This is a genomic window from Rhodococcus sp. IEGM 1302 (assembly GCF_030056935.1).
Taxonomy (GTDB): domain Bacteria; phylum Actinomycetota; class Actinomycetes; order Mycobacteriales; family Mycobacteriaceae; genus Rhodococcus_F; species Rhodococcus_F qingshengii.
In genome coordinates this window covers 139,904-197,574 of sequence record NZ_JASHKY010000001.1, presented here as the reverse complement: position 1 = coordinate 197,574, position 57,671 = coordinate 139,904, and the positions used below count along the sequence as shown (strand labels likewise).

50 protein-coding genes and 1 pseudogene (2 of these 51 running past the window's edge) are annotated in these 57,671 nt (G+C 63.0%); 26 read left to right on the top strand and 25 right to left on the bottom strand.

All coding sequences use genetic code 11. From position 1 onward, the window contains the following. Both QM609_RS00885 and QM609_RS00880 read right to left on the bottom strand, forming a co-directional pair. Positions 1 to 2,762 carry the 5' portion of a WD40 repeat domain-containing protein gene (locus tag QM609_RS00885; protein ID WP_349307375.1) on the bottom strand. Its footprint begins 10 nt before the window's first position, so 2,762 of the gene's 2,772 nt are visible here — the first part of the coding sequence; it begins with the start codon at positions 2,760 to 2,762; its stop codon lies off the left edge, out of view. A gap of 118 nt (positions 2,763 to 2,880) precedes the next feature. Then, a pseudogene (locus tag QM609_RS00880) lies at positions 2,881 to 3,834 on the bottom strand (nSTAND1 domain-containing NTPase); the annotation flags it as partial. Between the two features lie 186 nt (positions 3,835 to 4,020). On the opposite strand from QM609_RS00880, the gene QM609_RS00875 reads away from it, so the two are divergent. After that, on the top strand, positions 4,021 to 4,320 hold the full coding sequence (locus QM609_RS00875) for a helix-turn-helix transcriptional regulator (protein ID WP_003941253.1): 300 nt from the start codon (positions 4,021 to 4,023) through the stop codon (positions 4,318 to 4,320). Positions 4,321 to 4,322: 2 nt separating this feature from the next. On the opposite strand, the gene QM609_RS00870 is transcribed toward QM609_RS00875, so the two are convergent. From QM609_RS00870 to QM609_RS00860, 3 genes are all read right to left on the bottom strand, one after another. Further along, complete coding sequence (locus QM609_RS00870; protein WP_050657048.1) at positions 4,323 to 5,900, bottom strand: glycosyltransferase family 87 protein; 1,578 nt, start codon at positions 5,898 to 5,900, stop codon at positions 4,323 to 4,325. A gap of 39 nt (positions 5,901 to 5,939) precedes the next feature. Beyond that, positions 5,940 to 8,087: a transglycosylase domain-containing protein gene (locus QM609_RS00865; protein ID WP_007735524.1), complete on the bottom strand. Its 2,148-nt coding sequence runs from the start codon at positions 8,085 to 8,087 to the stop codon at positions 5,940 to 5,942. Positions 8,088 to 8,649: 562 nt separating this feature from the next. After that, positions 8,650 to 9,069: a DUF5318 family protein gene (locus QM609_RS00860; RefSeq protein WP_042448217.1), complete on the bottom strand. Its 420-nt coding sequence runs from the start codon at positions 9,067 to 9,069 to the stop codon at positions 8,650 to 8,652. Positions 9,070 to 9,197: 128 nt separating this feature from the next. Between QM609_RS00860 and QM609_RS00855 the strand changes: the two genes are divergently transcribed. The 6 genes from QM609_RS00855 (at position 9,198) to QM609_RS00830 (ending at position 14,626) form a co-directional block, all read left to right on the top strand. Continuing rightward, positions 9,198 to 10,037, top strand: a complete 840-nt coding sequence (locus tag QM609_RS00855) for a DUF1707 SHOCT-like domain-containing protein (protein ID WP_007735521.1) — start codon at positions 9,198 to 9,200, stop codon at positions 10,035 to 10,037. Between the two features lie 9 nt (positions 10,038 to 10,046). Further along, on the top strand, positions 10,047 to 10,868 hold the full coding sequence (locus QM609_RS00850) for a DUF1707 SHOCT-like domain-containing protein (RefSeq protein ID WP_050656990.1): 822 nt from the start codon (positions 10,047 to 10,049) through the stop codon (positions 10,866 to 10,868). Between the two features lie 9 nt (positions 10,869 to 10,877). Continuing rightward, positions 10,878 to 11,648: a DUF1707 SHOCT-like domain-containing protein gene (locus tag QM609_RS00845; protein WP_050656989.1), complete on the top strand. Its 771-nt coding sequence runs from the start codon at positions 10,878 to 10,880 to the stop codon at positions 11,646 to 11,648. A gap of 116 nt (positions 11,649 to 11,764) precedes the next feature. Beyond that, on the top strand, positions 11,765 to 12,328 hold the full coding sequence (locus tag QM609_RS00840; RefSeq protein ID WP_003946014.1) for a PadR family transcriptional regulator: 564 nt from the start codon (positions 11,765 to 11,767) through the stop codon (positions 12,326 to 12,328). Further along, positions 12,321 to 13,424, top strand: coding sequence for an inositol-3-phosphate synthase (locus QM609_RS00835; protein WP_003945979.1), 1,104 nt, complete (start codon positions 12,321 to 12,323; stop codon positions 13,422 to 13,424). The genes QM609_RS00840 and QM609_RS00835 overlap by 8 nt, the downstream gene beginning before the upstream one ends. A 143-nt stretch (positions 13,425 to 13,567) precedes the next feature. Then, entirely contained in the window at positions 13,568 to 14,626 is a 1,059-nt protein-coding gene (locus QM609_RS00830) for an isopenicillin N synthase family dioxygenase (protein WP_019746062.1), read from the top strand. A gap of 7 nt (positions 14,627 to 14,633) precedes the next feature. On the opposite strand, the gene QM609_RS00825 is transcribed toward QM609_RS00830, so the two are convergent. Next, positions 14,634 to 16,751 carry an oxidoreductase gene (locus QM609_RS00825; protein WP_030537119.1) on the bottom strand — a complete coding sequence of 706 codons (2,118 nt, stop codon included), beginning with the start codon at positions 16,749 to 16,751 and terminating at the stop codon, positions 14,634 to 14,636. Between the two features lie 59 nt (positions 16,752 to 16,810). Next, a complete protein-coding gene (pdxR, locus tag QM609_RS00820) occupies positions 16,811 to 18,196 on the bottom strand; it encodes a MocR-like pyridoxine biosynthesis transcription factor PdxR (RefSeq protein ID WP_283336873.1) in 1,386 nt (461 codons plus the stop codon). Positions 18,197 to 18,293: 97 nt separating this feature from the next. Here pdxR and QM609_RS00815 point away from each other — a divergent pair, with 97 nt between their 5' ends. Then, positions 18,294 to 19,001: a pyridoxamine 5'-phosphate oxidase family protein gene (locus QM609_RS00815; protein ID WP_019746065.1), complete on the top strand. Its 708-nt coding sequence runs from the start codon at positions 18,294 to 18,296 to the stop codon at positions 18,999 to 19,001. A gap of 65 nt (positions 19,002 to 19,066) precedes the next feature. Here the strand turns inward: QM609_RS00815 and QM609_RS00810 are convergent, their stop codons facing one another. The 4 genes from QM609_RS00810 to QM609_RS00795 all read right to left on the bottom strand — a co-directional run bounded on the left by QM609_RS00810 (position 19,067) and on the right by QM609_RS00795 (position 22,514). After that, the gene (locus QM609_RS00810; RefSeq protein ID WP_283336871.1) at positions 19,067 to 20,305 is read right to left on the bottom strand and encodes an HNH endonuclease signature motif containing protein; all 1,239 of its coding nucleotides are present in this window, start codon (positions 20,303 to 20,305) and stop codon (positions 19,067 to 19,069) included. 58 nt (positions 20,306 to 20,363) lie between these two features. Beyond that, on the bottom strand, positions 20,364 to 21,179 hold the full coding sequence (locus tag QM609_RS00805) for a slipin family protein (RefSeq protein ID WP_050656912.1): 816 nt from the start codon (positions 21,177 to 21,179) through the stop codon (positions 20,364 to 20,366). Next, positions 21,176 to 21,646 (bottom strand): NfeD family protein, encoded by a 471-nt coding sequence (locus QM609_RS00800; protein ID WP_007735511.1) that lies wholly within the window; start codon positions 21,644 to 21,646, stop codon positions 21,176 to 21,178. Before QM609_RS00800 ends, QM609_RS00805 begins: the two co-directional genes overlap by 4 nt. A 118-nt stretch (positions 21,647 to 21,764) precedes the next feature. Then, positions 21,765 to 22,514: an IclR family transcriptional regulator gene (locus QM609_RS00795; RefSeq protein ID WP_030537941.1), complete on the bottom strand. Its 750-nt coding sequence runs from the start codon at positions 22,512 to 22,514 to the stop codon at positions 21,765 to 21,767. 247 nt (positions 22,515 to 22,761) lie between these two features. Here QM609_RS00795 and QM609_RS00790 point away from each other — a divergent pair, with 247 nt between their 5' ends. The 9 genes from QM609_RS00790 to QM609_RS00750 all read left to right on the top strand — a co-directional run bounded on the left by QM609_RS00790 (position 22,762) and on the right by QM609_RS00750 (position 31,974). Beyond that, positions 22,762 to 23,814 carry an NrtA/SsuA/CpmA family ABC transporter substrate-binding protein gene (locus tag QM609_RS00790; protein ID WP_050656908.1) on the top strand — a complete coding sequence of 351 codons (1,053 nt, stop codon included), beginning with the start codon at positions 22,762 to 22,764 and terminating at the stop codon, positions 23,812 to 23,814. 4 nt (positions 23,815 to 23,818) lie between these two features. Continuing rightward, the gene (locus tag QM609_RS00785; protein WP_003946011.1) at positions 23,819 to 24,676 is read left to right on the top strand and encodes an ABC transporter permease; all 858 of its coding nucleotides are present in this window, start codon (positions 23,819 to 23,821) and stop codon (positions 24,674 to 24,676) included. Then, positions 24,673 to 25,515, top strand: a complete 843-nt coding sequence (locus QM609_RS00780; protein WP_007735504.1) for an ABC transporter ATP-binding protein — start codon at positions 24,673 to 24,675, stop codon at positions 25,513 to 25,515. Before QM609_RS00785 ends, QM609_RS00780 begins: the two co-directional genes overlap by 4 nt. Beyond that, positions 25,499 to 26,539 carry an ABC transporter substrate-binding protein gene (locus QM609_RS00775; RefSeq protein WP_007735503.1) on the top strand — a complete coding sequence of 347 codons (1,041 nt, stop codon included), beginning with the start codon at positions 25,499 to 25,501 and terminating at the stop codon, positions 26,537 to 26,539. Before QM609_RS00780 ends, QM609_RS00775 begins: the two co-directional genes overlap by 17 nt. After that, complete coding sequence (locus QM609_RS00770; RefSeq protein WP_050656907.1) at positions 26,536 to 27,645, top strand: LLM class flavin-dependent oxidoreductase; 1,110 nt, start codon at positions 26,536 to 26,538, stop codon at positions 27,643 to 27,645. The genes QM609_RS00775 and QM609_RS00770 overlap by 4 nt, the downstream gene beginning before the upstream one ends. Beyond that, the gene (locus QM609_RS00765; protein ID WP_050656906.1) at positions 27,642 to 28,796 is read left to right on the top strand and encodes an LLM class flavin-dependent oxidoreductase; all 1,155 of its coding nucleotides are present in this window, start codon (positions 27,642 to 27,644) and stop codon (positions 28,794 to 28,796) included. The genes QM609_RS00770 and QM609_RS00765 overlap by 4 nt, the downstream gene beginning before the upstream one ends. Further along, positions 28,793 to 29,500 (top strand): class II aldolase/adducin family protein, encoded by a 708-nt coding sequence (locus QM609_RS00760; protein ID WP_050656905.1) that lies wholly within the window; start codon positions 28,793 to 28,795, stop codon positions 29,498 to 29,500. Before QM609_RS00765 ends, QM609_RS00760 begins: the two co-directional genes overlap by 4 nt. A gap of 41 nt (positions 29,501 to 29,541) precedes the next feature. Continuing rightward, positions 29,542 to 30,483: an ABC transporter substrate-binding protein gene (locus tag QM609_RS00755; protein WP_003946000.1), complete on the top strand. Its 942-nt coding sequence runs from the start codon at positions 29,542 to 29,544 to the stop codon at positions 30,481 to 30,483. A 240-nt stretch (positions 30,484 to 30,723) separates the two neighbouring features. Continuing rightward, the gene (locus QM609_RS00750; protein WP_082239233.1) at positions 30,724 to 31,974 is read left to right on the top strand and encodes a reverse transcriptase family protein; all 1,251 of its coding nucleotides are present in this window, start codon (positions 30,724 to 30,726) and stop codon (positions 31,972 to 31,974) included. Between the two features lie 13 nt (positions 31,975 to 31,987). Here QM609_RS00750 and QM609_RS00745 read toward each other — a convergent pair whose 3' ends face one another. From QM609_RS00745 to QM609_RS00735, 3 genes are read right to left on the bottom strand one after another with little or no spacing between them, the layout of a single operon-like run. Then, complete coding sequence (locus QM609_RS00745; RefSeq protein WP_050656904.1) at positions 31,988 to 32,374, bottom strand: RidA family protein; 387 nt, start codon at positions 32,372 to 32,374, stop codon at positions 31,988 to 31,990. Between the two features lie 42 nt (positions 32,375 to 32,416). Further along, positions 32,417 to 33,229, bottom strand: a complete 813-nt coding sequence (locus QM609_RS00740; RefSeq protein WP_050656903.1) for an alpha/beta fold hydrolase — start codon at positions 33,227 to 33,229, stop codon at positions 32,417 to 32,419. Next, positions 33,226 to 34,008, bottom strand: a complete 783-nt coding sequence (locus QM609_RS00735) for an IclR family transcriptional regulator (RefSeq protein WP_003946023.1) — start codon at positions 34,006 to 34,008, stop codon at positions 33,226 to 33,228. The genes QM609_RS00740 and QM609_RS00735 overlap by 4 nt, the downstream gene beginning before the upstream one ends. A gap of 195 nt (positions 34,009 to 34,203) precedes the next feature. Between QM609_RS00735 and QM609_RS00730 the strand changes: the two genes are divergently transcribed. Genes QM609_RS00730 through QM609_RS00710 form a run of 5 tightly spaced genes read left to right on the top strand, consistent with a single transcriptional unit; the run spans position 34,204 to position 38,628 of the window. Continuing rightward, positions 34,204 to 35,208: an ABC transporter substrate-binding protein gene (locus QM609_RS00730; protein WP_050656902.1), complete on the top strand. Its 1,005-nt coding sequence runs from the start codon at positions 34,204 to 34,206 to the stop codon at positions 35,206 to 35,208. A gap of 10 nt (positions 35,209 to 35,218) precedes the next feature. Further along, positions 35,219 to 36,001, top strand: a complete 783-nt coding sequence (locus QM609_RS00725; RefSeq protein WP_007735497.1) for an ABC transporter permease — start codon at positions 35,219 to 35,221, stop codon at positions 35,999 to 36,001. Between the two features lie 2 nt (positions 36,002 to 36,003). Next, positions 36,004 to 36,786, top strand: coding sequence for an ABC transporter permease (locus tag QM609_RS00720; protein ID WP_202426591.1), 783 nt, complete (start codon positions 36,004 to 36,006; stop codon positions 36,784 to 36,786). Further along, entirely contained in the window at positions 36,786 to 37,595 is an 810-nt protein-coding gene (locus tag QM609_RS00715) for an ABC transporter ATP-binding protein (RefSeq protein ID WP_030537951.1), read from the top strand. Before QM609_RS00720 ends, QM609_RS00715 begins: the two co-directional genes overlap by 1 nt. Before the next feature lie 22 nt (positions 37,596 to 37,617). Further along, the gene (locus tag QM609_RS00710; RefSeq protein ID WP_050656900.1) at positions 37,618 to 38,628 is read left to right on the top strand and encodes a YdcF family protein; all 1,011 of its coding nucleotides are present in this window, start codon (positions 37,618 to 37,620) and stop codon (positions 38,626 to 38,628) included. Between the two features lie 6 nt (positions 38,629 to 38,634). Here the strand turns inward: QM609_RS00710 and QM609_RS00705 are convergent, their stop codons facing one another. The 10 genes from QM609_RS00705 to QM609_RS00660 all read right to left on the bottom strand — a co-directional run bounded on the left by QM609_RS00705 (position 38,635) and on the right by QM609_RS00660 (position 53,107). Further along, entirely contained in the window at positions 38,635 to 39,468 is an 834-nt protein-coding gene (locus QM609_RS00705) for an NmrA family NAD(P)-binding protein (RefSeq protein ID WP_003945973.1), read from the bottom strand. A 14-nt stretch (positions 39,469 to 39,482) separates the two neighbouring features. Continuing rightward, positions 39,483 to 41,426, bottom strand: a complete 1,944-nt coding sequence (locus QM609_RS00700; RefSeq protein ID WP_050656899.1) for a hydantoinase B/oxoprolinase family protein — start codon at positions 41,424 to 41,426, stop codon at positions 39,483 to 39,485. Continuing rightward, complete coding sequence (locus QM609_RS00695; protein WP_050656898.1) at positions 41,426 to 43,525, bottom strand: hydantoinase/oxoprolinase family protein; 2,100 nt, start codon at positions 43,523 to 43,525, stop codon at positions 41,426 to 41,428. The genes QM609_RS00700 and QM609_RS00695 overlap by 1 nt, the downstream gene beginning before the upstream one ends. Positions 43,526 to 43,806: 281 nt before the next feature. Further along, a complete protein-coding gene (locus tag QM609_RS00690; protein WP_050656897.1) occupies positions 43,807 to 44,478 on the bottom strand; it encodes an SRPBCC family protein in 672 nt (223 codons plus the stop codon). After that, the gene (gene cutA / locus QM609_RS00685; RefSeq protein WP_030537954.1) at positions 44,475 to 46,997 is read right to left on the bottom strand and encodes an aerobic carbon-monoxide dehydrogenase large subunit; all 2,523 of its coding nucleotides are present in this window, start codon (positions 46,995 to 46,997) and stop codon (positions 44,475 to 44,477) included. Before cutA ends, QM609_RS00690 begins: the two co-directional genes overlap by 4 nt. Then, positions 46,994 to 47,638, bottom strand: coding sequence for a (2Fe-2S)-binding protein (locus QM609_RS00680; RefSeq protein WP_003946048.1), 645 nt, complete (start codon positions 47,636 to 47,638; stop codon positions 46,994 to 46,996). The genes cutA and QM609_RS00680 overlap by 4 nt, the downstream gene beginning before the upstream one ends. Positions 47,639 to 47,640: 2 nt before the next feature. Then, a complete protein-coding gene (locus QM609_RS00675; RefSeq protein WP_007735487.1) occupies positions 47,641 to 48,543 on the bottom strand; it encodes an FAD binding domain-containing protein in 903 nt (300 codons plus the stop codon). A gap of 89 nt (positions 48,544 to 48,632) precedes the next feature. Next, positions 48,633 to 50,072, bottom strand: a complete 1,440-nt coding sequence (locus tag QM609_RS00670; RefSeq protein WP_050656896.1) for a uracil-xanthine permease family protein — start codon at positions 50,070 to 50,072, stop codon at positions 48,633 to 48,635. Positions 50,073 to 50,364: 292 nt separating this feature from the next. Further along, positions 50,365 to 51,588 carry an aminotransferase family protein gene (locus QM609_RS00665; RefSeq protein WP_054187236.1) on the bottom strand — a complete coding sequence of 408 codons (1,224 nt, stop codon included), beginning with the start codon at positions 51,586 to 51,588 and terminating at the stop codon, positions 50,365 to 50,367. A 40-nt stretch (positions 51,589 to 51,628) separates the two neighbouring features. Then, positions 51,629 to 53,107, bottom strand: coding sequence for an amidase (locus QM609_RS00660; RefSeq protein ID WP_042926166.1), 1,479 nt, complete (start codon positions 53,105 to 53,107; stop codon positions 51,629 to 51,631). Between QM609_RS00660 and QM609_RS00655 the strand changes: the two genes are divergently transcribed. Continuing rightward, positions 53,099 to 53,239 (top strand): hypothetical protein, encoded by a 141-nt coding sequence (locus QM609_RS00655; RefSeq protein ID WP_155277953.1) that lies wholly within the window; start codon positions 53,099 to 53,101, stop codon positions 53,237 to 53,239. The genes QM609_RS00660 and QM609_RS00655 overlap by 9 nt on opposite strands. Here the strand turns inward: QM609_RS00655 and bar are convergent. Continuing rightward, positions 53,233 to 54,342, bottom strand: coding sequence for a barbiturase (gene bar / locus QM609_RS00650; RefSeq protein WP_050655951.1), 1,110 nt, complete (start codon positions 54,340 to 54,342; stop codon positions 53,233 to 53,235). The two genes, QM609_RS00655 and bar, sit on opposite strands and share 7 nt — an antisense overlap. Before the next feature lie 223 nt (positions 54,343 to 54,565). Between bar and upp the strand changes: the two genes are divergently transcribed. From upp to QM609_RS00635, 3 genes are all read left to right on the top strand, one after another. Next, positions 54,566 to 55,189, top strand: coding sequence for a uracil phosphoribosyltransferase (upp, locus tag QM609_RS00645; protein ID WP_007735207.1), 624 nt, complete (start codon positions 54,566 to 54,568; stop codon positions 55,187 to 55,189). Positions 55,190 to 55,281: 92 nt separating this feature from the next. Next, positions 55,282 to 56,979 carry a PucR family transcriptional regulator gene (locus QM609_RS00640; RefSeq protein WP_039973473.1) on the top strand — a complete coding sequence of 566 codons (1,698 nt, stop codon included), beginning with the start codon at positions 55,282 to 55,284 and terminating at the stop codon, positions 56,977 to 56,979. A 289-nt stretch (positions 56,980 to 57,268) separates the two neighbouring features. After that, positions 57,269 to 57,671: the beginning of a CaiB/BaiF CoA transferase family protein gene (locus QM609_RS00635; protein ID WP_007735210.1), read on the top strand. 824 nt of this gene lie beyond the right edge of the window; only the first 403 of its 1,227 coding nucleotides appear in the window; it begins with the start codon at positions 57,269 to 57,271; the stop codon falls past the right edge of the window.

The following is a 57,671-nucleotide window of genomic DNA, read 5'->3' as shown; positions in this document are numbered from 1 at the left end:
CACGGATCCTGGTAGGGAACACCGGGCAGGTACCGCTCCCATTCGGCTTCCGTGATGGGAGATCCTGCGGTGCGGCACAATCGATCAACGACGCCGTCGGGGTCGATTCCCCACAAGCGAACGGTCTTGTCCGACCCACTGCCCGCGATCATGTCACTCTCGCCCGCGAACTGAGCGTCGTTGACGCGACCCGGGTAGGCGGACAGCGTCGCAAATCGTGTTGACCGCGAGGGAGTCTCGATGTCCCAGAGCCAGACGGTTCCGTCGCCGACACCGGCAGCGAGCCGATCACCGGCGCGGTTGAACGAGATCGAATAGATTGCGCCCTCGGGGCCGACGAGACGAGCGAGTTCCTCGGGTGCCGACGGTGTGCGTACGTCCCACACGGCGACACCGTGATCCGCACTTCCAGCGGCCAACAGCGTTCCGTCGGCGCTGAAAGACACTGCTAATGCGTAGCTTTCGAATCCACCCACCGTCGCCGCCACCCGGGGCGACGCTGCGTTCGACACGTCCCACAGATCCACTTCGTTCTTGGCGTTCGCGATCGCCAAGATGTCGGTACCTGGCTGAAAGGCCATCATCTGCGGGTAGGAGCCGACATCGGTCAACGACAACAGTTTCGGAGCCGACGGGTCGGAAACGTCGACCAACGCAATACTGTTGTCGTCCTGCGAGGACACCGCCAGCAGATCTCCGGCGGGATTCAGTGCGACAACCGCCACGATGCCCTTCACATATACCGCAGGCTCGCCGTAGATACGTGGCGACGCCGGATCACTCAGGTCCCAAAGATATGCACCGCCGCCGCCGGTGCCGCTCACAGCCAGGTTCCCGTCTGCCGACACCGCCGACGCACCGCTGAAAGTGTCGGCCCCTTGCGGTTTCAACTCCGGCATCACCGCGGGGCGATCGAGATCCTCGGTGTTCCAAGCCAACATCGCGCCACCCCTGGCACCGACGCCGGCCACCAGACGCGAGCCGTCCGCGGCAAAGGGACTGGTGAAGATCGTGTCCCGAGCTCCCGCCCAGACCGGACCCGGAAGAGCCCACACGCGAGTCACACCGTTGAGTCCCCCGGTGACCAGATTGCGGCCGTCATCGCTGTAGTCGACTGTGGTCACCGCCCCACTGTCCGGAAGTGTTTCGATCAATGCCCCGGTTCGGGGGTCCCACACGCGCACGGAGTTGTCGGAACTCCCTGCAGCAAGGCGTGTTCCATCTTTACCGTAGTTGAGTTCGTTGACGTAACTGGAAAATCCCGTCAGCGCCGGGAGGGGAGCAGGGCGCGCCGGATCGCTCATGTCCCACCGAACCACCTCCCTGCCAGTCGTTCCCGCCGCAAGCTCACGTCCGTCCGGGCTGAAGGCAACGCCGAGGTAGTGGACGGTGGTGCCGTTGGGCTCGGTCGCGAAGATCGGCGCCGATTCCTCACCCCACTTCGCGACGTCCCACACGCGCAGAGTCGCTTGACGCCCGCCCGCCACGAGGAAACGTCCGTCGGGGCTGAACGTCGCGGTGACAATGCCGTCAGCTGGATGCGGAAGAGCAGGCAAAGCAACGGCATTCGTGGAGGTGTCGATGTTCCATCGCAGGACGTCGGGCGTCGAGGTACCGGCGACCAGCTTGGTTCCGTCTGGGCTGAACTCCATGTCCTGCACTACGCGTTCACCGTCGACGGGAAGTGTTCCACGGACCGGATTTTCGGGATCCGACACGTCCCACAGCGCAGCGCCGCCGGCGCCACCGATCGCAAGCAGCCGTCCGTCCGGGCTGTAGGCGACGGCAAAGAGGGCCGTGCCCTCCGAGACTCCGAGGAACTCTGCCTGCGGAACGGCTGAGGCAACACCGTCCACCATCGGATAAAGCCTGACCTTCCCGTCCGAACCACCCACCGCCACAACAGTTCCAGCTGGGTTGATCCGGGCCTTCATCGCGCCGGGCGGTCCGATGATGCGAGTAGCCGAATGAACGCCCGACGCATCCAGCAATGCCGAGCGGGCTTCGGTTGTTTCGTTGACCGCAAAGGCCGCCAGAGCAAGCTGCGACGCCAGCGACGGATCCCGCTCGCGCATCCTGATCGACTCGGTGGCCACCTGACGCGACATCGCCTCGTCTCGCGCGGTATCTGCTTGGACACGTTGACGATTGGCTCCGATACCGGCGACGGTCGCAACCACCGCCAACACCAGAGCGATCACCGACGCGGCTGCCAACGCAGTCACGAGCCGTCGTAGCACGCGTGTACGTCGGCGATCGGCAAATTCCTGCTGATCACGATGCTCGATGCTCGCGGCGAGGTACTCCCGCTCGGTGGCATTGAGGTCGGCGGCGCGGGTCCGACTCGGTTCCAGTGGGAGCCCGAGTTCGCCCGAACGCAGCCATTCTTCCGTCAGATGAAGACGTGCGGGTCCGAGCAGCGCGCCGGGGTCGCGTCCACTGTCTTCCCACACCTGCGCCGCGTAGGTGAACCTGCGATGCACCGCCAGGCCGGCGCGGTCCGAGTCGATCCAATCGCGAAGCCGACTCCACGCGGACAGCAAGACCTCGTGCGAAACCTCGACGGTCTCCTCGTCGACGGTGAGAAGGCGGCGTAAGGCGAACCGGTCGATGACGGTATTCACGTCGTCGACGTCGTCACCGAGGAAGAGTTCGGTGCGCGGTGCCCGCCGACGCGTCTGCGTCACTTCGTCGACGTTGACCAACCGGAGGAAGATCCTGCGCGCCAACTGCTGCTGCCGCTCTGTGAGCTCGCCGTACACTTCCTCCGCGCTTTGCTGGACGGCTCCGGCAATCCCGTCGGTGGCGTAGTAATCCGAGGACGGTCAGAGTCTTACGCGTCGACCGTTGCCAGGTCCCCAACAGTGCGTGTGACAGCAAGGGCAAAGCTCCGGGGTCGCTCGCCGTGCGCGAGCCGCGTGGTGTCAGCTCGGAGACCAGAACCTGAACCAATTCGCTCTGCACGGTCATCCCGGCCTTGACCGCCGGCTCGACGATCACCTCGCGCAATTGTTCGTCGGTCAGCGGCCCGACCACCATCGGCGAATCGTCGAGCAGCGGTACCAAAAGCGGTTCCTCCGCCGCGAGCCCGTAGAAGTCGGCGCGCATTCCGATGACTGCGATGGTGTTCTCACCGAGTTCCGCGAGGGTCCGCAGTATTTCCTCGCGCCGATCACCGTCGCACTGCGTCCACAGTTCCTCGAACTGGTCGAGGATCAAGACGGTTGGTTCGTCGGAGATCGACGACGGAATTCCTCCCGTACCCGGCTGCAGGGTTTCCACCCGCCAACCGTCGAACCGTGGATCGTCCCCGGCGATCTTGGGGGCGAGCCCGGCCCGCAGCAACGACGACTTACCCGATCCGGAGGCACCGATCACCATGAACTGACGGCGACCGACACCTCGTATCGCCGACGCCACCCGCTCGACCAAGTTGGCAGTGAGTTCGTCTCGACCGAAGAACCACTCGGCATCCTCTTGCCGGAACGACTCGAGACCTCGATACGGAACGGTGGCGTCGCCGCGTCGTCTGGCCGTCAGCTGTCTCACTCGTTGCACCGCACTGATCCAGCGCTGCCGCTCATCCTCGGAATCGACGCCGCAGGCCTCGAGGAGCGCGAAAAACATCGGGGTACTCGCCGGCGTCGGCAGGTGTTGGCCGGCAAACCATTCGCTGACGGTTCCGTGCAAACCACCCGAACGCTCGACGGCTTCGCGGACCGTCAGTCCGGCTGCGTTCCGCAGTGCAGTGAGCGTCTCAGCAAACTGCCCACGCGACTCGATCCGGGCGGGATCGACCTGATTGTGCGTACCGGCTTCCGCCTTCGAGTTCATAGCGACGCACTCTATCGGAGCAGGTAGGGGATTTGTCCGTTGTATGGACTCTGTATCGAGAGAGTTGCGCCCGTTCCACTGAGACACCTCGATCGAAATACTCGTCTCAGTCGCACCCTGAGCCAGCAGCCCTTCTGCAAATACGGCAGTCGACGCCCATCCCCTCCGTCGAAAGGCGCTACTCGCATGTCTTCAATCGGCATTTCTCCGAAGATCGAGGCAAACGTGTCCCGAGTCGGCAACCCCAAGCACGGCAAGCACAAGCCGAAGCTGAGCGTCCGCGAGATCGAAGTACTTCTTGCCTGGCTACGTTCGGATTCCAAGTCCGAGGTCGCCGAGACACTCGGCCTACGCGTCTGCACCGTCAACACACACATCACTCGGATCCGCACGAAGTACAGCGACGTCGGGCGGCCGGCTCCCACGAAGGCAGCATTGTTTGCCCGCGCGGTCCAGGACGGGTACACCACCCTCGACGAGTGGTGACCTCAGACCGTGACGGGTTCCGGTTCCTTCGCCTTGGACGGCTTCAGCCAACCGGGTAGCCAGGCAGGTTGTTTGTCCGGTGCTTGATCGAGAACACCGCCCGCCGGATCGTCGATGAACCCGTACCGCACGAGATCCTCCGACGGCCGGTAGATCTGCCGGAGCACCAGCGCGCATAGAACGAGTACCGCGATGTCCCGGATCACGACGGTTCCGGTGAACCACTGCTCGGGCAGCCCCTTGTTGGACACACCGAGGTAATACATCATTCGTGGAACCCAGACCAGGGCGTCGATGGTCATCCACGCGAGCAGGAGTCTGCGGTGCGGCAAGGCCAACACGGCCAGCGGCACCAGCCACAGAGAATACTGCGGGCTCCACACCTTGTTCGTGAGCAGGAAGCCCGCCACCAACAGGAAGCACAGCTGCGCAACTCGCGGACGACGCTGCGCCGTCAGGGCGACGTATCCGACACCGATGCAGACGGCCACGAACAAAAGCAGAGAGACGGCGTTGAGATTCGACGGTGACTCACCCTGTGCGAGAGGACCGTCGAGGCCCTTCCACGACGTGAACGACGCGATCACGTTGTAGAGCGAATCCGGATCGGCCCCGCGTTCGGAGTTGAGCCGGAAGAATTCGTACCAACCATGGGGGTACAGCGCGGCAATGGGCAGGTTCACCGCAAGCCATGCCGCGACCGCGCTGAGAGCGGTCACCAGCCAGTCCCTCGTCTTGCCCGCGCGCAGACACAGGACCAAGAGCGGTCCCAGTAGGAGCAGCGGGTAGAGCTTTGCGGCGCCGCCCAGGCCGAGCAGGATTCCCGCGAGCACGGGCCGCTTACGTGCCCATGCCAACAACCCACCCGCCGCGAACGCCGTCGCCAGAGGATCGAAGTTCGTGAACACGTGCACGATCACCAAAGGGGAGCACGCGATCAGAGCGCCGTCCCACACTCGTCGTCCGGCCAACAGAGTGCTCGCCCACACGGTGACCAGCCACGCCAACGCCAACCCGAACGCCACGACGTTGAAATAGAGCGCCACCTGAATCGCGCCCGGCAGCCAGGTGATCGAATCCCACGTCTTGGCGACTTTCATTGCGCCGTACTGATAGAGCCCCGAGATGACCGGATACTCCATGTACCGCATCTGGATCGAACCGTCGCCGCGTACTTCTTCCCACGACGTCTTGTACGGGAATGCTCCCTGATCGAGGCGTTCGGCTCCGTACAGCGGAACGGTGTCGGAGTAACACATCGCCACGTACTGACGGCTGCCACTCCAGTCGAGGCCGACCTGCCCGCTCTCGCCGACCGGCGCCTGCTGAATACAGCCCGCCTTCGCGAACCAGCCGAAAGCCAAGAACACCACGGCGAGCAGAAGGATCACTCTCATCGGTGTGAAGAAGCGAGTGCGTCCGATCAGTGCGTGACGACCTACCGGACCGCCGACGGTTCCCGACAGCGCAGACACCATCGCGTCGTTGCGACTGGGAACGTCCCGCCAATCCGCCGAACGAAGATCTTCGGCCAGCGGAGCGGGGGAGGTCGGTTCGGCATCATCAGCATTCGCGGCCACTCCGCGAGGTTACCGTCTTTCGAACCGACCACCCTCCAACTACTGGCCGGGGCTCACACCTGCCGGTTCTTCCTCGGTGGTCTCGCCTGCCCCCGGTACCTGTGGCGTGGTTGTCGTCGGCCGGGAGATGCCCGGAATCGGGATCGTGATGCCCGGCAGAACCTCGACCTGCGTCGTTGTCACCACGGGCGGCGGAGTGGTTTCCGTCGTCGTCGGTGCGGTGGTCGGCGGCGCCGACGTCTTGGGCGGTGCGGGAGCCGTGTACTCCGGAACACCACCGGCTTGACCGTTGATCTTGCCCGGCGTCGGGAACTTCTCGTTGTCGGTGCCCTCGAGGGCGCCGTCCATCGTGTCCTTCCAGATGTCCGAAGGCAAACCCGAGCCGTAGATCATCGCGCCACCGGAATTGGTGATCGCTTCACCGTCGGGAGTTCCGACCCAGACCGCGGTCGAAAGCGACGGCGTGTAGCCGACCATCCACGCGTCCTTGTTGGCTCCGGTGTCACCGAGCTGCGCAGTACCTGTCTTCGACGCCGACAGACGTCCGCCGGCCAGGTTGTGACCGCGCGAGTACGCCGCGATCGGCTGCATCGCAGCCGTCACGTTGTCCGCCACGGCAGCGTCGATGCGGTCTTCACCGGCGGGCGCGCCGCGGTCCAGCAGCACGGTGCCGTCGGCCGCGACGACCTTCTGCACGAAGTGCGGTGCGTGATACGTACCGGACGCGGCGAGTGTCGCGTACGACGACGCCATGTCGAGCACGCGGGCCTGGTACTGGCCGAGCACGATGCCGTTGTTGGGGCCGGAACCGTCGGCCTCGGTGAGCGACGGGCCGACGCCCGGGATGTCCTTCGGGATGCCTGCTTTGTGAGCGATGTCCGCGATTTCCTGCGGGCCGTTGCCGTCGAGGCTGAGCATCTGACGGTAGAAGCTGGTGTTCAGCGAACGCTTGAGCGCCTCTGCGATGGTGCAGGTGCCGCAGCTTTCACCTTCGACGTTGCCGATGGAGATGCCGTTGACGGTCAGCGGTGAGCTGTCGTACATCTGCGAGAGCGGGATTCCCTGATCCAGGGCGGCTGCGAGGCCGAACACCTTGAACGAGGAACCAGTCTGAAGTCCGGCATTCGCGAAGTCGTATCCCGCGCCGTCCTCACCGCCGTAGTACGCCTTGACGGCTCCGGTCTTCGGATCGACCGAGACAACTGCGGTACGCAGATTCTCCGGCTCACCCTCCATATTGGAACGGGCTGCCTCGACCGCTGCGGCCTGAGCCTGCGGGTCGATGGTCGTGGTGATCTGCAAGCCCTCGGTGTTGAGCAACTGCTCGCTGATTCCAGCGTCGCCGATCTCCTTGAGCACCTGACGCTTGATCAGGCCTTCGGGTCCGGTCGAGCCCTGGCTGCTGTTGTCGACCTGGGCGAGCGGGATGTAGGCGGGGTACTGCATCGGCGTGCGCGCGGCCTGATCCAGCGTGCCGGCGGACACCATGCCGTCGAGCACGTAATCCCAACGGGACTTCGCGCCTGTCGGGTTGGTCTCGGGATCGAGGAGCGACGGAAGCTGGATCGACGACGCCAGGACGGCGCCTTCTTCGATGGACAGCTGGTCGACGGGCTTACCGAAGTAAGCCTTGGATGCTGCGCCGATGCCGTATGCGCCGCGACCGAAGTAAATGGTGTTCAGATACGCGGCGAGGATGTCGTCCTTGGACCACTCGTTGGCCATCTTCGAGGAGATGACGAGTTCCTTCATCTTTCGCGTCAGCGAACGCTCCGAGCCGACAAGCGCCTTCTTGACGTACTGCTGCGTGATGGTCGAGCCACCACCGGCGCTGTCGCGACCGAGGACGTTGTCTCGGGCCGCGCGTGCGAAACCGGAGATCGAGAAGCCCGGGTTCGAGTAGAAATCGCGGTCCTCTGCGGCCAGAACAGCGTTGCGAACGTGCGGCGGTACCTGATCGAGCGAGACCTCGACGCGGTTGCCATCTGGCGGGACGACAGTGCTGATCACCGTGGTGCCGTCGGCGGCAAAGACCGTCGCCACCTGATTGGTCTTGAGGTCACCGGGCTTGGGGACGTCCTGCACGATGTACGCCGCCATGAAGGCAAGGACGGGCAGAACAAGACCGAGCGCCACCAAGACGTAGGCCGAGCGGCGAACTGTGCGCCACTTGGACTTCTTCTTCACGGTGCTCTTTCTTCCCTTCGGGGGTTGTCCGTCGTTGCCACCGCCACCGGAGCCACCTGTCGGTGGCTTCGTCGGTGGAGGTCCGACCGGCGGGCGGGTGCCCGCGTTGCTACGGGTGGTCGCTGCTGCTGCCGCGACGCGCTGGGTCGGTTCGTTCGCCTGAGCGCCTACGGCGCGATCTCGAGGCGGCGGGCCGGCAGGTCGGCCTTGCGGCGGACGACCCTGAGGAGGGGGACCGGCGGGGCGGCCCTGAGGAGGCGGGCCGGCAGGTCGGGCTTGCGGCGGACGCCCCTGGGGCGGGGGTCCCATCGGACGACCTTGCGGCGGACGACCCTGAGGGGGCGGACCCATCGGAGGGCGTCCCTGCGGTGGTGGGCCCATGGGACGTCCCTGCGGCGGACGACCCTGAGGAGGTCCGGCGGGACGGTTGGGACCGACGGGACGGCCACCCGGGTTGTTGCCGCCCGGGTTGTTGTTGCTGGGGGAACTCACGAATCAAATCTCCAGTGGTCACGGACCGATCACGTGCAGACTTCGATCGGGCCCTTCTTCGGGTGTGGCGTTACTCGCTGGCGGTGCGCCGGCTTGGTGGGCGTGCTCGCCGCGGTCGCGGCGGCGCAGGTACTGCGCCGAGCACATAGGACTGCACCAAGTGGTTCCAACTGCAGGTACGGCACACCTCTACAACGTGCACCGTGAACTCCTCTGCTGTTTCCGCAAGCCGAGCGAGCTCGTCCGAGGTTCGGGCCGATCCCGAAACCTGACCGAGCTTGTCGCCGAACACCCAGGACACGAGCGTCAACTGTTCCTTGCGGCAAATGGGGCAGACGACGTCGCTGCCCCGGCCGTGGAACTTCGCGGCTCTGAGTAGGTACGGATCGGCGTCACACACCTGCTTGACGTCGGTCCGACCCGCAGACACTTCGGCCAGCACAGACCGACGCGCGAGCGCGTAGTCCACAACTTGCCGCTGTATCCGCACCTGACCAGCGTACGTGCGTCCGTGCCGCGACGGACGGTTCGGGAGGGTCACGATGAACACATTTCGGGGGCTGGGGGCATGGCGACCAGCCATTACGATCACTTCCTGTGAAGTCTTCTCGTTCTCCGATGACGCGCGCTCGTGATCTTGATCGCGTCGAAACGTGCAATGTGTTGGACGCCGCGTACGCCGAAGGGCAGTTGAGCGCGGAGGACTACTTCGACCGGACCGAGAAGGCGAAGTCCGCGAAGACCCTGCTCGCACTCGCACGCCTGGTCAACGATCTGCAGGTGCCGAAGATCGAGACCAAAACGGTGCCTCGGACGTCGACGGCACGAAAGGCCGTGTTCGTCGGTGCTGCTGCTCTGATCGTCGTCGGCGCGATCGCAGCAGTGGCGTGGAGTCGGTCACCGTTGACGCCCTCGGAAGACATCACAGCCAGTTATGCCAGCACTACTTCCCTCGCTCCGCCGTTGCCGACCACCACCCCGGTGCCGGAGCCGACCGTCGAACCGATCCTGATCGCACACATCGACACGTTGACGCCGGAAGGAATCGGCGCATTCATCGAGAGGTATCGAGAAGAGTTCGGTGACATGTTCGTAGACGACGCCAGCTTCCACGGCGACTACTCATCAGTGAGCCGGGCGGTCCCCGATGCTCCCGCTCTCACCGAGTCCATCAGTTTTCGCGACGGCTTCGAGAGGGAAGTGACGTCCATTCCGCGGCGAACGGGCCAGCCGACCTTCGACCTCGGTTCCATCCAGATCGACAAGCTCGCGCCGTACATGGTGAACATCGGCGACTATGTCAATGTTTCGGACGCCGCGATCACCCACTTGATCGTGGACGCGAACTACGGCGTCCCGGAGATCGCGATCTATGCAGAGAACGGACTCGGCCACCAAGGACGCATCGAGGTCACGCCGTGGGGCGAGATCTCTCGTTCCTACCCGTACGGGAGCTAGGGTGAGCCGGTGAGTGGGTCCCCGACTACTACCTCTACGCGCACCCGTGCGCGCGACGTCGACCGTTCCGATACCTGCGCCGTTCTCGATACGGCTCTGTCCGACGGCCAGATCACGGTCGACGAGCACGCGAACCGGACGGCTGCGGCCATGACCGCGACCACGCTCGGACAGCTCGATCTGCTGGTCCGCGATCTGCAGAAAGCAACGCTGCGCAACGCCGTCGCCAAAGTTCGCCGTATCGACAAGATCTGGTACCTCGCAGCCGCATCGACTATCTTCGCCGGCCTGATCGGGTACCTCACCTTGTCCGCCGACCCTTCACCCCCACCGCCTCCACCGGCGGCAGCCGAAAACGTCGAACCGCTTGCCCCCATTGTGAGTTCGACGTTGAACACGGTCACCGCAAGCGGGATCGGGGAATTCATCACCAGATACAGCGCCAAGTACGGCACGACGATAATCGATTCCGCCAACTTCTACGACGGCTATGCAAGCGTCACTCGCGCCGCCGCTGTCTCGCCGAACCTGGAGGAAGACATCGACTTTCGAGGCGGTTTCACACCACGCGACAGCACGTCGACTCGAGCAGCCAGCACCGTCACCTTCGACCTCGCTGCCGTCGACATCGACAAACTCGCCGGATATCTGGCAGGAGTGTCCGCAAATCTCAACGTCCCCGACGCCGAGATCACACACATCAGCATGAGTTCGTCGAGCGACGATCCACGCGTCTCCATCTACGCCAGCAACAACCTCGGCGCGAGCGGCTCAATGGATTTGACCCCGGATGGCCGCCCGATCCGCTTGTCTCCCTTCACTCCTCGATAGGCCCCGGACATGCCGAACGATCTGACCAGGACCACCCGCGCTCGCAATGCCGATCGCGAGGCTACCTGCGCAGTGCTGGACTCCGCCTTCGCCGACGGACAACTCACGGCGACCGAGCACGACGAATTGACCGAACTCGCCGCGGTGGCAGTCACTCTCGGCGATCTCGAAGATTTGACGTCCGATCTGCAGACCGAGGCGTCCCTACCCATTCTTCGGAAAGAACCTTCGCTCGACACGCGTTGGATCGCCGTTGTGATCATCGCGCTGTCACTGGTCTCGGCTGTCGGTTTCGGAATCAAATACGCCGCGTCCGACGTCACGATCTTCTCGAGCCCCGAGCCACAGTTACACACCGTCGACGGCCTGGGGGCGATGTTCCATGCCATCGAAACGGAGTACGGCAGCGGACTGGTCGACGAGATGACCATCTATCCCACTTATGCACGCGTAACGCGCGCCGATCCTGCCGCGCCGCGCAAGAGCCTGGACAGCTACTACCGAGGCGACCTCGAGGACACGACTTCAGGAGGATCACGCGAACCCGACGTGACACAGATCGACGTCAGACAGCTCGATCCTCGCATCGTGATCGCCCTGCTCGACGGCGCCGGAACAACGACGTCGGTGCAAAATCCGACCACTCGGTACGTCTCTGTCGATAGCACCGAAAATGTTCCGACCATCCAGATTCACGTCGGCAACGACCTCGACGAGAGCGGGTACCTGACCGCTGGCCTCGACGGGGAAATCATGTCGATCTACCCGTTCACCCCCTGATCTAGCCGTGACACCTTGGTACACGTATCGGGCCGCAGTGTGGTTTTATATATCGGCGCGATATAGTTGGTTATCGCATCAAGCGGTTAGGTTCAACGACTCGGGAGGTTTGTCAGTTGCTCGAACTCGCAATCCTCGGGCTGCTCCTCGAGTCACCGATGCACGGATACGAGCTGCGTAAGCGGCTCACTGGTCTGCTCGGCGCATTCCGCGCGTTCTCGTACGGATCGCTGTACCCGGCACTGCGGCGCATGCAAGCCGACGGATTGATCTCGGAAGACGTCGACACTGCCACCGGCACGCTCAAGCGTCGGGCGCGTCGCGTCTACCAGCTCACTCCGGAAGGTCGGCAACGGTTCACCGAACTGGTCGCCGACACCGGGCCGCAGAACTACACCGACGACGGTTTCGGCGTTCACCTCGCCTTCTTCAGCCGCACCCCCGCAGAAGCGCGGATGCGGATCCTCGAAGGCAGGCGACGCCAGGTCGAGGAGCGCCGTGAGGGGCTCCGCGAGGCCGTCGGTCGGGCCAGCGGATCGCTGGACCGCTATACCCGTCAGCTCCATCAGCTCGGACTCGAATCGAGTGAACGCGAAGTGCGTTGGCTCAACGAATTGATCGCAGCCGAGCAATCGACAACAGGAACATCCCGGAAAGAAGGAGAACCCGACCATGGGTGAGAACAGCACCGCGGTGCGCGTAGCCATTGTGGGCGTGGGTAACTGCGCCTCGTCCCTGGTTCAGGGCGTCCACTACTACAAGGATGCCGACGAGACCCAGACGGTCCCCGGCCTCATGCACGTCAAGTTCGGTAAGTACCACGTCCGCGACGTGCAGTTCGTCGCTGCGTTCGACGTCGACGCCAAGAAGGTCGGCTTCGACCTCTCCGAGGCGATCCTCGCGAGCGAGAACAACACCATCAAGATCGCCGACGTCCCGCCCCTGGACGTTCCCGTTCAGCGTGGCCCGACCCTCGACGGCATCGGCAAGTACTACGCCGAGACCATCGAGCTGTCCGACGCCGAGCCCGTCGACGTCGTCAAGGCACTCAAGGACGCTCAGGTCGACGTCCTCGTCTCCTACCTGCCCGTCGGTTCCGACGACGCTGACAAGTTCTACGCACAGTGCGCGATCGACGCAGGCGTGGCATTCGTCAACGCTCTGCCCGTCTTCATCGCTTCCGACCCGGAGTGGGCTGCCAAGTTCAAGGACGCCGGCGTCCCGATCGTCGGTGACGACATCAAGAGCCAGGTCGGCGCCACCATCACCCACCGCGTGATGGCGAAGCTGTTCGAAGACCGCGGCGTCGTGCTGGACCGCACCTACCAGCTCAACGTCGGTGGAAACATGGACTTCAAGAACATGCTCGAGCGTGATCGCCTGGAGTCCAAGAAGGTTTCCAAGACCCAGGCCGTGACGTCCAACCTGACCGGCGCACTTGCCGGCAAGGTTCACGACCGCAACGTCCACATCGGTCCCTCGGACTACGTGGAGTGGCTCGACGACCGCAAGTGGGCATACGTCCGCCTCGAAGGCCGCGCCTTCGGCGACGCTCCCCTGAACCTGGAGTACAAGCTCGAGGTCTGGGATTCGCCCAACTCTGCCGGCATCATCATCGACGCCGTCCGCGCAGCCAAGATCGCCAAGGACCGCGGCATCGGTGGACCGGTTTACCCGGCTTCCGCTTACCTGATGAAGTCCCCGCCGGTCCAGATGGCCGACGACAAGGCTCGCATCGAGCTCGAAGCGTTCATCATCGGCGCTGACGAAGCTTAATTCGACTCACACTGATTCGGGGTCTTGCGCCAATGGCGCAAGGCCCCGATTCTGTTATCCGCAGGGTGTTTCCGCATCCGCGCGGGTAATCACGCCTGCGGCTGCCGAATTGCCGTGCGGGTCCGGGTGCCGCTCAGCGTGGAATGATGGACATCAGAACCATCACACGGATCGAGGACCCCATGTCGATTACGTCGCTGCCAGTGCTCGATCTGTCGCTTGCGCAGAACCCCGACACCGCCGAGCAGTTCCGCACTCAGCTCCGCGAGGCCACCCACGAGGTCGGATTCTTCTACCTGGTCGGCCACGGAATTCCCGACGAACTGCAGCGCCGCCTCCTCGCCGTCGCCCGCGAGTTCTTCGCGCTGCCGACTGCCGAGAAGCTCGCGATCGAGAACGTCCGCAGCCCGCACTTCCGTGGGTACACCCGGCTCGGCGGCGAACTGACCGAAGGCAAGCAGGACTGGCGCGAGCAGATCGACATCGGCGCCGAACAGCCCGCGGCCGAGCGCACCGACACCTCACCGGCCTGGGAGATTCTGCAGGGCCCCAACCAGTGGCCAGACGCCCTTCCCGAACTTCGCGACGTCATCACCGAGTGGAACGACACACTCACCTCGATCGCATTGAGCCTCTTACGCGAATGGGCGGTAGCCCTGGGCCAGGATGCGAACATCTTCGACGACGCGTTCGCTCACGATCCGTCGATCCTCATCAAGGTGGTGCGTTACCCGGGCCGCCCGAAAGGTGCCGGCTCCCAGGGCGTCGGCGGACACAAGGACGCGGGTGTGCTGACTCTGCTCTATGTCGAACCGGGCAAAGGCGGTCTGCAGGTCGAGCACGACGGCGACTGGATCGACGCGCCGCCGATCGACGGGGCGCTGGTGGTCAACATCGGCGAACTGCTCGAGGTCGCTACCGGCGGCTACTTGAAAGCGACTGTGCACCGGGTAGTTTCACCCGAGGGCGACGGTGAACGTATCTCGGTGCCGTTCTTCTTCAACCCGAACTACGCAGCGCAGATCCCGGAGTTCGACCTACCTCCCGAGCTGGCGGCGCGCGCCACCGGCGTCACCGTGGACGCGAACAACCCGATCCACGATTCCTACGGGGCGAATGCCCTCAAGAGTCGACTACGTGCGCACCCCGATGTCGCGGCCCGCTGGTGGCCGGACATCGTTGCGGCACAAAGCGCTACCTGATGCTGAACTACAGATCCATCGCGACTTTCCACGCCGTGTGCATCGCGCCCTCGATGTAGTCGACGTTCACCGCGTCACCGACCACATGTACGTCGGACACGACACCGATCAGAGAATCGGCCAGTGGCGCCTGCGCCGACACTCCCGACGCGACGACAACCATGTCGGCTGGAGCGGTCCGTGTCTTGTCACCGGAACGGAATTCGACGTGCTCCTTGGTGATTCGCTGCACCGTTGAATTGCGGTGAATGTCCACACCGACATGCTTGGCGTGGCGCACCGCCGTCCAGCGGCGCGGCATCGCCATCGGAATACCCAACTGCTGGCCTTCTTCGATCAGCGTCACATTGCGACCTCGCTCGGCCAGGAACTCCGCAAGCTCGAGTCCGACAAGCGAACCACCGATCACGACAACGTCCTTACCCATGGGCAGGAACTTGCGGGTCACAGCTCGGATCGCCGCGGGGCTCTTGGTGATACCGGACAGCTTGCCCAACTTGGCCATCGTCCGCAGGAACGGCGGTACCTGTGAGACGTCTCCCGCTCCGGTCATCAACGCGCGCAACGAATCACCGGTGTGCACGTGCGGCAAGTCGCCGCCCGGAACGCTAGGCCGCTCACGGACTGCACCGGTGGCCACGACTACGGCGTCGGGGTTCAGTGCCCGGATCGAAGCAACCGAGGCTTCGGTCTTCAGTCGAACATCGACACCGAGACGCTCGATTTCCACTTTCAACCAGCTGAGCAGACGCCCGTTGTCCGGGGTAGTGAGGCTCGAGAACCACAGGGTGCCACCGAGGCGATCGGACTTGTCCAACACCGTGACTCGGTGCCCACGTTCAGCGGCCACGCGGGCCGTCTCGAGACCACCGGGGCCCGCTCCGACCACAACAACGTGTTTCGGAGTGCTGGTCCGAACGAAGGGGAGAAGCGCTTCGTTGCCGAGCGCGGGATTGACAGCGCACAGCGGGGTCTCGTCCCAGAAGTTCTCCTGCACGCAGACGTAGCAATTGATGCAAGGCCGAACCCGCTCGGGTACACCGTCTTTGAGTTTGTTCACCAACTGTGGATCGGCCAGGAGCTGGCGGCCCATTGCGGCGAAGTCCGTGCGACCTTCCGCGATCATCTTCTCGCCGACCTCGGGGAGCATACGTCCGACGGTGATCACGGGGATCGATATCGCCTGCTTGATTCGCGTTGCATTGTCGGTGTAGTAGCCGACCTTGTCGGGCAGTGGTCCGTCGGTGAAGTTGGCAAAAGCATTCAGCGCGGTACCGGTGACATGAATGGCGTCAGCTCCGGCCTCTTCGAACATCTTCGCGGCCGCAGCAGCCTCGTCGACCGTCAGCCCGTCGGTTTCGCCGTACTCTTGACCGGCCAGACGCACGATGACGGCAAGCGCACCACCGACCTCCTCCTTGACCGCCCGAATGACCTCACAAGCGAGGCGAGCACGGTTCTCCATGGAACCTCCGTACTCGTCGCTGCGCTGATTCGTGTACCGACTCAGGAACGCTCCGAGGACGTAGTTGTGGGCACAGTGAATCTCGACGGCGTCGCCGCCCGCCGCCTTCACCCGTCCGGCAGCCTCGGCGAACATGCGAACCAGCCAATCAAGATCTTCCTTGGTTGCCTCGTGGTACGTAGCCCTCTTGCCCTCGTTGATGGCAGCCATCTTGCCCAGTTCTTCTGGCGTGCAATCGGCCATCGCGCTCATGTCACCCGGCGGCTTCGGCGTGGACGGGACCAACTGCGGTCGGCCGTCGAGGGTATCGATGCGCGCCACCTTGCCGTGGTGTGTCATCTGCACACAGAGCTTGCTGCCTGCGTCGTGGACTGCGTCGGCCAACGCCTTGAGACCGGGGATGAACCGGTCTTCCGAAAGCCCCGGTTCCTTGCGGCTGGTGCAGCCCAGCGGATACGCAACAGCGCAGCAACCGGTGATGATCAGACCCGTTCCACCAGCTGCACGCGCCACGAAGTGGTCGATGTCGCCCTTTTCGATTTCCCCGTCTTCACACAGGTTCATGTCCATCGCAGGGAGAACCACGCGATTGGGCACGGTCATCGGGCCGATGGTGCCTGGTGCGAGCAGGTGCGGAAAGGTCTGGCTTCGGATCGTCACGAGCAGACGCTAGAACTGGACCACGCCCATCCGTTGCCGCACTCCCGATCAACGAGACTTCACGCGCTGTGACGTGCGAGGCACTCGGCTATCACCTCGAGCGCATATTCGAGGTCCGCGGATTCCACTCGCCCGTAGCCGATGACCAATCCGCCGGGGTCTCCGTGCGTTCGGGTGGACTCGACCAGGGTGGGCACTTCGACGCCGTGCAGGAGCGCCTCGCGAGCGACGGTCGCTGCCAGATCCGCGTCGAGCATGAGCGTCGTGTGCATGCCGGCGCCGAGACCCCGCAGTTCACCGAACGATGACAGCGCTTCCTCGACCGCCCGATCACGCTCCCGGTATCTGCGCCGGGCGGTACGCACCGCTCGATCCCATTCGCCGTCACGGAGCAGGGACAGGAGTGCTTGCTGCAGCGGAACCGACGGGAAGTCGCCGATTCGCTTGCGGTGTACTGCTATGCGGTCGACCAGGTCGAGGGGAGCTACCAACCAGCCCAATCGAATTCCGGCGCCGAGCGTCTTGGCAACCGTTCCGAGATACACCACCCGATCAGGAGCCAGCTGGGCAAGCGCAGGCAAAGGCGCTACGTCGTAACGGAATTCGGAGTCGTAATCGTCCTCGAACAGGACGACGTCGCGGGCGCGTGCGAACTCGATCAACTGGTTGCGCCGACCTACCGGAAGCAGCCCTCCTGTCGGATACTGATGGGACGGTGTCACATACACACCGCGGACGCTCTCCGACGCCGTTTCGAGTTGGTCGACACAGAGACCATGAGCGTCGACGGGCACGTCGAGCAGCGACCATCCACAGGCTGTAGCGGCCGAGGACGCATACCGGTATCCGGGATCTTCCATCGCCAGAACAGCACCACGGGTACGCAGAGCCGACAGGGCGAGGCCGAGACCATGCGTGGCACCTGAGGTGATCAGGATTCTCTCGGGTTCAACCGACATTCCACGGGCTCTTGCCAGTAATTCCGATAGTGCCGAACGCAATTCGTAGTCACCCGCAGGATCGGGATCCTCGAAAGGTGGCGATTTGGACCCGACGTCACGCCACGCCCGCCGCCACGCTGCCGATGCACGCGGTGGCGTCCACGGCACGCCCGGCCGGAGCTGCACCCTGGGTGACATCTTGTCGGCGGCCTTCTTCGGTGTAGTCGTGGGAGTGACCATGGGGGAGGGCGCCTCGGCAACGAAGGTGCCTGAGCCGTGCACAGCGACAAGCCAACCCTCGGCGATCAACTGCTCATACGCCCGTTCCACGACGCCCCGCGCCACCTCGAGCTCCGCCGCCAGCTTCCGGGAACTGGGTAACCTCAGACCCACTGCCGCCTTACCACTGCGGATATCAGCTCTGAGGTGGTCGGCAATCTGGACCGGGAGCGCCCGCCGATCTGTCCGGTCGAGGACGACGGCTACCGCCGAAGGCAGAAACATTCAGAACCCTCCCGGAAGTGGCAAATCGAAGTGGCCTATCGAAGTCTCCACTGATTGGACCATGACTTGAAGCCACTTTGCCACCAGCATTGTCTGCATGACAGATTCCGTTGTCTTTGCTGCCCCTGCTCCTGCCCCCACTGCACCTATTCCGCTGTCCCCGACAGCACGTACGACGCACAAGCGCGCCCGCCACCACGGCGTCGCAGAACGCGCGGCACTCGTCGACGTCTTGCAGTCCGCGAAGCTGTGCCACATGGGTGTGACCGTCGGCGGAGTTCCCATGGTGTTTCCCACCGCCTACGGGTTCGACCTCGACGGCCCCGACCGCGGCGGATCTATTTATGTTCACGGTTCAGTCGCTTCACGGAGTTTGGCTCCCGACAGCGAAATCTGCATCACCATCACGATCCTCGACGGGCTCGTGTTGGCTCGGTCGGGCTTCCACCACTCGATGAACTACCGCAGCGGCGTCATCATCGGATCACCTCGAGTCGTGACCGACGGCGACGAGCGCGTGAAGGCTTTGAATCTGATCGTCGACCAGGTGGTTCCCGGACGTTCCCAACACCTTCGGGATCACACGCGCAAGGAAATGGCGGCAACCATCGTTCTTGCACTGCCGTTGTACGAGGCTTCCGTCAAGGCCCGCACCGGCGGCCCCGGCGACGATGCCGCCGACATCGGTGTCGAAACCGTTTGGGCTGGAGTAGTTCCCGCAGCTACGCACTTCGGTGAACCGATCCCGTCCGAGGATCTCGACTCAGGTGTCGCGCTTCCGGACCATATCTCGACGATGCTCTGACCGCACACGCCGTACACACCGGGGCATGGCTATGCCCCGGTGTGTACGTATTCAGTTGCGCCCGTTCAGGCTGCTGTAGGTGGGCTGTTCCCGCCGATCGGCTGTTGATACGGATCGATCGACATCGGTGGGTAGAACACCGATTTGCGATCCGGGCCGATCTCCACCCGCCACTCCGTGTGGTGCAGCGTCCAGTGGTGATGACCGCACAACAAGATCAGGTTGTCGAGATCTGTTGGGCCACCATCGTTCCAGTGAACAATATGATGGGCATCGCACCACCCCGACGGAGTCCCGCACCCCGGAAACGCACACCCACCATCCCGAACCGCAAGAGCCCGCCGCTGGGGTACCGTCGCGGTCCTTGCTTCTTTGCCGCAGTCGAGCGGAACACCGTTCTCGTCCAGGAGGATCCGGGTGACGGTGCAGTCGCACGCCAGCATCCGGGCAGTATCGATACTGATCGGGCCCACCCAATCCGCCCACGCGAAACCCAGTTCCTGAGTCGACGGCAAGAGGTCCTTCAACGCCTTGAGGTCGGTCATGTCTTTCGCCGACGCGGTAACGGTGATGTGCGGTTTCACTCCGCCCTCGATCGGACCCAACCCCGCCCGCTCGTACCGCCGCAGTAGTTCGCAAAACCCGTCCGCGCGCCGTAGCGCCGGCGTGCGAGTGTCCTTGACGCCGTCCTTCTCCGGCGTCGGCGCCGACAGGCTCGACAGCAACGTGATCAGACGGGCCCCGTTGATCGCATCCAAATCACCCTTCACCGACACTCGCCCGAACAAGCCTTTCGAGGCGTAGAACTCGTTACGCTCCGAATCCTCACCAACCGGAACGCCGTCCTCGCGTTTTCCGTACTGCTTCTCGATCCGCCGGATCGCCGCCCGCACCGCATCACAATCCGCGATGTTCTTCGACGCCAGGCCAAGCAAGATCCCGCGGGCCTTGTCCACATCCGCCAGGGTCATGTTCTTGGGCGGATGCTGACAAAACGACGCCACCTGACGGGCTTTCAACGCATCCACGTCACCGCGATGAAACGCATCGCCCACAACGGGTTCGAGCATCAACAACCGCGCCAACCCGACCAGCAGACTGCACTCACCGATCTCCAGATTCGTCGAACCATGCAACCACTGCGCGATCGCCCGAAAACCCTTCCCACCGAGAACCTCACGGGAAAACATCTCCACGATCAGCAACACCATCCGCGACTGCAACTCGTGCCGGACACGCACCAGATCCAGAACCTCCCCCTTGAGGTCCTCGCCATCCAGTTGCCACGCATCCCGACTGTCCATGCTCAAAGTTTAATCGAACAAAGTTTCGAACACAAGAGATGGTAACCGAAACTAGATGCTAATCAACAACTTTCGCATTCCAGACGAAACGGGCAGGTTCTTGGGTCGCGGGAGTTGCCGCAACTCCGCCACCGATAAAGGGCCGGACAAGATCCAGCGGCAAGGGGAAGACAACGGTGGAGTTGTTCTCACTACCGATCTCGTGAAGCGTCTGTAGATAACGCAACTGCAGGGTGGTCGGATTGCGGCTGATCACCTCGGCCGCCTCGGCGAGCTTGGCCGAAGCCTGAAACTCGGCGTCGGCGTTGATGATCTTGGCTCGCCGCTCTCGTTCGGCCTCTGCTTGCCTGGCGATGGCGCGCTGCATGTTGGCCGGAATCTCGACGTCCTTGATCTCGACGGTCGTGACCTTGACTCCCCACGGCTCGGTCTGCTGATCGATTACCTTCTGCAAGTCCTCGTTGAGCCGTTCACGTTCGGAGAGCAGCGAGTCCAACTCAGCTTTACCGAGAATGGAGCGCAGTGTGGTCTGGGCGATCTGTGAGGTGGCGGCCAGAAAATCCTCGACCTCGACTATCGAACGGTCAGCGTCGACGACCCGAAAGTACGTGACGGCGGTGACCTTCACGGGGACGTTGTCGCGAGTGATCACTTCTTGGACCGGTATCTTCAGCGTGACGGTTCGCAGACTGACCCGCTCCATGCGATCGATCGCCGGCACCAGAATCACCAGACCAGGACCCTTCAAGGTGATCAGTCGACCGAGGCGGAACACCACCGCGCGCTCGTACTCGCGCAGAACTCTCACCGACATGCCCACAAGGACTGCAATCAGCACGACAAACACGGACAACACGACAAGCACGGTGGTCATAGCGGCAGCTCCCACGGTTCACGACGGCGCACTTTCAGAGTCAGGCCTCGAACCTGCTCTACGACGACGGATTCGCCCACGGCAGGCACAGAATCGTCGTACCCGAATTCCATTCGAGCACGCCATAATCCGCCGTCGAGCTCGACCTGACCCTGCGCACCGGTCCAACTGCGAACGGTCGCGTCCGAGCCGACAAGAGATTCCGTCCCCGTACGCACGGGAGCGCGGCGCGCGGTAAGCGCTTTTCGACTCGCTACCGCCACCACGCCCAGGCCGACTACCGCGACCCCCGCCGTCACCGGGATCGCGATCAATTGCCCGATACCGTCGGACGTGAAGAGCATCCACACGCCGGCACCGATCATGAGTGCTCCAAGCGCACCGAGCACCCCCGCGGTTGGGGCATGCGCCTCGACCACAATCAACAGGACGCCCAGCAACAGGGCAACGACACCGATCGTCGTCATCACTCGTCTCCACGCTCGCGAGGACGCGGTCACGTCGCGTAGCCATTGTGCGATCGCGCCCTCGACTTCAACGGTAATCACGTTCGGCCGGATCTGCCACAAGCGCTTTCACATCACGTCAGAGAAGGACCTCACCGATCTGTCGTGCAGTCACCTTGGCAAGGTCGGCGAGAAACGGAATCCGTTCGTCGATCATCAGCTCGACCGGACCACGAAGCCCGAGAGCGTAACGCACAGTGCCGGATCCATCGATGATCGGAATTCCGATCGTTCGGAAATCCGGGGTCAACTCCTCGTCGTTGAATCCGTATCCTCGCTCACGAGTCAGTTCCAGTTCCCGGCGGATACCGGCGACATCGGTGATCGCACGCTGAGTGGTCGCTTCACGTGGCAGCGCAGCCAGCTCGGAATCGTCGACATCGGACCAAGCCAGAAAGGCTTTCCCCAGTGCGCTCGCATGCAAGGGAAGGCGGACACCCTGCAGCACGTGCCCGTCGGCCTCGCGCCACCGACTGAATCCGAGCAACACCACCTCACTTCCGCTTCGCACTGCCAGGGAGGCGGATGCTCCTGTCGTCGCGGCCAATTGCTCCAAATAGGGCTCGGACAGATAGATCCGATGCTGCCGGTAGGAGACCTGTCCGTAAGCCGCCAGCGCCGCGCCGATGCGATACCGACTGGTTGCGTCGTCCTTCTCGAGAAATCCCGCGTCGACGAGCGACTGCAGCAATCGATGCGTGGTGCTGACCGCAAGCTCTTGTCGCCGCGCAACTTCCGAGACTCCCAGTTCTTCGCCACTGCGAAAACATGTGAGCATGGTCAGGGCACGGGTTACCGTCTGAACTCCCGCGCCGCGTGCGTCCGTCACGAACGATCCTTTCGCTGTGGCCTGATCGACCTGAGAATCGGACGCTAACACGGACCCAGCAGTCCGGCCATCCTTTCCATCAGATGGAAAGGAACCGAACGTGGACCTGCAAAAGCCCAGATGAACAGACTTCCGATGTTGTCAAGATTTCCAATCTCCAGAAAACAAACGGGGGTAAAACGGACAGGCACCCAATAGCGTCATCGTCGTCAGTTCTGACGATTCAACGCCTGAAGGAGCCACATACATGTCCCGCTTCCGCCGACTGCCACGAGCTGCCGCTGCGCTCGCCATGATCCCGCTGGCCGGGTTGGCGGTGGCGTGTGGGTCTTCCGATTCCGACAGCGCCGCAGGCAATTCCAGCGCAGACTTCACGCTCAAGGTCTTCGATCCCGGAAACTCCGGTGCCATCGCCGTCGGCAAGCGTGACGGAACCTACGACGAGGCTCTGGCACCGCTGGGCGCAAAGATCGAATGGGTCAAGACCACACCGGGATTCAGCTCCAACCTCAAACTCTTCAACAGCGGTGAACTCGACATCCAAACCGGCGCATACAGTCCCGTCGTCGGCGCACTGTCCAAGGACGTGGGTGTCCGCATCTTCGCCACGTCCGACCCGTACAACAAGGACCAGGCCGGCATCATCGCCACTCCGGAGTCCGGCATCAAGACCGTCGCAGATCTGGCCGGCAAGCGCATTGCCGTCAACCCTGCAGGCAAGGGCGAGTACATCACGCTCAAGGCTCTGACGCAGGCCGGAGTGCCGATCGATTCCGTCGAACGTGTTCCGCTGCAACAGGCTGACGCGGCGTCGGCATTCTCCACCGGGCAGGTCGACGCCTGGGCATCGTTCCTGATTCCGTATCAGGAGGCCAAGGCCAAGGGCGCGGTCGAGATCGCAACCGAGGCGAGCATCGACTCCGTGGACAGCACCATCATCGCCGGCCGCACCGTAGTACTCGAAGAGCATCCCGAAGTGGTCCAGAAGTTCCTCGAGGTCACCCAGGAACTCACCGCGAAGCAGCAGGCCGACCCGGCAGCATTCGAGAACGTCTTCGAACAGACCGGTCCGCGCGCACTCTCCGGACAGCGACTCGACGACGCGATCACCCTGGGCGGCCAGATCACCAACTTCCGCTACCCGACTGCAGCCGACGCTACCGACCTCGAATCGATCTCCACGTTGTTCGCCGACAACAAGGTGATCCAGCAGCCGATCAAGGGCAGTGACGTGATCTTCGACCTCCAGGGTGCTGTGGCAGGTTCGGCAGCGGCAGCACCCACCACTGAGGGGAAGTGACCCGATGGTGACGCTGACCCGGCCCGCACGAACTGCGTCGCCGTCAGTGGAGCATCCGCAACTCGAAACGCCCCGCTACCGCCGCAATCGCAGCAGGCCCAAGTGGGTCTCGATCCCACTCCGCTTCCTCGTGCCCGCGCTGCTGGTTGCCGGATGGTGGATCGGATCCGCTACCGGACTGATCCGCGAAGAGATCCTGGCCGGACCTCCGGCGGTGTGGACGGCATTCGCCGAGCTGTACCAGTCGGGTCAGTTGGTCGACTTCGGTCTCGCGTCGCTTCAACGTGCCGCACTCGGTGTTTCGGTCGGTGTGATCGTCGGATTGGTGCTCGGGGTTCTGTCCGGTCTCTCCTCGCTCGGCGAAGAACTGATCGACTCGACCATGCAGATCAACCGCGCGGTTCCGTTCCTCGCGCTCGTTCCGTTGTTCATCGCCTGGTTCGGTATCGACGAAACCTTCAAGGTAGTCCTGATCGCCGTCGCGACCGTCGCCCCCATGTACGCGTACACCTACCTGGGAGTGCGCGGAGTCGATCGCAAGATGGTGGAAGCGGCACAAGGTTTCGGCTTGACGGGTTGGCGACTGGTGTTCGGAGCGATTCTTCCGACCGCCCTCCCCGGTGTTCTGATGGGGCTTCGAATCTGCCTGTCGCTCAGCATCACCGGATTGATCGCCGCCGAGCAGGTCGGCACACGTGAGGGCATCGGATATCTGGTCACCCTGGCGCAGGAATACAACCGCACCGACTACATGGTTCTGTGCATCGTCATGTACGCGGCACTGGGACTCATCTTCGACGCAATCGTCAGACTGATCGAGCGGTACTCCATGCCGTGGCGGAGATTGTCGGTGGCGCGATGACGAATACAACCATCGGCTCGCTGCCATCCACCGAAGCACCTCTGCCGCCGTTGGCGGCCCGTGAGCGGACCGGCACCACTGCGGCCGAGCGACGTGCCGGATCACCGGTAGCGGTCTCGCTCACCGGAGTGCGTAAGTCGTTCGGTGACAAGACTGTTCTGGGCGGTATCGACCTCGAGATCACGCGCGGCGAGTTCGTCGTTCTCCTCGGCCCCAGCGGTACCGGCAAGACGACCCTGTTGCGAGTGCTCTCCGGTTTGGAAGCACCGGACAGCGGCGAGGTGCTGGTTCCGCGCGACCGCACGGTTGTCTACCAGGAACCGCGATTGATCCCGTCGAAGCGAGTTCTGGCCAATGTCACAGTCGGACAGAAACGGTCACGTCAGGTCACCGACAATGCACGCAACGCACTCGCCGAGGTCAACCTCGCGGACAAGCACCGCGCCTGGCCGGCCACCCTCTCCGGCGGCGAGGCCCAACGCGTCGCATTGGCTCGTGCTCTGGTTCGCGAACCTGAACTATTGCTGCTCGACGAACCGTTCGCAGCCCTCGACGCTTTGACCAGGCTCCAAATGCAAGACCTGGTAGGCGATCTGGTCGCCCGCCACCGTCCGGCAGTACTGCTCGTCACGCACGACGTCGACGAAGCCGTACGACTTGCCGACCGTGTGCTCATCCTCGACAAGGGCGGGTTTGCCGTGGATGTCGACATCGACCTGCCACGCCCCCGCGATCGGAACGATCCCGAATCTCTGCGCTACCGAGCGAGTTTCCTGAAGGAACTCGGCGTCGGTCGCACCTTCCCCGACGGACAGGACAGTCATGACATTGATCGCTGATTCCGCAATCGACACACTCTGGTACACCCGCTGCCCCGTTCCCACCGCCAGCGGCCTCGCCAACAGTCTCGGTTGGCTCGACCGGACGGCAAACGAATCCGGAGTGCGTTTCGGCGTACTGCAAGATGCCGGACCGGAATTGGCAGTGCGCCATTTTGATCACCACCTCTCCGGACTCATTCGCGAAGGCGGCAACGTCCCCGCACTGGCCGCGCGTGCCAGTGGTTCTCCGACGAGGCTCATCGGGCTCACCTGGATCGACGAGGCCCAGGCAATCCTGGTGCGCGGAGACTCCGACATCCGAGAAGCCGGTCTTCTGGCAGGCGCTCGGATCGGCATCCCGGCCTGGGCGGCAGATCAGGCCAGGAGCTTCCCCCGTGCCATGGCCCTGCACGGCTTCGCCTCCGCACTTCGACTCGGCGAGTTGAGTTTTGCCGACGTCACCCTCGTCGAGGTTGCGACGACGGCGGCCCCCGAGGTCCGCACCGCCTCGTCCACCCGCAACACGACGTGGGGCGTCGAATCCCTGCTACGCGGCGACGTCGACGCCATCTACGTCAAGGGTGCCCGCGCCCAGGAAGTTGCCCGCGAACATGGCCTCGCCGTTGCCGTCGATCTCGATTCCACTGCATCGCTACGTGATCGCGTCAACAACGGCACCCCACGACCGATCACAGTTCATGCCGACCTACTCGAACAACGCCCGGACATCGTCGTGGGTTTCCTCGCCGAGAGCCTGAGAGCGGCGGACTGGGCCGCAGCCAACATCGACGAGGTCCGAGCCGTTCTGCAGACCGAAACACAGTCGGGGCCCGAAGGTGTGGTGGCAGCGTACGGCGAGAACTTCCACACCGGACTGCATTTGAGCCTGTCTGACGAGCGTGTGGACCTGCTCGGCGTGCAGAAACAATTCCTGTATGCGCACGGCTTCCTTGCCGCCGACTTCGACCTGCAGTCCTGGGTGGCGCACGAACCACTGGAACAGGCACGCAACCTCGTTGCGCAGAAGGGCACAGCAGAATGACGGACGTCTACTGGGAGCTACCGTCTCGCGGTGACGGACGCCGGGCGGTGGCCGCACTGAACAGTCGCGGCGGCTTCGGGCCGCAGCGACCGACTACCGTCGCGACCGATGTTCGTCCCGGAAACTTCGGGCCCTTCGACGAATTGGCACAGATCGTTCTCGCCGCCGAACTGTCGGGCGTCGACGGCGTTGTCGCACCGTACGATCCGAATGGCGAAGAATCCTGGATCGTTGCTGCCGCCGCCCTACGTCAGACGCGTCATTCGCGAGTGGTCGTGGAGTTTCACCCCACTTTCGGCACCCCCGTATACGCCGCCAAAATGTCGGCGACACTTCAGCGCCTGTCAGCAGGTCGTCTCGAATGGCGAGTGAAGGTAGAGACGGACCCCGAAGACGCCGCTGCTCGCGGCGACGTGGTTCGAGGAGCCGACCGCTACGCGCGCGCCGCGGAGTTCCTGACCGTCGCCCGTGGCGTATGGAACGAGGAGCAAATTCTCCCTGGCGGATTCGGCGGCACGGGTTACGACTTCGACGGCGAATACTACGACGTACTCGGCGGCGGATTCCGAGGCATCTTGTCGGGACTCCGTTTTCCCCGAGTACATCTGACCGGAGACTCACCGGAAGCTCTGGAACTCTCGGCCCACCATGCCGATGTCCATCAGTTCACCCTTGCCGGCGACGAGTTGTCGACACGGATCACCACCCTCGACGACCGAGCATCCGAACTCGGCAGGACCGTCGAGAAGGTCCTGCGCATCCCGATCATCGCGAGGGAAACAGCGGACGAAGCCTGGGCTCGCGTCGAACGGCAACTGAGAGAAGCCGATTCCGCTGCACTCGAGATCGATCGGGGCGGCATCCTGTGGTCCGGATTCGACCGCATCGGCTACGAGCACAGTATCGGCCTCGTCGGAAGCTACGAGGAGGTGGCGCAGCGATTGTCGTCGTATCGCGATATCGGCGTGGACGGTTTCGTCCTGTCAGGTCGGCCACACATCGAAGAGCTGCACCGGGCGGGCGAGCATCTCCTGCACCTGGTCGATCCCGAGGGTCGGATTCGCAAGGAAGAGAAGGCCACCACCGAAGAGAAGGCCACCGCATGAGCATCGATTTCTATTGGCGGATCGGGATGGAAGGCGACCACGCGTCGCTGCGTACTCCGCGTCGCTACAACCGCGGCGATGCCGGTGGATACGGGCCGGGCAACATTGCTCCCGCGATCCGGGGCGGCGAGTTGGACGGATACAGCTACATCGACCACATGGCAGCGGTGGCAAAGGCTTCCGAGTCCGCAGGGTTCCTCGGTGGACTTCTGCCGTCTTTCCCGATGACCGAGGATCCGTGGGCGACCGCAGCAGCGTTGGCCGCCGAGACCACCACATACCGTTTCATGGTCGCGTTCCAACCGGGGTTCCTTCACCCGGTACAGGCAGCGCGGATGTCGGCCAGTCTGCAGCGAGCAACCGGCGGACGTCTGGTTTACAACATCATCAGTGGTGGAGGTGGAGCGCCTCAGCTGTGGTGGGGCGACAAAGTCGACCACGACGATCGCTACACCAGGACGTCCGAGTTCCTCGATGTCCTCAAAGGTGTGTGGGCCGGTGAACCTTTCGACTTCGACGGTCGCTTCTTCCAAACCCACGGCGCTGCACTGCCACCCGGACTTGCCGGCCAACCGTTTCCCGAGGTGTACTTCTCCGGATCTTCGGCCGCAGCCGTCGCCGCCGCCGGACTGCACTCCGATTACTACCTTTCCTGGCTGGAACCGTACGCCGATCTGAGAGCCAAGATCGACGGCGTGCGGGAGAACTCGGCCAAGCTGGGACGCACCCCGAAGTTCGCCGTACGCATCGACGTCGTTGCCCGGCACACCGAGGAAGCCGCGTGGGCCGAGATCGAGAAAGGCTGGGCCTTCGTCGACAAGGGGGCCGCCGACCGTGCAGCCCAGGGCGATTCGGTGGGCGCCGCCCGCATCAAAGGCTGGGTACCCGAACACATCACCGGCTACCGAGATCTGGAAGTGCAACCCAACGTGTGGTGCGGCTTCAGCCTCATCCGCGGCGGACCGGCGTTCGGGCTGGTCGGCAGTTACGAGCAGGTCGCCGAAAGACTCGACGAGCTGCGCGAACTGGGCGTCGACGCCTTCATCCTCGCCGGTAACCCGCATCTCGAAGAGGCATACCGCGTCGGCGAAGAAGTTCTTCCCCTCCTGCAGCGCACCCCGATCACACCTTCTGGACTGGAGACTCGATGACCACCACCGAAACTCGACTCGACACCGAAACCGCAGCATTCGTCGAAGAAGCTCGCAAAGCAGCAGCCAAGGCATTCGACGTCTTCCGCAAGACCGGAACCGTTGCAGCCAACGGGACCGTCAACTTCGTCGAACGAGTACCTGGCACCGAAATCGCGGTCGCCCTGAACGATCCGGGACCGTGGGCGAACGATCCGTCGGTGTCACCGGTTGTCGCCACCTTCGATGGAGAGGTGCTGTCCGGCAACGGATCGGCCGGATTTGTCACCGGCTACGCGTCGGTCTTCCGTCAGCATCCGGAAATCACCAGCGTTGTCCACATCCACACACCGTGGCTCGGCGGTTGGGCACAGACACATCGGACGCTACCCATCCGCTATGCGGCTTCGCAGAGGCTGACGCTCTCCCGAGAGATTCCGCCGCACATCGATCGGTCCCGTTCTGCAGGCGATTTCATTCTCGAGCGTCTCGAACACGATCCCGATCTGGTGGCGATCTTCGAAGCCAACGGCGGGGTCAACATCATCGGCCGCAGCGGGTTGCTCGACCTCGCGAAGTTCGTCGTCCTCCTCGAGGAGGGCGCGCAGTTCCAGGCGATCGCCGAATCCCTCGGCGGTTCGGTCGAATTCGATCCGTCCAACCTCGCCGTGCAGTGGGGCCGTAGCGGACTCGCCGACGAGGCGCGTCGACGCGGCCTCATCTAGCCACCCCCATCACTGATTCAGAACAGGAAACCGTAGATCTCATGACCGTTCGCGTCGGATACTTCCCACACAACAATTCGCTGTTCGTTCTGCGTCACACCGGAATCCTCGAACGTCGTCTCCCGGACGTCGAGTGGGTGGACCTGCGTGAGCTTCCCGCCAAGCCTGCAGTGAACCCGGAAAACGCCTTGCCGACCCTGCACTCGGACTGGCTGTTCGAGGAGGGCGGATACGACGTGATCGGAACCGGATTCACGCCGCCCGTCACCGGATTGGCTCAGGGCCGCGATCTCGTCTACATCGGAATCTCCGGCCCACGCGTGGAGAACGGGCGCCTGGTAGTCAAGGCAGAGTCCGAGATCAACACGGTTGAGGACCTGCGTGGCAAGCGCGTCGGCATCGCACACGGATCGTGGCAGACCACACTTTTGTTGTTCGCCTTGGATCAGGCGGGGCTGACCTGGTCCGACATCGTCCCTGTCGACACCGACGTACGCGGTGGTGGAGCGGACCTCGTCGACGGCACCATCGATGCCTGGGTTGGCGCGTACCCGGGGCTGACGGACATCGAAGCGAACCACGAACTGCGCACGCTGATCGCCACCGACGGACTCTTCAGCCACCCCTCCCTGTGGTTCACCCGGCGCGATTTCGCGGATACCAACCCGGAGGCCCTCCAGGCGATCATCGAGGCCCTGCAGGAATCCGACGCCTGGATCGAAGCCAACCCCCGCGAAGCCGCCCAGGTCTTCGTCGACGACGTCGAGAAGCGTGGCGGGTCCGCGAGCCTCGATGCCTGGGAAGCTGCACTGCGCGGACGTCCTTTCGGTGTCAACCCGGTCACCGACGAGTTCCTGGACGAGCAGCAGCGCGCGGCCGATCTCCTGCTGAGCAACGGACTACTGCCGAAAGCGGTCACCGTCCGCGAAGCAGTCGTGCCGTGGATCAGCGAGTTCGTCGGTTCGGATCGTTCGTCGATCTGAGGACCCACTCCCGACAGATCCGCTTCACACGTGACAGATACCGAACGGTCTGCCATTGTGAAGGAATGCGGCGGCGCGTGGGTGAGAGTTGGTCCACGCGACCAGTCTCAGGGGTAACCCCTGGGTCGGCCAGAAGAATTGGATACTGCGTCCACCGGCGTTCGGCACGCTCCGCGTGCTTGCCGCCGCACCGGACAAAGGATTTGGTCACCCCGCCCCGTCGCATCCCGGAGTCGAATCATGCGTGACTTCGAGCTCGATCCCGAGTTGGCGCGTCGTCTGGCCGTTGCGGCCGCTGACGCTCCGTGGACCCTCAGCGGCCTCGAGGAGGCATTCGGAACCGTCTTCGGCGTTTCCCCGACGCTCCTGGCCGTGCGCGTTCTCGACCTCATGCCCGCTCCACCGTTCGAACCGCAGACTCTGTATCGATTGCTTCGCGAACTACCTCGCCTGCGGCCTGTTCCTCTCTCACTGGACACCAATGAAACCTCGGTGTGGCGGTTCGACGTTCCCCGCTACAACACCAGTGTGGACCTGGCTCGTTCACTGGATCTGACGATCTCCGAACTCGAGTGGTTCGCCGACCGAGGGGAATGGCTCCGCACGAAACCCCGACCGCTACGCCACTACCGGCCGATGCAGATCAGCAAGAAGGCCGGCGCTCGCCTCCTCGAGGTACCGAAACCCCGATTGCGCGAAATTCAGCGGAAGATCCTGCGCCGCATCCTCGACCTGGTGCCCCCGCACGACGCGGCACACGGATTTGTCCGTGGTCGAAGCCCTCTGACTTTTGCAGCGCCGCACGCACAGTCGGAAATCGTGATCGGCGCGGACCTCGCGCAGTTCTTCCCTTCGATCAGCGGCAGCCGCGTTCATGCCGTCTTCGCCGCCCTCGGCTATCCACCCGCAGTGGCAGGCGTTCTCACCGGATTGTGCACTGTTGCAACACCTGCCGATACCCTGCGCGGCCTACCGTATGCACAGGCATCACAGCTACGCACCGCGCATCTTCCGCAAGGCGCACCCACTTCTCCTGCACTGGCGAATCTCGTCGCACGCAAACTCGACATCCGCTTGAGTGGACTCGCACAAGCGAACTGGCTCACCTACACCCGATACGCCGACGACCTCGCGTTCTCCGGAATCGAAGTAGCCGACGTCGGCACCCTCCTCTGGACGGTCGAGCAGATCGCCAGGGACGAAGGGTTTGCCATCCATCCACGAAAGACCAAGGTGATGCGCCCTCATCGACGCCAACACCTCACCGGGCTGGTGATCAACGACCAACCCTCGTATCCGCGCGACGACTACGATCGCTTGCGCGCCCTGCTGCACAATGCCGCCAGTACTTCTGCGCAGGAACAGAATCGGGACGGTATCGAGGACTTCCGCGCCCGCATCTACGGCCGGATCGCGCACATCGGCGAAACCAGCACTACACGCCGACGCACATTGCTGCGCCTGGCTGAACGTGTGGATTGGGACGGCTAGTGCCCGCGAGCAGTCAGAACCGCGGGGTGTAGGCCATGCATTCGACCTCCATGTGCGCACCCAGCGCCAGTCCGTCTGTTCCGAACGCACTGCGGGCCGGCAGTCTCGACGCCGGGAAATACTCGAGGTAGACCTTGTTGAACTCCTGCCAACGAGACATGTCGTCAAGCATGACAGTGCATTTGAAGATTGCTTCGACGCCGGAACCGTAAGCGATCAGCGAAGCCACGATGTTCTCCATGGTCTGACGAGCCTGCGCTTCGAAGCCGTCGGCCAAAGTCCCGTCCGGGAGCATGCCGATCTGACCCGACAGATACAGAACGTCTCCGACGCGCACTCCGGTGGAGAACGGCGTATCGAAAGCGGGTGGGATGAACTCGACGGTCTGAGATGAATCCATTAGATCTCCTCGGAGTTGGAATATGCGTGACGAGTTGGCGTTTCAGCGCACTGGGCGCGCACGAACATCGGCCAGGAAGTGCGCCACCAACTCGTTCCACGCGTGTGGGTCCTCGAAATAGGGGGAGTGGCCGCGGTCGGCAAGTTCGACCACTTCGGCGTGGGGCAGGAACTCGGCGGCGCTGCGAATCCGCTCGGGTGTCATCAAATCGTCCAGCTCACCTGCGATCAGGAGAACCGGCGCCGTCACCGCGGCAAGATCGCTCGGCGAGTAGTTGTGGGCCTTGAGAATTCGGAAGAACTCGGTGTCAGGTGGGCGATGACCGAAGGTGCCGAGAGCTTGGTACAGGTATGCCCTCGCCATGTCCAAGCTCGGCAACCGTCCGCCCACAGCGGGATGCTCCCCCAGGGGCCGCGCGGTGACGGGTGCTGCGGTGAGGGGAGGTGCGCTGTCCGGACCGAATCCGACGGGAATGCCGCCGGTCGTGCAGGCCAGGACTACCGACTCCACCCGGTCCGGAACAGCGATCGCGGTCCCCAATGCGGCCCAACCGCCCATCGACTGGCCGACCACGTGCGCTCGATCAACCGCCAACAGGTCCATGATTTCGATCAGATCAGAGACTGCCGCCACCGGGCCGTGGTTGCCGTTCTCGTTGGTAGAGCGGCCGAATCCTCGCTGATCCCAGCTGATCACCCGATAGTGCTGAGCGAAGTAGGGCACCTGCTGGTACCAGACGGCCGCATTTCCGCCGAGACCGTGCGTGAGAATCAGATCCGGGCCCTCGCCGGCAGTCTCGTACCAGACCCGTTCGCCGTCTGCGACGGTGATGAAGCCCTCGGTCCGTGAAATCATCCTTGTTCTCCTGTGTCGGACGGGCGCTTGCCCGAAGTGTGGTCAGTGAGGAGTTGCTGCACTTCATCGGTGGCCCGCAGCAGGTGTTCTTCGACCATTCGCGTCGTTTTCGCATCGAAGTCGGTATCGAAACCGATCACCGTCAACGCACAGAGCGGAGACCCCTTGCGGGAAGACACTGCACGCGAGACCGAACCGATGATGTCCTGAGATCGTTTGTGGACAACGGCGAATCCGGTTTTCTGCGTCTCGGCGATGTCGGCGAGAAAGCCGGTGGGTCCTTCCAGTGGATAGCCACTCTTCTCCACCATCGCCAGGTAGGGCGCCCGGGTGTTGTCCTCGAGTGCCGCCACCAACGCGAGCGGACCCGCGAACCGGTGCGGCGGAAGCAGATCCCCGAGCATACGAGTGATCATCTTGAGTCGCTCGGGACGCAGCGCCGCGATGATCCGCGTCCCGCCGCTCTCGAGAACCTGCAGATTCACCATCATGTCCGTGCTCTCGGACAGCACCCGCATGGTCGGATCGCACAAGGCCGCCAACGAATGCGCTGCCGCTTCGTGGGAAACCTGCAGTGCAGCCGGGCCGGGGAGATAGCGACCGTCGTAGCGGAAGACCCAACCACGGTTCGCGAGTTCTCCGAGCACTCGGTGCGCAGTCGGGCGGAGCATCCCGACTTCTTCTGCCAGTTCGCTGAGCTTCATCGGCGTGGTCGAGCGCGCGATGGCCTCGAGTAGATCCAGCGCTTTGTCGACGGCGGACGCAGAACCCTTCGTCATCCGATCCCCTCCCGGTGCCGTGGATGTACCCGGCGATCCGAAATCTCGTGTTCTTGGAAAACCCTTGGCATTCGCCTAGGAAATTACTATAGTCACAACAATCGTTCCGGCGTACGGAATTCTTTGAGCGTCTTCACCTTCCCACCGGATTACCGGCAAGGAAGTCATATCTTTCCCAGCGAGAGGTTTTCGGACATGACGGTTGGACTTACCCTTCGGTCGACACCACGGTTCAGAGTTGTTGCCCTGGCCGCAGTCGCGACCGCGGCATTGGCACTGACAGGCTGTTCGAGCGACGCCACGGCCTCCGACGACGGGGGCACCCAGACCACCACGATTCGAATCGCACCTCAGCCGATCGCGGACTTCGCACCGATTTGGCTCGGCATGGAGCAGGGGTACTTCACCGATGAGGGACTCGACATCCAACTCGTGGAGGGCGGCGCTAGTTCCTCGGCTCAAATTCCGTTGTTGCTCAGCGGAAATGCAAATATGGCAGCCACGACTGCCGCTGCCGCAATTCAGGCACGGAGCCAGAACATGCCCGTCACCATTGTCGGCGGGCTCACGAATTTTGCCGCAAATGACAGCGTCGACCAGTCCGGTCTCGTGGTCGCCAAGGACAGTTCCATCAGCGGCTTCCGTGACCTCGAAGGCAAGACCGTCGCGATCAGCGGTTTGAAGTCCGTCAGCGAAGCAGTCATCTCTGCCGCGGTGGAGAAATCCGGCGGAGCAGCGAACAAGGTCTCGTTCATTCAGGCGCCCATGCCCAACCTCGGCGACCTGGTTTCCACCGGCGGGGCCGACGCGGCATTCCTCATCGATCCGTTCCTGAGTAAAGCAACCGACTCGGGGCTGAAGATCCTCGGCCACCCCTTCCCCTTGGCCGCACCCGGTGTACCGGGGACCTCGCTGGTCGCTTCGGAATCGTTTGTCAATGCGAACCCTGACTCACTCGCGAAATTCCGTACCGCGCTTGCCAAATCAGTTGACTACGCCAATCAGAATCCGGGCGCGGTCAAGGCTGCACTCTCGACACAAGCCAAGATTCCGCTCGAAATGCTGGCCAACAGCAAGAATCCTCAGTTCGTCGCAGTAGTGGAACCGGGTGCTCTCGGCACGGAGATCGAACTGCTGGTCAAGTACGGGGTACTGACGGATTCGGTCGAGGCCGAATCCCTGCTGACCCCGGCCAACTGAGTTGTCCGCCTTGACAACCCTGCAGACTCGCCGCAGGCAGGTTCTGCTCGGTCGGCTGCTGACGCTCTTCGCGTTGGCAGCCGCCTGGCAGATCTTCGGAATGCTCGGCGACGAGGACGTCAAAGGTATTCCGAAGTTCAGCGACGTGGCAGTGGCCTTTGTGAACGAGCTCGGCACGTCCTCGTTGTGGACATCACTGGGACAAACGGTGACCACCACGGCGATCGGATTGGCGCTGTGCCTGGTGATCGGAATCCCGGCAGGGCTGCTGCTCGCCGCGCACCCGTTCCTGACGGTCTCCTCCCGCTTCGTCATCGACTTCTGCCGAACCGTTCCGCCGCTCGCAATCATTCCGCTCTTTCTGCTGATCATGGGCCCGACGCAACGGATGGCGGTGGCACTGATCGTGGCAGTAAGTGTGTGGCCGATTCTGCTCCAGACGATTCACGGTGTGCGCAACGTCGACCCGGAACTGCTGGCCACCGCACGATCCTTCCGACTTCCACTGTGGCGCAGGCTCGCTCTCGTCGTCGCACCGGCGTCGATGCCCTACATCTTCACCGGGATTCGCATCTCGGCAACACTGAGCTTGCTGCTGACCATCGGTGCAGAATTGATCGCCGGCGTGCCGGGACTCGGTAAGGAGATCCTGCTGAGCCAATCCGTTCCCGATCGAATGTTCGCACTGATCATCGTCGCCGGACTACTCGGAATGCTGCTCGCCTTCGCCGTGATGGCGATCGAGAATCGTTTACTTGCCTGGCATTACATCCCGAGGAGGATGACGACGTGAAGATGATGTCAGGACTTCGACTCCTCGCGTGGGAGTTGTGGCTGCCGATCTTGATCGTCGTCGTATGGTACTTCGGTTCGGAGTCGAGCAAGTCGCCTTACTTCCCGCCGCTGTCACGTATCTGGAAAGCGTTTGTGGACAACTGGTTCGGTCCGGGATTCGCCCACGACGTCGTACCGAGCTTGACCAACCTTGCCTTCGGTCTCGCCGTGGCACTGGCGGTCGGCGTCGGTGCCGGTCTCCTGCTGGCACTGTTCCCGCTGGCTGCCGACATTGCCGATCCGTTTCTCCAGTTCTTCCGCGCTATTCCGGCGCTGGCCGTATTACCCGCACTTTTCATCGTTTTCGGAACCGGTTCGACGGGTAACGTTGCCGCCATCGCCTTCGGCGCGGTCTGGCCGATACTCCTCAACACCCTCGACGGCATTCGCTCCATCGACCCGAGTATCCGATTGGTGGCGCGCAGCTACCGGATCCGTACACCCCTCCTGGTGACGCAGGTACTCCTCCCCGGAGCGATGCCGCAGATAACAGTCGGTATCCGCACCAGTCTCGCGATCGGTGTCGTCATCATGGTCGGAAGCGAAATGTACGTCTCCACTGCAGGAATCGGTCACTTCGTGATCGTCGCGCAACAGACCTTCGCGATCGCCGACATGTGGTCCGGAATTCTCCTGCTGGGAATCATCGGATACGTGCTCAACCTCGGATACGGCGTGATCGAACGATGGTTGCTCAGATGGCAGCCGCGGACCCACGACGCTCTCGCAGTGAAAGGAAACTGATGTCATCCACAGAATCTGCGGCATCGAAACCCGCAGTCGAACTGAGCGGCCTCGGGGTGACCTACGGCGGTCCCACCGGCCGCGAAGTGCTCCGCGGCATCGATCTGTCCGTTGCACCCGGAGAAATCGTCTGCATCGTCGGCCATTCCGGCATCGGCAAGAGCACGCTGATTCGTTGCATCGCCGGTCTGCAGAAGCCGACCACCGGTGAGGTCCGCATCGCCGGGATCGCGATCGATGCACCGCCGGCCACGCTGGCTCTCGTGTCACAGGACTACGGACGCACACTGATGCCGTGGCTTCGAGTGGGCGAGAACGTTCGCCTGCCGCTACGGGGCAACGGTCTGGCGCGGAAGGTTCAGAACGAGAGGGTTAGCGATGCACTTGCCGTTGTCGGTCTAGGCGGTGCTGCGCGTTCCTACCCCTGGCAGTTGTCCGGCGGAATGCAGCAGAGAGTGGCGATAGCTCGCGCTCTCGCCTATCGGCCGCAGGTACTCCTCATGGACGAACCCTTCGCGTCGGTCGATGCGCAGACCCGCGCGGAACTCGAAGACCTGCTGCTGACGCTTCAGCGTGATCTTGGCATCACCGTCCTCCTCGTCACCCACGACGTCGACGAATCGGTGTACCTGTCCGATCGAGTGGTCGTCCTCGGCGGAACTCCGGCATTGATGCAGGACATCGTCGACGTCCCGTTGACCGGAGCTCGAGATCAACTGACCACCAAGGCAGACCCACTGTTCATCGAGTGCCGTACCAGGGTCCTGTCCGCGATCCAGCAGTCGAAGGTGGTGGCGCCCGTGTCGTAAGCGCCTCGCCTAGGCTGGCTCCGTGATCCTTCTCCTCATCGGCCTCGCGCTGCTCGGATTCTGCGGCTACCGGTTCAGGCAGGATCGACGGAGGCTGAGCAACGGCGTCTACCTACTTCTCGGACTGATCTTCACCGGTCTGTGGATGTTGCAGTCGGGTGCGCCGGGAACCGAGGTCCCGTCGTTCGTCATCGCGACGATCGCTCTGCTCTCGCCGTTGCTGGTGCTCATGCTTGCAGGATTCCTGATCGTCAACGGAGTCACGATGCTGCGGCGCGAGGGATTCAGCGTCGCGAATCTGCTCTCACTCGTCGCCGGACTCGGCCTGCTCGTTCCCTACGTGTTGCTCGCATCAGCGCTGCTGACGCAGAGATATTGGCTCGCAGTCGTTCTCGGTTCGTTCAGCCTGGTCGCGTCGTACCTGGGGTTTCTGTTCACGAGCTTTCTGCTCTACTCCTACGTCTACGGACGCCAGAAGTACCAGCCCGGAATGGACGCGATAGTGGTTCACGGCGCCGGGCTTTCGGGCGCCGACGTGACACCCCTGCTTGCCAGCCGTCTGGACAAGGCGGCCGACGTCTTTCGCGCCGAGGTCCGCGAAGGACGTTCACCACTGTTGGTCGTGAGCGGCGGGAAGGGTTCGGACGAGGTGGTCAGCGAGGCGGAGGCAATGTGCGTCTACCTCGTCGATCACGGGATACCGCGCGAGAGCGTGATTCTCGAGGACCGCTCGACCACCACGCTCGAGAACCTCGAGTACACCAGGGACCTTCTCCGTGCCAACACCACGAAGCCTCGAATGGTGCTGGTCACCAGCAACTTCCACATCCTCCGAACTGCGACGTTTGCCCGAAGCCTCGATCTGGATGCGGAAGTCATCGGTTCCCACACCGCCCGGTACTACCTGCCGAGCGCCATTCTGCGCGAGTTCGCCGCCGTCACGGTGGAGCACAAGTGGCTCAACGGAACGGTCTGCCTGATCCTGGCCGCCCTGCCCCCACTGGTGGTCTGGGCGGCAGGAGGCATTTCGTAGCCGGATTCAGCGAATCAGGCTCTCGACGGCCATCGGTCGGCGACCCAGAAGCAGTTCGACGGCCGCGCTGCCGGCAAGAAAATCGTGGTGGTTGTAGAACTCGAACATCGCCGCCAGACGCGAGCTGGCGTTGACGTCAAGGCTGCTGCCGATCTGTTCGCGCCATTGATCCACGCTGATCTGATCTATCGCGACGGTCCGTGACGTCTGCTTTTCCACCATCTGTGCCACCTCCATGACGCTCAGAGCTTGCGGGCCGCCCACCTCGTACGTCGCTCCGTGATGTTCACCCGAGCCCTCGCTCAGTACGACCGCGGCAACAGCCGCCACGTCCGCCAGACTCACGAACGAGAACTTCGTTTCCGCGCTGTACGGCAGGACGATGGTGTCAGATCGGCCCGTGAGTACCGCCTCGAAATTCTGCGCGTACGCACACGGTTGCAGCACAGTCCATTTCAAGGGTGAACGATGCAGTTCGTCCTCACACCTGGCTTTGTCCAGGTGATGCGGCATGGACGGGCTGAACGGCCACGCGACGGAGTGATAGACAAAGTGCTCCACTCCCGCCGATGCCGCTGCCGTCAGCGCATTGCGAAGCAGTGCGGGCTCGTCGGGATGGACGTTCGGGGCAATGAAGTACACGCCTCGGCACCCGGCGAGCGCCTTGCGCAGTCCGCTTCCGGTTTCCAGTTCTACCTCGAAGTCCCCGTCGACACGCGCCTTTCGCACCAGTCGCCGAACTGTCACGCTCGGCGGCAGTGCGGCGACGACGGCCTCACCGGTCTTACCCGCGGCGCCGATCACCGCGATGTCGGCGCCGCGAGCAATTCCGTTCTCCATGAGAGTTTTCCGTCCTAGACGTAGTCGTAGACCGCTGAGGTGGCGCCACCCGAAAGCTGCGCGTAGCCCGGACCCCGATCGAAGAAGGGCTCGTTCTCACCGCGTTCCGAGCGCAACTGATCCCGCAACTCCGTGGTAGCAGCCTCGTCGACGGTCGGCTCGTCACCCTCGATCATGACGACAACGCCGTAGTCGTCGCGTGCACCCTCGACGGAAACCTTGCGCCACTGAATGTCTCGCAAGACCTCTTCGGTCGGGCGCTCCAGTGGATCTCCCCAACCACCACCACCGGTGGTGCGAATCCGTACGACCTCGCCGGCCTTGATCGGCTCGGCATCGGTCAGCGCGTCGAACTCACGCTCGTTCGGTCCACCCGGATCCAGGACGACGGAGAACGGCCGACCGGCCTTGCCGCCCTTGACTCCCCAGCAGGCGAGGATCGAACGGTCCGCGATGGACATGAAGTGAGCATCCTTGAGCATGCGGATGTGCTTCTCGTATCCCAGGCCGCCCCGGTAGCGTCCGGCTCCGCCGGAATCCATGGCCAGACCGAGCTTTTCGACGATGAAGGGGAAACGGCTCTCGGTGAATTCGGTCGGCAGGTTCCGTGAATCGGGAACGACGTGAATCGTGTCCTCGCCGTCGGCGTAGTAGCGTCCGCCGGAACCGCCGCCGAGCACCTCACGCATGAGGTACGAGTGACCCTCGAAGTCCTCACCGTAAACGCCGGTGTACCTGATGGTCTCCTGATCGGCGGGCATGTTGCCGTCCACAGCCTTGGCGACGACGCCGGCCAGCACTCCGAGCAGACGGAGGATGACGAACGTGCGCGCGTTGGTGGGGGCAGGGAAGATCGGGGTGATCAGTGTTCCCTTTTCGGGGAACTTCATCTCGATCAGCGGTACGACGCCCTCGTTGACATCCAGTTCGGCCATGCGCTCCGGGGTGTCCGCGAGGTTACGCAGAATCGGGGCCAACCACTTGATGAGGAAGTTTCCGTCCGCGTAGTCACCGCAGTGGTTGATCGGGCCCTTTGCCTGCGGTCCGGTTCCGTTGAAGTCCAGGATGAGTCGCTCGCCGCCCTCGTCCTCCGGCCGCGTCTTCGTGAGCGTGATGCGCTGGATGTGGAGCATCGGCTCGTCGACGCCGTCGTGCTCGGCGTAGTCCTCCCACGTGTACTCACCGACCGGGATCTTGCTGAGGATTTCGCGGCGGTACGTCTCGGTGGTCGCGTCCATCATCGCGTCGAAGCACGACTCGACGGTGTCGACGCCGTAGCGCTCGAACAATTCGGTGAGTCGACGCGCACCCATCAGGCACGCCGAGCACTCGGCGTCGAGATCGGCTGCGAGAGCGTCGGGCATGCGGGAGTTACGCGTCATGATGCGCAGCGCCGCCTCGTTGGGAACTCCCTGGTCCCACAGTTTGATCGGCGGAACCATCAGTCCCTCTTCGTACACCGTGGTCGCGCCGGACGGCATGGAGCCGGGGCAGCAACCGCCGATGTCGTCGTGGTGACCGAATGCCTGAACGAACGCAACAACCTTCGGCTCGGCATCGGGAGTGACGCGGGCGAAGACAGGCACCGTGACGCAGAGGTCGGGGAGATGGCCGATGCCACCTTCGGACAGGTAGACGTCGTTGTGGAAGTACACGTCTCCCGGCTTCATCGTCTCGAGCGGGAAGTCCCGGGCGATCGGATGAACTAGTGCGGAATACGAACGGCCCGTGAGCTTGCGGAGGTTCCGGTCGTGAATACCCGCGCGGAAGTCGTGAGCGTCACGGATCATCGGTGAACGCGAGGTGCGCGAAATGGAGGTCTCGACTTCCATTTCCACGCTGGCGAGGTAACCGGCGACGATCTCGACCAGAATCGGATCAGGTGACGTGCCGTCGGTAGCGGTGAGTCGGTACGGCTTGGCCGCGGTGGCAGCAGCAGCATCGAGAATGGCGGTCATCACTTCACTCCGTTCGAGTCGGAAGACTTCGAGATACGAATGTTCCCGAAGGTGTCGATACGTGCCGAGAATCCGGGATGGATCGGGACAGTCGAGCTGAACTCCTCGATCACGGCCGGTCCTTCGATGACGTCACCCGCACCGAGCAGTGTGCGATCGTAGGTGGCCGTTTCGACCCAGCTGTCGAAATACGATTGACGCGAACCGGTTCGAGCGGTGTCGGCGCCGGTGCCGGCCGGGATCTCCTTGAGCGTCGGACGCTTGATCGGGCCGATGCCACTCACGCGCAGGTTGACCCATTCCACGTGCTGCGACGGGTCTCCCCGGAAGTCGTAGCCGTACAGCTCGCGGTGCGCCTGGTGGAACGCCTCGGCCGCGTCGTCCATGATCTGCGTCGTGACGGTACCTTCCGCCACCGGGACGCGTACCTCGAATGCCTGACCGAGGTAGCGCAGATCCGCAGTACGGGAGTACCTGCGCTGCGTCTCGTCGAAACCCTCTTCGGCAAGCGCGATCTCGGCTTCGCCGGCCAGCGCGTCGAACTGGCTCTGCAGGTCTTCAGCCTTCAACCGGTCGTGACGACTGACATGCGTCTGGACGTAGTCGTTGCGGACATCGACCGTCAGCAGACCGAACGCGGAGACGTTACCCGGATTGAGCGGGACGAGAACGTCTTTCAGACCCAGGATGTCGACGAGACGGCAGGCGAGCAGGGAGCCGGAGCCGCCGAACGTCACGAGGGTGAAGTCGCGAACGTCGAGGCCACGCTTGACGGTGATCTGACGCAGGGCGTTGGCCTGGTTCCACGCCGAGACCTCGAGGACGCCGACCGCGCACTCCTCGAAGCCCAGACTGAGCTGTGTTGCAAGCTCTTCGAGGCCCTTGCGAGCCAATTCCGTGTCGAGAGGAATCTCGCCACCGAGCAGGTGGGGTGGGATGCGACCGAGCAGGACGTGCGCGTCGGTGATGGTCGGTTCGCTGCCGCCCTTGCCGTAGCACAACGGTCCGGGATCGGCGCCGGCCGACTGAGGGCCGACTCGGAGGGTGTGTTCCGGCGTCATCCACGCGATCGACCCACCACCGGCGCCGACGGTCACGACGTCGATCATCGGGATCTTCGACGGGTAGTTGCCCACTCGCCCTTCGGTGGTCAGCGCGGGCTCGCCGCGAACCACGACGGTGACATCCGTCGACGTTCCGCCGCCGTCACAGGTCAACACCTGCTCGACGCCGGCGGCGTCGGCGATCAGCGCAGCACCGAGGGCTCCGGCGGCCGGTCCCGACAGGACTGTCGTAATAGGCTGGTGAACAACCTCTTTGGCCGACAGGACACCGCCGTTGGACTTCATGACGTAGAACGGGATGTCGCGGGGTTCACCGTCGGTGGTCGAGAACTCACGCAGACGATTCGCGATGTTGTTCACGTAGTTGCGGATGTTCGGCTTGACCGCGGCGTCCACGAGTGTGGTGATGGACCGCTCGTATTCGCGGTACTCACGCAGCACCTGGCTCGAGATGCTCACCGTCGCATCGGGGAAAACTTCGAAGAGGATGTCGCGTACGCGCTCCTCGTGCGTCGGATCGGCGTACGAGTGCATGAGGCAGACGCCGATGGTCCGGATCCCGCGGTCCTTGAAGAACTGCGCTGCGCTGCGAACGCTCTCTTCGTCGAGCGGACGAATCTCGCTGCCGTCGAAGGAAAGGCGTCCACCGACGGTGCGTACACGATCGGCGGGGACGATGCGTTCGGGCTTGACCCAGAAGTACGAGTTGCCGTAACCGTCCGGCACCGACTGACGAGCGATCTCGAGAACGTGCTCGTAGCCCTCGGTGGTGATGAAGCCGAGGTTCTCGACCTTGCCTTCGAGCAGCTTGTTCGTCGCTACGGTCGTGCCGTGGCTGACCGCACCGATGGAGTCGCCACTCTCACCGAGCTTGGCGAGTACCTTCTCGATACCGGCGAGAAAGCCCTCGGCGGGGTCCGCCGGGGTGGACGGGGTCTTGGTGGTGACGATGGCGCCGGTTTCGTCGTCCACTGCCACGATGTCGGTGAACGTTCCGCCGGTATCGATACCGACCCGAATCTTCCTGGGTTCCACGCTTCCTCCTGAGATCTTTGGCTCGTCTCGTCTGGTACCGATCGACGGTTGCGGCCTAGCCGGTGAGTGGCTCGTACCTGACGTGTAGAGCTATTCCACAGGTTCGGAAGAGCGGATTCTTTGTCACAATTCGCCGAATCGGGGGACCAAGGTTCGGCGCACGATCACGAGCGGATCTTCGCCGGCGCCCCCGTGGGTTACGCGGACGTGAAAAACGCCCCGAACCTGGTCGGTTCGGGGCGTTTCCCTCATCGTGAATCAGCTGTTGACACCTGAGTGAACTACTCGCGACAACCAGAACGCGCCAGGAATCCGCCTATAGCAACACCTGACAAAGCAATGGCTGCGCCGACGACGGCGCTGACCATCACCGTGCGAGCATCTGTGCTGCCCGCTGTCGGTGCGGCGGCCGGAAGAACCGCCGGTGCCGCGACAGCTCCGGAAACTACCGGCGCGCCTTCGACCGCCACTGCCGGTACCGCCGCCGCCACGGCGGCAGTGACCTTCTCGGGGATGCCGTTGGCAATGACGCCGTCGATGCTCTTGAAGAACACCCCGGCCATCTTCTTGGCTACACCGGTGATCATGCGCTGCCCGACGCCGCCGACCATCCCGCCGACCACGGCGTCGGCGTCATACGAAAGCAGCGTGCCACCCTCGTTCTCCGTCAAGGTGACCGTGACGTCCGCCTTCACCGTGCCGGGAGCACCCGCCCCCGAAGCCGTCATGACAAACGAATTGGGCCGATTCTGTTGCGACAGAACAACCTCGCCGTCGTAGACGCCCTTGATCGACGCAACTCCCGCCATGATGGAGAGCTTGTAGTGATTGTCCGTGAGCTGCTCGAGCGACTGCACACCGGGAATGGTCGCGGCCAGTACACGACCGTCCTGGAGCTTGTCGTAGACCTCTTCGCGAGGTGCCGTCAGCTGCGCGGTGCCGGCGATTCTCATGCATTCTCCTCTGATGACGAACCCGCATGTGCGAGTCGAAGTTCGAACAGTTCGGACGGTGAAATGGGCATGGACGTGATCGAGATTCCTTCGGCGTCCTCGATGGCAGCCGCGATGACGGCGCTGGTGGGGATCACACCCGCCTCACCGGCACCCTTCATTCCGAGTGGGTTGAGCCCTGACGGCGTGACGGTGTGATCCATCTCGAGCGAATCCGGCATCTCGGTGACGAACGGCATCAAGAAGTCCATGTACGACGCGTTGAGCATCTGCCCGTGCTCGTCGTAGACGATCCGCTCGTAGAGTGCGCCGCCGATACCTTGCGCAACGGCGCCCATGACCTGACCTTCGACGATGCGGGGGTTGATCACGTTTCCGCAGTCGTGGATGACAACGTAACGACGCACCGTTATTTCCGCTGTCACGGGATCGGTTTCGACGATCGCCGCGTGCACTCCCGAAGCGAAGGTGGAACTGGGCGGCGAGTAGTAGCCGGTTGCTTCCAGACCGGGCTGCTCGCCCTCGGGAATCGGCGGCTTCGACATGTCCGTGTCGGTCTTGGCGAAACCGGTGGCCAGCTTCGACTCACGGTCGAACGCATATCGTAGCGGGTTCGACAGCACGGCAACAACACTCAGCGGTACGGACGTACCTTCCACGCCGGCTTCGGTGCCGATCTTGCACACGTGGCCTTCCCGGAGTTCCAGTTCGGTTTCCGGCAGATCCAGGATTCCGGACGCGATCTTCTTCGCCTTCTCCGCGACCATCTGCGCTGCGACGTGGAAGGCCGAACCTGACATGACCGCACCACGCGAGGCGAAAGTGCCGACGGCATAACCGAACCGGCGGGTATCACCCGTGACGATCTCGACGTCGGAGACCTTGACTCCGAGGTCGTCCGCAACGATCTGGGCGAACGCGGTCTGGTGGCCCTGACCCTGCGTCGTCAGGCCTGTTGCGGCCTTGACCTTTCCGGACGTCTCGACCACGACGTGCGCACCCTCGTAGGGTCCGGGTCCGGTTCCCTCGACGTACGCACCGATACCGATTCCGACCGACCGACCTTCGGCGCGAGCCTTCCTCTGGTACTCGGGAAATCCGTCCCAGTCGATGAGCTTCTTGAGCTTTTCGATGCCTGCCTGATAGTCGCCCGTGTCGTAGATCAACGGGCGTCCGTCCTGGAACATCAGGCCGAAGTCGTACGGCATGTCCTCGGGGCGAATGAAGTTCGCCTCCCGCACCGCGATCTTGTCCTTGTTCAGGTACTTGGCGATGGCGTCCATGGATCGCTCCATCGCGAACACGGCCTGCGGACGTCCGGCGCCGCGGTACGGGGTCACGATCACGGTGTTGGTGTACAGCGAATAGGCGTTGACCCGGAACGACTTCGGCTTGTACGGCCCGAGAACCTGCGTCGCGGTGTTGATCATGACGATGATCCCGTACGGCAGGTAGGCACCGTTGTCGTGCCAGAACGTGAAGTCGAACGCCAACAGACGACCCTCGTCGTCGAATCCGATGTCGACCTTCTGGATCTGCCCGCGCTCGTGTGCGCTCGAGATGAAGTGCTCACGGCGATCCTCGACCCACTTCACCTCGCAGGAGATACCGGCCTGGCCGAGGCGTCGAGCGGCCCACGTGATCATGACTTCTTCGGGCCACGGGTGAACGATCTTGACGCCGAATCCGCCGCCGACGTCAGGAGCGATGCAGTGAACCTTGTTCAGCGCCATCCCCAATCGCGCGGCGATTGCGGCGCGGGCGGACGTGGACGTCTGGGTGGAGGTCCAGAACGTGAGGGTGTTCTCGTCACCGTCCCAACGTGCGTAGACGCCCTTGCCCTCCATCGGCATGGAAGCCGAACGCTCGATTTCGAGATCCAGCGTCAGTCGGTGCGGCGCGGCGGCCAGTTCGGCATCCAGATCTCCGAACCCGTGCTGCAGGTGAGCGGCGACGTTGTCCGGAACGTCGGCGTGGACGGCGTTGGCGGCGGTGCGAGCGACGTCGATCCCCACTACAGGCTTCAGCGCCTCGTAGGTGACGTCGATCTTCGCGCAAGCGTCCTCGGCGATGTACCGGTTGTCGGCGACCACCATGGCGATGGCTTCTCCGACATGCTTCACCTCGTCCTTCGCGAGGGGATACCCGTTGCGCGGAGCGATGATTCCCGGATGAGGAATGAGCAGTGGCAGGTTCTCCGCCATTTCCGGCGTGTCCGCGAGGAGATCTTCGTAGGTGTAGATGGCATGTACGCCAGGCACTTCCAGCGCCTGATCGATGTCGATGTCGATGATTCGCGCATGGGCGTGCGGCGACCTGACGAATGCCGCGATCAGCGCATTGTGGCCCAGATCGTCGAGGTATCGCCCCTGCCCGCTGAGCAGACGCGTATCTTCCTCGCGCGGAATCGGTTTGCCGAAGAACTTGCCGTCGTCGGCAACCGAATGATCGGCCGTCGAATGATCGGAAGCGGGATGCTTCGCCCCGTTGCGCTTTGCTGGTTTGACCGGAGTACTCATGCCTTACCCGCCCGTCCTCCGACGGGATTCGTTGTTCCCCGCACTTTACGATCCAACGCCTCCCGAGTGGACGCGTCGTCGATTCCGAGCGGGAACTGCCCGGCCCGTTCACGCTTGATCTCGGCTGCGCGCAGAACCGACGCCCTGATGTTCTGGTACCCCGTACAACGGCAGAGGTTTCCCGCTATCGCGTCGGTAGCTTCCTCCCGCGTGGGGTTGGGGTTCTCCTCGAGAAATGCCGCGATGGTCGTCACGAATCCCGGAGTGCAGAATCCGCACTGCAGACCGTGACAATCCTTGAACGCCTGCTGAACCGGATGCAAAGTGCCGTCCGGCTCGACGAGGCCTTCGACGGTGGTGATCGATCGACCTTCGAGGCTGGCCGCGAGGACGAGGCAGGATCGAACAGGCTTTCCGTCGAGCAGCACGGTGCACGCACCACACACGCCGTGTTCACAACCCACGTGCGTGCCCGTCTTACGGAGGTGGTGACGAATGGCATCCGAAGCCAGAGTGCGGGAGGGAAGAACGACGGTGTTCGTCACCTCGTTGAGCGTGAACGTGACAGCTACATGGTGCTCACCGGTATCTGCTGCCAGCTCGGCAAGTTGATCATCGATGGAGCGATCGTTTTTGGACATTGTCACCACTTTCCTGCCAGTACTGCGTTCTCACTGAGAGCATCCGTTGCCGCCGCGAAGCCGACCCGCGCCGTGAGCGCGGACACCAACTGCGAGCGGTACGCCGCCGTCCCGTGAATGTCTGCCTCGGTATCTATCTGCGCGCGGGCGCATTCCCCGAGGGTGCGCCACCGCGGGTCTCGCTGATCCGTCGCGGACGCCCCCGCCAGCACGTTCGTGTAGTCCACGACCTGCCCCAGCTCTCCGGCGGACACGTACGTCATGTGCGCTTCGGTCACCAGACCGTCGACCACGCGAATCCGGGCGACGACGCCGACCAGTGCATAGTCACCGTGACGACGCGCGATCTCGTCGATGGCGGTTCCCACGCCGGGTTCGGCGGCGGGCACCGACACCGACACCGCGATCTCGTCTGATTCCAGGCTCGACTCGAGAGGGCCGGCGAAGAGATCCGTCGACGCGATCTCGCGGGTGCCACGCACCGACTGGACGGTCACGCTGCCCCCGAGCAGCGTCAGGACTGCCGGCATCTCCGCCGACGGATCGGCATGGACGATGGAGCCGACGCTCGTCCCGCGGTTACGGATCGTGGGGTGCGCTACCAACTGCAGAGCACGGTTCAGCAGAGGCTGGACTCGACGAGCACCTTCGTCGGCCGCCAGCACCGAGTGCGTGGCCAGGGCCTGGAACCGCACTCCTTCGTCTTCGGACGAGGTCACCGAAGCGAGGTTCGGGATCGATCCGATGTCGACGATGTGGGCGGGCGCGGCGAGGCGCATGGACAGCAGCGGCACAAGCGATTGCCCACCGGCGAGCACCTTCCCCTCGTGAGAGACCTCGGAGAGGATTCGGCACGCGTCCTCGACCGAGGACGGTCGGTGATAAGTCAGCGGCGACGGTTTCATTACTCAATCCTGCCTCTATGAGTCACTTCACGTTTTGTGCAGATGTGACAACGGTCACGGGTCATACCTGGCATACATTCAACTTGGCATCACGTGAGCTGCGCCACGGGCTCTTCGCGTTCGTCATCTGACGCATTCGCCCCCGGCGTTGCGCCCGGCCGCCTGCCGGACTTCGGCCTGTTCAGTTCAGGGTTCCAGGACCCTACGAGCCGGCAGAGGTGGTACATCACGATCAAGACGATGGTGCCGAGCGCGATACCTCCGAGCGAGAACGTGTCACTGAACTTCAGCGCCGTGTCGCCGATACCGATGATCAGACCGGCGGCAATCGGCATCAGATTCAGCGGGTTCCCGAAGTCGACGCCGTTCTCTTTCCAGATCTTGGCGCCGAGCAGACCGATCATGCCGAACAGAACCACAAGAATTCCGCCCAGGACGCCGCCGGGCGTCGCCGCCATGACTGCTCCGAACTTAGGCGAGAAGCCGAGCAGGATCGCGATGAAACCCGCAATCACGTACGCGGCGGTCGAGTACACCCGCGTGGCAGCCATGACACCGATGTTCTCGGCATGAGTCGTCGTAGGGGAGCCGCCTACTGCGCTGGCGATGGCGGTGGCAAAACCGTCACCGGCAATGGCGCGTCCGATGTACGGGTCGAGATCGTCGCCCGTGATTTCGGCGACCGCCTTGACGTGTCCGGCGTTTTCCGCGACCAGTGCGATGACACCGGGAAGCACCAGAACGATGAATGTGAGGCTGAACGAGGGAGCATGAATACCGACGATCCCGTTGGCTTCGTCCGAGAACGGCGGCAACCCGAACCAGGACGCCGAGTGCACCGAATCCCAGTTGACACGAAAGTGCTCGGTGGGTGCGCCGCTACCACTGGCGGACGTGATCGGACCGGAGAGCCGGTCGAGGACCCACGAGAAGATGTAGCCGAAAACCAGCGCGACGAGAATGGCGATACGTCCCAGGAAGCCGCGTAGCGCAACGCTCATCACGATCAGTGCAACCATCACGATCAGTGCCACCCACTGATCCTGCGGCCAGTACAACCCCGCGACAACGGGCGCCAGGTTGAAGCCGATCAACATCACCACAGCGCCGGTGACCACCGGCGGTAGCGCTTTACTGATGACGCCACCGCCGAGAAAGTGGATGGCGATGCCGACGAATCCCAGAACCAACCCCGACACCAGAATCGCACCGGTCACTTCGGCCGTCGTTCCACCTTGGGCACGAATGGCGGCAACGCCACCGACAAAAGCTGCGGATGTTCCGAGGTAGCTGGGGACGTGCCCCTTGACCACCAGCAGGAAGAAGAGCGTACAAAAGCCTGACATCATCACGGCAAGTTGAGGATTGAGGCCCATGATGACCGGGAAGACGAACGTCGCGCCGAACATCGACACGACATGCTGGCCGCCCAACCCGATGGTTCTCGCCCAACTGAGTCGCTCGCCGGGAGCGACCACTTCACCGGCTCCGATGTTCTTTCCGTCTCCGTGCAACGTCCAGATCGGCATGACGAGACCTTTCGCAAAGGAGGAAGGTGTTCGAAATGCTTTGTGCCCCAGCTCACAAACACCGTGTCTGGAGTGAAACGCTAATGCAGGACCGAGATTTGGACGTGATGACAATCTGCCAGAACCCACTCACCGAGATTGGCAACAATGGTGGCAGATGATGCGGGCAGGGGTCATCGTCAGTGTTGGAGGCAGTTTCGACCGAAATGAGGACCACGCCACGAAGGGCCCAAACATTTTCTTCGGCTTAATGATTCCGTAACACGATGTCTGTCAACGGAAAACGACAGTCCTAGCCGAGGGCTGCGAGGATTCCCGCTGCCATCTCCGCGACCTGATCATCGCTCATGACGAACGTCGGCGAAATCTGCATCGCACCCTGACCCGCAGCGCGACCCGAAATACCATGCTCACGAAGCGTCTTCACAAACGGCAACGCCTCCGCCGGATCAGCCAACTGCACCGCAGCAACCGCACCGAGCCCACTACGAACCTCCGCCACCCGCGGATGCTCCGCCAACGGCTGCAGATGCGTATGCAACGACGCCTCCAAACGCTTCGACTCCGCGAGCAGATTCTCACGCTCGAGAATGTCCAGGTTCGCCATCGCCGCCGCAGCAGCACCGGCATGCCCGCCGTAGGTGTACCCATGACGCCACCACGAACCGGCATAGAACGGCTCCGTCACCCGCGGCGCGATGAACACCGCACCCATCGGAACATAACCCGACGTCAAACCCTTTGCCGTGGTCATCATGTCCGGCTGCAAATCGAAACGAGTGGACGCGAACCACTCACCACCGATCCGGCCGAAACCGGTCACCACCTCGTCGACGACAAACAGAATGTCGTGCTCGCGGCAGATGTCACGCACCTCCGCCAGATACCCCTCCGGCGGAAGATACACCCCACCCGCACCGATGATCGGCTCCGCGAAGAACGCCGCGATCTTGTTCGCACCGATCTTCTCGATCAACTCGAGCAGGCTCTTCGCATCGTCCCAGCCGACGGTCGCCGCATCCGCCATCAGCTCGCCGTACCCCTCACGGTTCACCGGAATACCAGCGAGAGCCGTTCCGGCAACGTGCATTCCGTGATACGCCTTCTGGCGTCCGACGATGATCGTCTTCTCCGGCTGCCCCACCTCGTGCCAGTACCGGCGAGCCAGCTTCGCCGCAGTGTCCACCGAATCCGAACCACCCGAGGTGAAGAAGATCTTGCTCCCGGCAACCGGCGCGATGGCCGCCAACCGCTCGGCCAACACCTGCGTGGTTTCGGGAACGAAATCACCGAAGTTGGAGAAATGAGCGATCTTCGACAACTGAGCCGCCACCGCATCCGCGATCTCCGTGCGCCCGTGCCCGACATTGGTGAACCACAGGCCCGCCGTCGCATCCAGATACCGAGTGCCCTCGCGGTCCCAGATGTACGCGCCCTCACCGCGAGAGACGACAAACGCGCCGTTCTTCTCCACAGCGCCCATGTCCGCGAACCCGTGCCACAATGCCGAAGCCATCGTCTTTCTCTCCCAACTGGATACGTTCGAAATAGATCGGTCAGTTCACGCGGAGTGCGGGCGGAAGAACCCGCTCGACCCACTGGGTTGCCTGCTCGAATGCGTAGGCGAGTTGGAGTACGTCCAAGTCGGCTCCGTGCCGACCGATGATCTGGATACCCATGGGAAGCGAACGATCGTCGAAGCCGACCGGCATCCCCGCAACCGGAACCCCGGCCATCGTCCAGGGAACAACCGTCTCCATCCACCGGTGATACGTGTCCATCGATCGGCCGTCGACGGTCTCGGGCCAGTGAGTGTTCTTGTCGAAAGGAAACACCTGGGCACTGGGCGCAAGAATGTAGTCGTAGGTTTCGAACATCTTGGTAATGGCCGACAGCCAGCCGTTGCGGGCCTCCGCGGCCTTGGTCACGTCGAGAGCCGACAGTGTGACCGCGTGCTCGAGTTCCCACAACAGTTCGGGCTTCATCAACTCGCGCAAGCTCGGATCGTTGTACTGATCGATCAAGCCGAGCTGTGCCCACCAACGCCACCGCAAGAACAGTTGCCAGATGTCCTCGGGTTTGAAGTCGGGAAGCGCCGCCTCGACGCGGCACCCCAACTGTTCGAAGACCTCGAACGAGGATTCGCACAACTCGAGAACTCCAGGTTCGGTTGCCAGGTAACCGTTCCAGTCACCGACCCATGCGATCCGAGAGCCCTTCAGATCACGTGCGAGGCTTTCGGTGAATACCGCGGGATCCTCACGAATCCCCAACGGTGCATGAGCATCCGGCCCCGCCATCGTGGAAAGCAGGTGAGCCACGTCGGTGACGGTTCGGCCCATCGGGCCCACAACGGCGCCCTGAGCGATGAATCCCGTCTCCGGTATCCGACCCCAGGATGGTCGAAACCCAACAACGTTGTTGAATGCCGACGGGTTTCGGAGCGAACCCATGTAATCGCTTCCATCAGCCACCGGCAACATGCGGAGCGCCAACGACGCTGCGGCGCCACCGCTGCTACCGCCGGCAGTGCGCGAATTGTCGTACGGCGACACCGTCGTACCCCACACCGGGTTGTACGTCTGGGATCCGAGTCCGAACTCCGGTGTGTTCGTCTTGCCGATCACAATGGCACCGGCAGACCTGATCCGCTTGACGAACAGTTCGTCATCTTCGGCGATTCGATCCGCGAACATCGGCGACCCGGACGTGAACGGCAGACCCTTGGCTGCCGAAAGATCCTTCACCGCATGCGGAAACCCGTGCATCCAACCGAGATACTCCCCACTCGCCAACTGCGAATCACGCTCGCGCGCCTCCGCCGTCAACGCTTCCCGATCCCGCAATGCGACGATCGCGTTCACCGCCGGGTTATGTAATTCGATCTGATCGAGGAAGCTGTCCATCACCTCGACACACGACACTTCACGCCTGCGTATCAGACCACTGAGCGTGACCGCATCGGCCATGACGAGTTCGCGATTCTCGGGCGCACCGGAAACGCTCTCGTCGACAGGGTCAGCAGCATGAACCATCGTGAATCCTTTCAAGCAGTGAAGTGGGGTACGCCGCGGCGGACTCGCCGCCACCGGCAACTGATTCGAGGACGAATTGCCGGTGGCGGCGCGACTGTCGAGGTTTCCAGCGAGGTTCTTGCCTACTACTGACCGAGATCGACGATGGCAGCGACTGGGCCGCCGCCCTCGGGACCCTGGTGCGCTGCCGATACCGAGACGAACACTGCCGGATCGCCGGTGACAGCTGCCGTGACTCCGCCGACACACGACTTGATCTGGCGGTGCCAGTGCACGTCGGAGTCGTCGAGCATCGCATTACGACGGCCACGGACCGTTCCGTCCTGACTGGCCTCGCACTTCAAGAACACGTTGACGAGTTGACCGTCCAGGTCGCTCGGGTGCGGCCGCTCCGGAAGTTCGAGTCCGGCGTCACGGATCGCCGCCCAGATGCCGTCCTGGTCGAGCGGATCCTTCATCACGCTGTGGCCGATCCGGTAGCGTCCGCCGACGCCACGTGCGTTACCGACGACGACGATCTGCGCGCGGTCCAACTCGACGCCGGACGAGCAGGATGCGACAGAGGAGAAGAGTTCGCGGCTGTGCATGACATCCTCGTCGGTCGGCATGTCGATTTCGCCGAGCGCAACCGCGATCCCCAGAGCCGTTCCGCCGTTGGACAGGTCCATCGACTCATGAGTCTGTTCGGTCCACACAGTCTTGCCGCGGCTCTTGGCGTCACGGATGGTGTGAATTGTCAGCAACGGAGTCTTGGTCTGTACGTAGTGCACGTCGGCGGGATCGGTGATGCCGGCATTGACCATCGCGTCTTTCACTGCCGCAGCAACTTTGGTGATCATGGCCGTACGGCCGATGTCCTCGGGCAGCAGTTGCTCACTCATGGCGACACCCACGGTCAGTCGCGGCTCGTCGGTCTTGGTGACCTTGTCTGCCGGCACGGTCGCGAAGATCGTCGCGTGCGGGCTGATCACGCCGTCCGTGCCGCCGGACCAGACGATCGGCACCTCCGCCACTTCTTCGGGACTGCGATTACCCTTGGCGGAGAGAACCTCTCGGAACGCTCGGTCCGCGATGATGCGTGTGTAGTCGTTGACGCCGCCGTTACCCTCGGTTTTGCCGATGACTGCAATGACGCGGTCGGCCTCGAGGACACCGTCGTCGATCAGCTTGGCGAGCTCACTGGCGTCGGAGACGCTGTGTAGCGGAACCTTACGGACCTCGATTGCTTCGGGCATTGGCATCTCCTTGTATAGGGAATCGTGGAGGCAAAATTGGGCCTTGACAGCTCCGGGCGCTCAGTCCAGCCGAGCGGTTCGGAACTGCCGTGTCGACCACGCTATGACGACTCGAACCCATCGGCATCGTCAATACTTGCCCAAACGAAAACCGCGATTGGTAATTTCGACTCCGATTCACCGGTTGTGCGCCGCCACATCGGTTCTCACTTACGATTCGACCATGGACACCACTGTTGTCGACCATCCGCTGGCGGCATCGCTGCTCACGACCATGCGCGACGCTCGCAGCGACAACGCAACGTTCCGGTCCGCCTTGCGCAGACTGACCCATATGTTGGTCTACGAGGCCATGCGCGGCGCAGAACTGGAACAGTTCGACATCGAGACGCCAGTTGCTCCGACGCTGGGGGTGCGGCTGGCGAATCCACCGCTCCTGGTCCCGGTCTTGCGAGCGGGCCTCGGCATGGTCGAACAGGCGAGTGCCCTTATTCCGCAGGCAGGCGTCGGTTTCGTGGGAATGGCACGAGACGAGAAGACACACCAGCCGGTTCCGTATCTGGAGTCCCTGCCAGCTGATCTGTCGAGCACCCCCGTCTACGTCCTCGATCCGATGTTGGCGACCGGTGGATCCATCGTCCGCACAATCGATCTGCTCATTGCACGCGGAGCCACCGATGTGACTGCAATATGTGTCGTCGTGGCTCCGGAAGGGATCGAAGCACTGAAGAACTCCGGACATCCGGTCCGGCTCCTCACAGCGAGCATCGACGACGGCCTGAACGAAAATGCTTTCCTGATACCTGGACTCGGAGACGCGGGCGATCGCCAATTCGGGCCGCGGTAGTTGGCAGACATACGGAGAACCGCTCATTCCGAGAGGCTATTTTCGTCAACTGTTGACAATGTTCGTCGCGTGATCGAGCGTAGTCTCGCGACATGGATAGATCTGCCAAATATTCGAGCGAAGAGCTTCAACATTTGCCAGAAGGTGGCGACTACAGACTCACAGTTCGGGATGTCCTCGAGCTGCCCAGTCTGCGTGGAGCCGAAGTCCTTGCCGGGCACGGGGGCTTGCGCCACCTCGTTCAATCGGTGAACGTGATGGAAGTACCGGACATCCTCGCTTGGGTGAAGCCGAACGAGTTGTTGGTGACAACCGGGTTCCCGCTGCGCTACGGGCGAACCGGCGAGCTTCTCGACGACACAGATCTCAGTGACCTCGTCGACGGTCTTGCACGTCGAGGAGTCGCGGCACTTGCCGTGAAAACGGGCCGTTATCTCGACGAGCTGCCCGAGGCGATGCTGCACATGGCAGAGCAGCGAGGGCTTCCGCTGTTGGTTCTTCCCGTCACCGCGGGATTCGACGAGGTGATCTCGGAGGTCTTCACCAAGTTGGTGGCGAAGCAGTCCGCGGCACTCGACATTGCCGATCGACTTCACCGCTCGTTGACGTCGATCGTCTTGGAAGGTGGCGATCTACCTCAGATTGCCGCAGAATTCGCCGCGCTTTTCGACGTCAGCGTTCTCATCTGCTCGCCGGACGGAAGAGTGTTGACGGAGGCCGGAGATTCAGCCGCGCTGAACGCGCTTCCGTTGTTCGAAAGCACCGGTCGGTTCCTGACCGAACGGGTCGCTGTCGGTTTACAGAACGCGCCCAAAGGATTTCCTGGTCAGTTGGCGCTCACCCGGGTGGTGGCCGGCGGCACCGACCACGGCCGAATGGTGGCGTACGCCGGCACCCACGAACTCGGCGCAGTTGTCGTTCAAGCGCTGGAGCGAGCGGCCACCGTTGCCGCGCTGGCCGTCACCAAACAGCTGGCAGTTGCGGCAGTGGAATCCAAGTTCCGCGGCGACTTCCTCCGCGACGCACTGATAGGCGAAGCCGGCTCGCCGGCGGAAGTGAGCGCGCACTTCACCCAGTTGGGGTGGGATGTCACTCGTCCACTTACCGTTGTGGTTGCAGAACTCGACGTCGATCACCCGGAATCCCAGCACGCGAATTCCACTCGCACGGACCAAGATCGACTCAGCGACGGCTGGCAACAAGTGGTACGAACACACGAGCGGACAGCGCCGTCCGTCGGGTTTCGACACGAGGTGGTCACGCTTTTCCCGACCAGCACCGACCGTGCGGTTCGGGACATCGAAGGGTTGGTGCGCAAGGTTGCCGGCGATCGCACCAGCGGCCGCCGATCCTTCAGCACGGGAGTGAGCCGGGTGATCTACTCCCTGGCCGATCTACCCGCGGCCTACGACCAAGCCTGTACAGCCGTGGTCGTCGGCCGACGTATCAACGGGCCGGGGCAGATCGCACACTTCGACGAACTCGGTGTACACCGACTCCTCTCGCTCCAGACGGACAAGAGCGAACTGCGTTCGTTCACCGATGACGTTCTGAAGTCCTTGTCGGCGGACAACGCCGAAGCCGCTGACCTGCGTCTGACACTCCAGACCCTGCTCGACTGCAATTGCAATGTCGCCGAGGCCTCCCGGGCGCTGCACATGCACTACAACACTTTGCGTTACAGAATCGGAAAGCTGGAGAGCGTCGTCGGATCGTTCACCGACGACCCCGTCCTTCGATTGAACGTCTCACTCGCCCTGCAGGTCATGAAGATGCACGAAATGTCATGACTTCGCACGATATGAGCTGACAGAACGTCCCGATAACGGTTCGATACAACCGCAATCGCGCCGCCCGGTGAGCGTTCGTCACTTCTTACCCACCACTGACACCCGTCGTCGGCAAGGTTACCCATGTGCCGTTCACCGGTGCCCGCTTACGGTTCGAAAGACGGGCCGCACATACCTCCTTCAGTGGCCCTGGCCGGTTTCTCGGTCCAGCGGACCGGAGTCGACCGAACTACGGAGGCCTCAACCACCAACTGGCTCAGCCAATTACACCAGAACACGGCGGTGCGACATGAACTCGACTTCGAAGCCTCACAACACAAGTGCTCGTAGTGGTCCGTTACACGACGTGATAGTCGTCGACCTCACGCGCGCACTCGCGGGTCCTCACGCGGCAATGATGCTCGGCGATCTGGGTGCCGACGTGATCAAGGTCGAATCACCTCACGGCGGCGACGACACCCGTGGGTGGGGGCCGCCTTTTGTGGAGCCCACGTTGGAACCACCGAACACACAACGGGAATCGACGTATTTTCTGTCCACGAACCGGAACAAGAAGTCGATCACGCTCGATCTGAAATCCGACAGTGGGCGCGCGACCCTCGAAGATCTCGTCTGCCGCGCCGATGTTCTCATGGAGAACTTCCGCACCGGAGTTCTCGATCGACTCGGATTCTCGACCGAGCGGCTGGCCG

Coding starts and splice junctions, on each gene's coding strand:
- QM609_RS00760 (WP_050656905.1), top strand. CDS start 28,793: ATGACCACCACCGAAACTCGACTCGACACCGAAACCGCAGCATTCGTC.
- QM609_RS00770 (WP_050656907.1), top strand. CDS start 26,536: ATGACGGACGTCTACTGGGAGCTACCGTCTCGCGGTGACGGACGCCGG.
- QM609_RS00730 (WP_050656902.1), top strand. CDS start 34,204: ATGACGGTTGGACTTACCCTTCGGTCGACACCACGGTTCAGAGTTGTT.
- QM609_RS00745 (WP_050656904.1), bottom strand. CDS start 32,374: ATGGATTCATCTCAGACCGTCGAGTTCATCCCACCCGCTTTCGATACG.
- QM609_RS00660 (WP_042926166.1), bottom strand. CDS start 53,107: ATGGTTCATGCTGCTGACCCTGTCGACGAGAGCGTTTCCGGTGCGCCC.
- QM609_RS00680 (WP_003946048.1), bottom strand. CDS start 47,638: ATGTCCAAAAACGATCGCTCCATCGATGATCAACTTGCCGAGCTGGCA.
- QM609_RS00735 (WP_003946023.1), bottom strand. CDS start 34,008: ATGACGAAGGGTTCTGCGTCCGCCGTCGACAAAGCGCTGGATCTACTC.
- QM609_RS00715 (WP_030537951.1), top strand. CDS start 36,786: ATGTCATCCACAGAATCTGCGGCATCGAAACCCGCAGTCGAACTGAGC.
- QM609_RS00665 (WP_054187236.1), bottom strand. CDS start 51,588: ATGGCTTCGGCATTGTGGCACGGGTTCGCGGACATGGGCGCTGTGGAG.
- QM609_RS00700 (WP_050656899.1), bottom strand. CDS start 41,426: ATGACCGCCATTCTCGATGCTGCTGCTGCCACCGCGGCCAAGCCGTAC.
- QM609_RS00775 (WP_007735503.1), top strand. CDS start 25,499: ATGACATTGATCGCTGATTCCGCAATCGACACACTCTGGTACACCCGC.
- QM609_RS00800 (WP_007735511.1), bottom strand. CDS start 21,646: ATGACGACGATCGGTGTCGTTGCCCTGTTGCTGGGCGTCCTGTTGATT.
- QM609_RS00705 (WP_003945973.1), bottom strand. CDS start 39,468: ATGGAGAACGGAATTGCTCGCGGCGCCGACATCGCGGTGATCGGCGCC.
- QM609_RS00675 (WP_007735487.1), bottom strand. CDS start 48,543: ATGAAACCGTCGCCGCTGACTTATCACCGACCGTCCTCGGTCGAGGAC.
- QM609_RS00875 (WP_003941253.1), top strand. CDS start 4,021: ATGTCTTCAATCGGCATTTCTCCGAAGATCGAGGCAAACGTGTCCCGA.
- QM609_RS00750 (WP_082239233.1), top strand. CDS start 30,724: ATGCGTGACTTCGAGCTCGATCCCGAGTTGGCGCGTCGTCTGGCCGTT.
- QM609_RS00815 (WP_019746065.1), top strand. CDS start 18,294: ATGACAGATTCCGTTGTCTTTGCTGCCCCTGCTCCTGCCCCCACTGCA.
- QM609_RS00655 (WP_155277953.1), top strand. CDS start 53,099: ATGAACCATCGTGAATCCTTTCAAGCAGTGAAGTGGGGTACGCCGCGG.
- upp (WP_007735207.1), top strand. CDS start 54,566: ATGGACACCACTGTTGTCGACCATCCGCTGGCGGCATCGCTGCTCACG.
- QM609_RS00785 (WP_003946011.1), top strand. CDS start 23,819: ATGGTGACGCTGACCCGGCCCGCACGAACTGCGTCGCCGTCAGTGGAG.
- QM609_RS00790 (WP_050656908.1), top strand. CDS start 22,762: ATGTCCCGCTTCCGCCGACTGCCACGAGCTGCCGCTGCGCTCGCCATG.
- bar (WP_050655951.1), bottom strand. CDS start 54,342: ATGCCCGAAGCAATCGAGGTCCGTAAGGTTCCGCTACACAGCGTCTCC.
- QM609_RS00740 (WP_050656903.1), bottom strand. CDS start 33,229: ATGATTTCACGGACCGAGGGCTTCATCACCGTCGCAGACGGCGAACGG.
- QM609_RS00690 (WP_050656897.1), bottom strand. CDS start 44,478: ATGAGAATCGCCGGCACCGCGCAGCTGACGGCACCTCGCGAAGAGGTC.
- QM609_RS00830 (WP_019746062.1), top strand. CDS start 13,568: ATGATGGACATCAGAACCATCACACGGATCGAGGACCCCATGTCGATT.
- QM609_RS00810 (WP_283336871.1), bottom strand. CDS start 20,305: ATGGACAGTCGGGATGCGTGGCAACTGGATGGCGAGGACCTCAAGGGG.
- QM609_RS00720 (WP_202426591.1), top strand. CDS start 36,004: ATGATGTCAGGACTTCGACTCCTCGCGTGGGAGTTGTGGCTGCCGATC.
- cutA (WP_030537954.1), bottom strand. CDS start 46,997: ATGAGTACTCCGGTCAAACCAGCAAAGCGCAACGGGGCGAAGCATCCC.
- pdxR (WP_283336873.1), bottom strand. CDS start 18,196: ATGTTTCTGCCTTCGGCGGTAGCCGTCGTCCTCGACCGGACAGATCGG.
- QM609_RS00805 (WP_050656912.1), bottom strand. CDS start 21,179: ATGACCACCGTGCTTGTCGTGTTGTCCGTGTTTGTCGTGCTGATTGCA.
- QM609_RS00835 (WP_003945979.1), top strand. CDS start 12,321: ATGGGTGAGAACAGCACCGCGGTGCGCGTAGCCATTGTGGGCGTGGGT.
- QM609_RS00765 (WP_050656906.1), top strand. CDS start 27,642: ATGAGCATCGATTTCTATTGGCGGATCGGGATGGAAGGCGACCACGCG.
- QM609_RS00670 (WP_050656896.1), bottom strand. CDS start 50,072: ATGCCGATCTGGACGTTGCACGGAGACGGAAAGAACATCGGAGCCGGT.
- QM609_RS00640 (WP_039973473.1), top strand. CDS start 55,282: ATGGATAGATCTGCCAAATATTCGAGCGAAGAGCTTCAACATTTGCCA.
- QM609_RS00755 (WP_003946000.1), top strand. CDS start 29,542: ATGACCGTTCGCGTCGGATACTTCCCACACAACAATTCGCTGTTCGTT.
- QM609_RS00845 (WP_050656989.1), top strand. CDS start 10,878: ATGCCGAACGATCTGACCAGGACCACCCGCGCTCGCAATGCCGATCGC.
- QM609_RS00780 (WP_007735504.1), top strand. CDS start 24,673: ATGACGAATACAACCATCGGCTCGCTGCCATCCACCGAAGCACCTCTG.
- QM609_RS00855 (WP_007735521.1), top strand. CDS start 9,198: ATGACGCGCGCTCGTGATCTTGATCGCGTCGAAACGTGCAATGTGTTG.